The sequence below is a fragment of the Nocardia sp. NPDC001965 genome, assembly GCF_053594175.1.
Genome location: NZ_JBSFDZ010000002.1, coordinates 455,579 through 511,923, shown reverse-complemented (window position 1 = coordinate 511,923; position 56,345 = coordinate 455,579). Strand labels below are relative to the sequence as shown.

Annotated in this window: 56 protein-coding genes (2 of these 56 running past the window's edge); 29 read left to right on the top strand and 27 right to left on the bottom strand. The window is 66.4% G+C overall.

From position 1 onward, the window contains the following. The 3 genes in view from ACWCPQ_RS06260 to ACWCPQ_RS06250 are tightly spaced (at most 25 nt apart) and all read left to right on the top strand, a layout consistent with a single transcriptional unit that may run on beyond the window. Positions 1-704 carry the 3' portion of an LLM class flavin-dependent oxidoreductase gene (locus tag ACWCPQ_RS06260; RefSeq protein WP_449895397.1) on the top strand. The gene continues 454 nt to the left of window position 1, outside the view, so only the last 704 of its 1,158 coding nucleotides appear in the window; its start codon lies off the left edge, out of view; its stop codon occupies positions 702-704. Positions 705-714: 10 nt separating this feature from the next. Then, complete coding sequence (locus ACWCPQ_RS06255) at positions 715-1,422, top strand: class II aldolase/adducin family protein (protein WP_449895396.1); 708 nt, start codon at positions 715-717, stop codon at positions 1,420-1,422. A gap of 25 nt (positions 1,423-1,447) precedes the next feature. Then, complete coding sequence (locus tag ACWCPQ_RS06250; RefSeq protein ID WP_449895394.1) at positions 1,448-2,395, top strand: ABC transporter substrate-binding protein; 948 nt, start codon at positions 1,448-1,450, stop codon at positions 2,393-2,395. Between the two features lie 455 nt (positions 2,396-2,850). Here the strand turns inward: ACWCPQ_RS06250 and ACWCPQ_RS06245 are convergent, their stop codons facing one another. Continuing rightward, a complete protein-coding gene (locus tag ACWCPQ_RS06245; RefSeq protein WP_449895392.1) occupies positions 2,851-4,299 on the bottom strand; it encodes an MFS transporter in 1,449 nt (482 codons plus the stop codon). A 131-nt stretch (positions 4,300-4,430) separates the two neighbouring features. On the opposite strand from ACWCPQ_RS06245, the gene ACWCPQ_RS06240 reads away from it, so the two are divergent. From ACWCPQ_RS06240 to ACWCPQ_RS06230, 3 genes are all read left to right on the top strand, one after another. Beyond that, the gene (locus ACWCPQ_RS06240; protein WP_449895390.1) at positions 4,431-5,252 is read left to right on the top strand and encodes a TetR/AcrR family transcriptional regulator; all 822 of its coding nucleotides are present in this window, start codon (positions 4,431-4,433) and stop codon (positions 5,250-5,252) included. A gap of 301 nt (positions 5,253-5,553) precedes the next feature. Then, positions 5,554-6,834 carry a cytochrome P450 gene (locus ACWCPQ_RS06235; protein WP_449895388.1) on the top strand — a complete coding sequence of 427 codons (1,281 nt, stop codon included), beginning with the start codon at positions 5,554-5,556 and terminating at the stop codon, positions 6,832-6,834. A 209-nt stretch (positions 6,835-7,043) separates the two neighbouring features. Beyond that, positions 7,044-7,868: an acyl carrier protein gene (locus ACWCPQ_RS06230; protein ID WP_449895386.1), complete on the top strand. Its 825-nt coding sequence runs from the start codon at positions 7,044-7,046 to the stop codon at positions 7,866-7,868. 580 nt (positions 7,869-8,448) lie between these two features. Here the strand turns inward: ACWCPQ_RS06230 and ACWCPQ_RS06225 are convergent. After that, complete coding sequence (locus ACWCPQ_RS06225) at positions 8,449-9,351, bottom strand: alpha/beta fold hydrolase (protein ID WP_449895384.1); 903 nt, start codon at positions 9,349-9,351, stop codon at positions 8,449-8,451. Positions 9,352-9,386: 35 nt separating this feature from the next. Here ACWCPQ_RS06225 and ACWCPQ_RS06220 point away from each other — a divergent pair, with 35 nt between their 5' ends. Next, complete coding sequence (locus tag ACWCPQ_RS06220) at positions 9,387-9,914, top strand: helix-turn-helix domain-containing protein (RefSeq protein ID WP_449895383.1); 528 nt, start codon at positions 9,387-9,389, stop codon at positions 9,912-9,914. On the opposite strand, the gene ACWCPQ_RS06215 is transcribed toward ACWCPQ_RS06220, so the two are convergent. From ACWCPQ_RS06215 to ACWCPQ_RS06190, 6 genes are all read right to left on the bottom strand, one after another. Further along, positions 9,883-10,677, bottom strand: a complete 795-nt coding sequence (locus tag ACWCPQ_RS06215; RefSeq protein ID WP_449895381.1) for an alpha/beta fold hydrolase — start codon at positions 10,675-10,677, stop codon at positions 9,883-9,885. The two genes, ACWCPQ_RS06220 and ACWCPQ_RS06215, sit on opposite strands and share 32 nt — an antisense overlap. A 773-nt stretch (positions 10,678-11,450) precedes the next feature. After that, complete coding sequence (locus tag ACWCPQ_RS06210) at positions 11,451-12,344, bottom strand: alpha/beta hydrolase (RefSeq protein WP_449895379.1); 894 nt, start codon at positions 12,342-12,344, stop codon at positions 11,451-11,453. 76 nt (positions 12,345-12,420) lie between these two features. Then, entirely contained in the window at positions 12,421-13,026 is a 606-nt protein-coding gene (locus ACWCPQ_RS06205; RefSeq protein ID WP_449895377.1) for a TetR/AcrR family transcriptional regulator, read from the bottom strand. 237 nt (positions 13,027-13,263) lie between these two features. After that, positions 13,264-15,726, bottom strand: coding sequence for a hypothetical protein (locus ACWCPQ_RS06200; protein ID WP_449895376.1), 2,463 nt, complete (start codon positions 15,724-15,726; stop codon positions 13,264-13,266). Positions 15,727-15,810: 84 nt separating this feature from the next. Beyond that, the gene (locus ACWCPQ_RS06195; RefSeq protein WP_449895374.1) at positions 15,811-16,131 is read right to left on the bottom strand and encodes a hypothetical protein; all 321 of its coding nucleotides are present in this window, start codon (positions 16,129-16,131) and stop codon (positions 15,811-15,813) included. Between the two features lie 136 nt (positions 16,132-16,267). Continuing rightward, positions 16,268-16,612, bottom strand: coding sequence for a hypothetical protein (locus ACWCPQ_RS06190; RefSeq protein WP_449895373.1), 345 nt, complete (start codon positions 16,610-16,612; stop codon positions 16,268-16,270). Between the two features lie 738 nt (positions 16,613-17,350). On the opposite strand from ACWCPQ_RS06190, the gene ACWCPQ_RS06185 reads away from it, so the two are divergent. After that, complete coding sequence (locus tag ACWCPQ_RS06185) at positions 17,351-17,989, top strand: hypothetical protein (protein WP_449895371.1); 639 nt, start codon at positions 17,351-17,353, stop codon at positions 17,987-17,989. A gap of 705 nt (positions 17,990-18,694) precedes the next feature. Here the strand turns inward: ACWCPQ_RS06185 and ACWCPQ_RS06180 are convergent. Then, a complete protein-coding gene (locus tag ACWCPQ_RS06180) occupies positions 18,695-19,816 on the bottom strand; it encodes a helix-turn-helix domain-containing protein (RefSeq protein ID WP_449895369.1) in 1,122 nt (373 codons plus the stop codon). A gap of 537 nt (positions 19,817-20,353) precedes the next feature. On the opposite strand from ACWCPQ_RS06180, the gene ACWCPQ_RS06175 reads away from it, so the two are divergent. The 4 genes from ACWCPQ_RS06175 to ACWCPQ_RS06160 all read left to right on the top strand — a co-directional run bounded on the left by ACWCPQ_RS06175 (position 20,354) and on the right by ACWCPQ_RS06160 (position 23,098). Next, positions 20,354-20,629, top strand: coding sequence for a LysR family transcriptional regulator (locus tag ACWCPQ_RS06175; RefSeq protein WP_449895368.1), 276 nt, complete (start codon positions 20,354-20,356; stop codon positions 20,627-20,629). Positions 20,630-20,915: 286 nt separating this feature from the next. Next, positions 20,916-21,089, top strand: coding sequence for a hypothetical protein (locus tag ACWCPQ_RS06170; protein ID WP_449895366.1), 174 nt, complete (start codon positions 20,916-20,918; stop codon positions 21,087-21,089). Next, a complete protein-coding gene (locus ACWCPQ_RS06165; protein ID WP_449895365.1) occupies positions 21,086-22,459 on the top strand; it encodes a glucose-6-phosphate dehydrogenase in 1,374 nt (457 codons plus the stop codon). Before ACWCPQ_RS06170 ends, ACWCPQ_RS06165 begins: the two co-directional genes overlap by 4 nt. Positions 22,460-22,783: 324 nt before the next feature. Beyond that, positions 22,784-23,098, top strand: a complete 315-nt coding sequence (locus tag ACWCPQ_RS06160) for a DUF6802 family protein (RefSeq protein WP_449895363.1) — start codon at positions 22,784-22,786, stop codon at positions 23,096-23,098. Between the two features lie 321 nt (positions 23,099-23,419). Here ACWCPQ_RS06160 and ACWCPQ_RS06155 read toward each other — a convergent pair whose 3' ends face one another. Genes ACWCPQ_RS06155 through ACWCPQ_RS06145 form a run of 3 tightly spaced genes read right to left on the bottom strand, consistent with a single transcriptional unit; the run spans position 23,420 to position 26,539 of the window. Continuing rightward, positions 23,420-25,039 carry a fatty acyl-AMP ligase gene (locus ACWCPQ_RS06155; RefSeq protein ID WP_449895361.1) on the bottom strand — a complete coding sequence of 540 codons (1,620 nt, stop codon included), beginning with the start codon at positions 25,037-25,039 and terminating at the stop codon, positions 23,420-23,422. Next, a complete protein-coding gene (locus ACWCPQ_RS06150; RefSeq protein WP_449895359.1) occupies positions 25,036-26,181 on the bottom strand; it encodes an acyl-CoA dehydrogenase family protein in 1,146 nt (381 codons plus the stop codon). Before ACWCPQ_RS06150 ends, ACWCPQ_RS06155 begins: the two co-directional genes overlap by 4 nt. Then, positions 26,174-26,539: a phosphopantetheine-binding protein gene (locus ACWCPQ_RS06145; protein WP_449895357.1), complete on the bottom strand. Its 366-nt coding sequence runs from the start codon at positions 26,537-26,539 to the stop codon at positions 26,174-26,176. Before ACWCPQ_RS06145 ends, ACWCPQ_RS06150 begins: the two co-directional genes overlap by 8 nt. Positions 26,540-26,782: 243 nt before the next feature. On the opposite strand from ACWCPQ_RS06145, the gene cqsA reads away from it, so the two are divergent. From cqsA to ACWCPQ_RS06125, 4 genes are all read left to right on the top strand, one after another. Beyond that, the gene (gene cqsA, locus ACWCPQ_RS06140; protein ID WP_449895355.1) at positions 26,783-27,958 is read left to right on the top strand and encodes an alpha-hydroxyketone-type quorum-sensing autoinducer synthase; all 1,176 of its coding nucleotides are present in this window, start codon (positions 26,783-26,785) and stop codon (positions 27,956-27,958) included. Positions 27,959-28,193: 235 nt separating this feature from the next. After that, positions 28,194-29,531, top strand: a complete 1,338-nt coding sequence (locus ACWCPQ_RS06135; protein ID WP_449895353.1) for a cytochrome P450 — start codon at positions 28,194-28,196, stop codon at positions 29,529-29,531. Between the two features lie 88 nt (positions 29,532-29,619). Beyond that, entirely contained in the window at positions 29,620-30,591 is a 972-nt protein-coding gene (locus ACWCPQ_RS06130) for an AraC family transcriptional regulator ligand-binding domain-containing protein (RefSeq protein WP_449895351.1), read from the top strand. A gap of 88 nt (positions 30,592-30,679) precedes the next feature. After that, positions 30,680-30,916, top strand: coding sequence for a hypothetical protein (locus tag ACWCPQ_RS06125; protein ID WP_449895349.1), 237 nt, complete (start codon positions 30,680-30,682; stop codon positions 30,914-30,916). Positions 30,917-31,035: 119 nt separating this feature from the next. Here ACWCPQ_RS06125 and ACWCPQ_RS06120 read toward each other — a convergent pair whose 3' ends face one another. Continuing rightward, positions 31,036-31,674, bottom strand: coding sequence for a TetR/AcrR family transcriptional regulator (locus ACWCPQ_RS06120; RefSeq protein ID WP_449895347.1), 639 nt, complete (start codon positions 31,672-31,674; stop codon positions 31,036-31,038). 161 nt (positions 31,675-31,835) lie between these two features. Here ACWCPQ_RS06120 and ACWCPQ_RS06115 point away from each other — a divergent pair, with 161 nt between their 5' ends. Together ACWCPQ_RS06115 and ACWCPQ_RS06110 are read left to right on the top strand one after the other, a co-directional pair. After that, a complete protein-coding gene (locus tag ACWCPQ_RS06115) occupies positions 31,836-32,372 on the top strand; it encodes an SRPBCC family protein (protein ID WP_449895345.1) in 537 nt (178 codons plus the stop codon). A gap of 129 nt (positions 32,373-32,501) precedes the next feature. Further along, complete coding sequence (locus ACWCPQ_RS06110; protein ID WP_449895343.1) at positions 32,502-33,473, top strand: NAD(P)H-dependent flavin oxidoreductase; 972 nt, start codon at positions 32,502-32,504, stop codon at positions 33,471-33,473. Positions 33,474-33,500: 27 nt separating this feature from the next. Here ACWCPQ_RS06110 and ACWCPQ_RS06105 read toward each other — a convergent pair whose 3' ends face one another. Both ACWCPQ_RS06105 and ACWCPQ_RS06100 read right to left on the bottom strand, forming a co-directional pair. Beyond that, on the bottom strand, positions 33,501-34,109 hold the full coding sequence (locus ACWCPQ_RS06105) for a PadR family transcriptional regulator (RefSeq protein WP_449895341.1): 609 nt from the start codon (positions 34,107-34,109) through the stop codon (positions 33,501-33,503). A 5-nt stretch (positions 34,110-34,114) separates the two neighbouring features. Beyond that, positions 34,115-35,005 (bottom strand): alpha/beta fold hydrolase, encoded by an 891-nt coding sequence (locus ACWCPQ_RS06100; protein ID WP_449895340.1) that lies wholly within the window; start codon positions 35,003-35,005, stop codon positions 34,115-34,117. Positions 35,006-35,347: 342 nt separating this feature from the next. On the opposite strand from ACWCPQ_RS06100, the gene ACWCPQ_RS06095 reads away from it, so the two are divergent. Both ACWCPQ_RS06095 and ACWCPQ_RS06090 read left to right on the top strand, forming a co-directional pair. Further along, positions 35,348-35,623 (top strand): hypothetical protein, encoded by a 276-nt coding sequence (locus tag ACWCPQ_RS06095; protein WP_449895338.1) that lies wholly within the window; start codon positions 35,348-35,350, stop codon positions 35,621-35,623. Then, positions 35,620-36,282, top strand: a complete 663-nt coding sequence (locus ACWCPQ_RS06090) for a GAP family protein (RefSeq protein WP_449895336.1) — start codon at positions 35,620-35,622, stop codon at positions 36,280-36,282. The genes ACWCPQ_RS06095 and ACWCPQ_RS06090 overlap by 4 nt, the downstream gene beginning before the upstream one ends. 373 nt (positions 36,283-36,655) lie before the next feature. Here ACWCPQ_RS06090 and ACWCPQ_RS06085 read toward each other — a convergent pair whose 3' ends face one another. From ACWCPQ_RS06085 to ACWCPQ_RS06075, 3 genes are all read right to left on the bottom strand, one after another. Then, positions 36,656-36,820 carry a hypothetical protein gene (locus ACWCPQ_RS06085; protein WP_449895334.1) on the bottom strand — a complete coding sequence of 55 codons (165 nt, stop codon included), beginning with the start codon at positions 36,818-36,820 and terminating at the stop codon, positions 36,656-36,658. A gap of 68 nt (positions 36,821-36,888) precedes the next feature. Then, positions 36,889-37,206: a winged helix-turn-helix domain-containing protein gene (locus ACWCPQ_RS06080; RefSeq protein ID WP_449895332.1), complete on the bottom strand. Its 318-nt coding sequence runs from the start codon at positions 37,204-37,206 to the stop codon at positions 36,889-36,891. After that, positions 37,203-37,667, bottom strand: coding sequence for a hypothetical protein (locus ACWCPQ_RS06075; protein WP_449895330.1), 465 nt, complete (start codon positions 37,665-37,667; stop codon positions 37,203-37,205). The genes ACWCPQ_RS06080 and ACWCPQ_RS06075 overlap by 4 nt, the downstream gene beginning before the upstream one ends. 404 nt (positions 37,668-38,071) lie before the next feature. Between ACWCPQ_RS06075 and ACWCPQ_RS06070 the strand changes: the two genes are divergently transcribed. Both ACWCPQ_RS06070 and ACWCPQ_RS06065 read left to right on the top strand, forming a co-directional pair. Next, entirely contained in the window at positions 38,072-38,680 is a 609-nt protein-coding gene (locus ACWCPQ_RS06070; protein WP_449895328.1) for a TetR/AcrR family transcriptional regulator, read from the top strand. Further along, positions 38,677-39,267 carry a GNAT family N-acetyltransferase gene (locus ACWCPQ_RS06065; RefSeq protein WP_449895326.1) on the top strand — a complete coding sequence of 197 codons (591 nt, stop codon included), beginning with the start codon at positions 38,677-38,679 and terminating at the stop codon, positions 39,265-39,267. Before ACWCPQ_RS06070 ends, ACWCPQ_RS06065 begins: the two co-directional genes overlap by 4 nt. A 388-nt stretch (positions 39,268-39,655) precedes the next feature. On the opposite strand, the gene ACWCPQ_RS06060 is transcribed toward ACWCPQ_RS06065, so the two are convergent. From ACWCPQ_RS06060 to ACWCPQ_RS06050, 3 genes are all read right to left on the bottom strand, one after another. Further along, positions 39,656-40,102 (bottom strand): YybH family protein, encoded by a 447-nt coding sequence (locus tag ACWCPQ_RS06060; protein WP_449895324.1) that lies wholly within the window; start codon positions 40,100-40,102, stop codon positions 39,656-39,658. Positions 40,103-40,433: 331 nt separating this feature from the next. Next, positions 40,434-41,390, bottom strand: a complete 957-nt coding sequence (ligD, locus tag ACWCPQ_RS06055; protein WP_449895322.1) for a non-homologous end-joining DNA ligase — start codon at positions 41,388-41,390, stop codon at positions 40,434-40,436. A gap of 23 nt (positions 41,391-41,413) precedes the next feature. After that, positions 41,414-41,887, bottom strand: coding sequence for a YegP family protein (locus ACWCPQ_RS06050; RefSeq protein WP_449895320.1), 474 nt, complete (start codon positions 41,885-41,887; stop codon positions 41,414-41,416). A gap of 241 nt (positions 41,888-42,128) precedes the next feature. Between ACWCPQ_RS06050 and ctaD the strand changes: the two genes are divergently transcribed. After that, positions 42,129-43,901, top strand: coding sequence for an aa3-type cytochrome oxidase subunit I (gene ctaD / locus ACWCPQ_RS06045; RefSeq protein ID WP_449895318.1), 1,773 nt, complete (start codon positions 42,129-42,131; stop codon positions 43,899-43,901). Between the two features lie 128 nt (positions 43,902-44,029). Beyond that, entirely contained in the window at positions 44,030-45,160 is a 1,131-nt protein-coding gene (locus ACWCPQ_RS06040) for a serine hydrolase domain-containing protein (RefSeq protein WP_449895316.1), read from the top strand. Positions 45,161-45,280: 120 nt separating this feature from the next. Here the strand turns inward: ACWCPQ_RS06040 and ACWCPQ_RS06035 are convergent, their stop codons facing one another. The 5 genes from ACWCPQ_RS06035 to ACWCPQ_RS06015 all read right to left on the bottom strand — a co-directional run bounded on the left by ACWCPQ_RS06035 (position 45,281) and on the right by ACWCPQ_RS06015 (position 51,553). Then, positions 45,281-46,552, bottom strand: a complete 1,272-nt coding sequence (locus tag ACWCPQ_RS06035) for a dihydrolipoamide acetyltransferase family protein (RefSeq protein WP_449895314.1) — start codon at positions 46,550-46,552, stop codon at positions 45,281-45,283. Between the two features lie 15 nt (positions 46,553-46,567). Further along, positions 46,568-47,551 (bottom strand): alpha-ketoacid dehydrogenase subunit beta, encoded by a 984-nt coding sequence (locus ACWCPQ_RS06030; RefSeq protein ID WP_449895529.1) that lies wholly within the window; start codon positions 47,549-47,551, stop codon positions 46,568-46,570. A 20-nt stretch (positions 47,552-47,571) separates the two neighbouring features. Further along, positions 47,572-48,711: a pyruvate dehydrogenase (acetyl-transferring) E1 component subunit alpha gene (pdhA, locus tag ACWCPQ_RS06025; RefSeq protein ID WP_449895313.1), complete on the bottom strand. Its 1,140-nt coding sequence runs from the start codon at positions 48,709-48,711 to the stop codon at positions 47,572-47,574. Continuing rightward, complete coding sequence (gene lpdA / locus ACWCPQ_RS06020) at positions 48,708-50,180, bottom strand: dihydrolipoyl dehydrogenase (RefSeq protein ID WP_449895311.1); 1,473 nt, start codon at positions 50,178-50,180, stop codon at positions 48,708-48,710. Before lpdA ends, pdhA begins: the two co-directional genes overlap by 4 nt. 173 nt (positions 50,181-50,353) lie before the next feature. Next, a complete protein-coding gene (locus tag ACWCPQ_RS06015) occupies positions 50,354-51,553 on the bottom strand; it encodes a PucR family transcriptional regulator (RefSeq protein ID WP_449895309.1) in 1,200 nt (399 codons plus the stop codon). Positions 51,554-51,972: 419 nt separating this feature from the next. Here ACWCPQ_RS06015 and ACWCPQ_RS06010 point away from each other — a divergent pair, with 419 nt between their 5' ends. Continuing rightward, positions 51,973-52,713: a hypothetical protein gene (locus ACWCPQ_RS06010; RefSeq protein WP_449895308.1), complete on the top strand. Its 741-nt coding sequence runs from the start codon at positions 51,973-51,975 to the stop codon at positions 52,711-52,713. 111 nt (positions 52,714-52,824) lie between these two features. On the opposite strand, the gene ACWCPQ_RS06005 is transcribed toward ACWCPQ_RS06010, so the two are convergent. After that, positions 52,825-53,268: a hypothetical protein gene (locus ACWCPQ_RS06005; RefSeq protein WP_449895306.1), complete on the bottom strand. Its 444-nt coding sequence runs from the start codon at positions 53,266-53,268 to the stop codon at positions 52,825-52,827. Between the two features lie 132 nt (positions 53,269-53,400). Between ACWCPQ_RS06005 and ACWCPQ_RS06000 the strand changes: the two genes are divergently transcribed. The 4 genes from ACWCPQ_RS06000 to ACWCPQ_RS05985 all read left to right on the top strand — a co-directional run. Further along, entirely contained in the window at positions 53,401-54,309 is a 909-nt protein-coding gene (locus ACWCPQ_RS06000; protein ID WP_449895304.1) for a helix-turn-helix domain-containing protein, read from the top strand. Between the two features lie 322 nt (positions 54,310-54,631). Continuing rightward, a complete protein-coding gene (locus ACWCPQ_RS05995) occupies positions 54,632-55,528 on the top strand; it encodes a hypothetical protein (RefSeq protein WP_449895303.1) in 897 nt (298 codons plus the stop codon). 31 nt (positions 55,529-55,559) lie between these two features. Further along, the gene (locus ACWCPQ_RS05990; RefSeq protein WP_449895301.1) at positions 55,560-56,174 is read left to right on the top strand and encodes a hypothetical protein; all 615 of its coding nucleotides are present in this window, start codon (positions 55,560-55,562) and stop codon (positions 56,172-56,174) included. Next, positions 56,171-56,345, top strand: partial view of a pyruvate, phosphate dikinase gene (locus ACWCPQ_RS05985; protein ID WP_449895299.1) — the 5' end (the start) only. Its footprint extends 1,325 nt past the window's final position; only the first 175 of its 1,500 coding nucleotides appear in the window; the start codon lies at positions 56,171-56,173; its stop codon lies off the right edge, out of view. Before ACWCPQ_RS05990 ends, ACWCPQ_RS05985 begins: the two co-directional genes overlap by 4 nt.

Below are 56,345 nucleotides of genomic sequence, written 5' to 3'. Positions count from 1 at the left end.
ATGCGCGAACCTCGGAGTTCCTCGACGTGCTACGCGGAGTGTGGGAGGGCACGCCCTTCGACTACACCGGGCGGTTCTACACGACCGAGGGCGCGGCGCTGCCATCGCTGCTGACGGGCCAGCCGTTTCCCGAGGTGTATTTCTCCGGGTCGTCCGGTGCCGCCGTGGACGCCGCGGGCAGGCACTCCGACTATTACCTGTCATGGCTAGAACCGTTCGCCGACCTGCGGGCGAAGTTCGACGGAGTCCGTGCGCATTCCGCGAAGTCGGGCCGCACACCGAAGTTCGCGGTCCGGATCGACATTGTGGCCAGGCATACCGAAGAGGCTGCGTGGGCCGAGATCGAGAAGGGGTGGGCATCAGTCGACCGCGCGGCAGCCGACCGGGCCGCCCAGGGCGACTCTGTCGGTGCCGCCCGGATCAAAGGCTGGGTGCCCGAGCACATCACCGGTTACCGCGATCTCGAAGTCCAACCCAATGTGTGGTGCGGATTCAGCCTCATTCGCGGCGGGCCGGCGTTCGGGCTCGTGGGCAGCTACGAGCAGATCGCCGAACGCCTCGACCAATTGATCGACCTCGGCGTGGACGCGTTCATCCTCGCCGGTAATCCCCACCTCGAAGAGGCCTACCGCGTGGGCGAAGAAGTGCTGCCGCTTCTCCGGCGCACCACACCCACCCGGATTCGCCCTCTTTCCACCCGATAGGAGAGTCGATATGACCAACACCGAAACTCGCCTCACCCCGGCAGTCGAGACTTTCGTCGACGACGCTCGCCGAGCCGCCGACACCGCTTTCCGCGTGTTCCGCGAGACCGGCACCGTATCCGCCAACGGCACCGTGAACTTCGTCGAGCGGGTCCCCGGCGAAGAATTGGCCGTCGCGCTCAACGAACCCGGCCCCTGGGCGCAGGACCGCAGCGTGAAGCCGATCCTCGCGACGTTCGACGGAGAGGTACTGGCCGGCGCCGGTCCGGCCGGATTCGTCACCGGTTACGCCGCGGTGTTCCGTGAACACCCCGAGATCACCTCGATCGTGCACGTGCACACGCCGTGGCTGGGCGGGTGGGCACAGACCCACCGCACCGTGCGCATCAAGTACGCGGCCTCACAGCGCCTGACCCTCTCCCGTGACATCCCCGCGCATATCGACCGCAGCCAGGCGCCCGGTGCCTTCATCCTCGACCGCCTCGTCGACGACCCGGACCTCGTCGCGATCTTCGAGGCCAACGGCGGTGTCAATGTTATCGGCCGGTCCGGCCTGCTCGACCTCGCCAAATTCGTCGTCCTGCTCGAGGAGGGCGCCCAGTATCAGGCGCTCGGTGAACTCGTCGGCGGCTCTGTCGATTTCGACCCGACCAACCTCGTGGCGCAATGGGGTCGCAGCGGATTGCTCGACGAGGCCCGCCGCCGCGGTCTGGTCTGACACACAGCCGAAAAGGAGCTCTTCCATGACTGTTCGTATCGGCTACTTCCCGAACAACAACTCCCTGTTCGTGCTACGCCACAACGGCCTGCTCGAACGCCACCTCCCGGACGTCGAGTGGGTGGACCTGCGCGAGCTACCGGCTCCGCCCCGGGCCGATCCCCGTACCGGGCTGCCGACACTGCACTCCGACTGGTTGTTCGCCGAAGGTGGCTACGATTTCATCGGCACCGGATTCACCCCGCCGATCACCGGCCTGGGGCAGGGGCGTGACCTGGTGTACGTCGGGATCTCCGGCCCTCGCGTCGAGAACGGGCGGTTGGTGAGCCTCGCCGACTCCGGTGTCCGCACCGTCGCCGACCTGCGCGGTAAGCGGGTCGGGATCGCGCACGGTTCGTGGCAGACCACGCTGGCCCTGCTCGCTCTCGATCGCGCCGGGCAGCGTTGGTCCGATATCGTTCCGGTCGATATCGACGTGAACGACGGTGGTGCCGCCCTGCTGCGCGGCGATATCGATGCGTGGGTCGGCGCCTACCCGGCACTGGCGGAGGTCGAGGCCGCCGCACAGGTACACACGCTCGTCGACACCGAAGGTCTCTTCAGCCACCCCTCGCTGTGGTTCGTCCGGCGCGAGTTCGCCGAGAAACATCGCCCGGAGCTCGAAGCGATCGTCACGGCCCTGCAGGAGTCGGATGCGTGGATCGTCGCCGACCCGCGTGCGGCCGCGCTTTTCTTCGTCGAAGACGCGGAACAGCGCGGCGGCGCCGCTGACCTCGATCGCTGGGAGGCGGCGTTGCGTGGACGGCCCTTCGGGATCGGCTCGGTCACGGAGGAATTTCTCGACGAGCAGCAGCGGTCCGCGGACCTGTTGCACGCCAACGGTCTGCTGCCCGTAACGGTCGATGTCCGCAACGCGGTTCTGCCGTGGATCGGTGAGGTCGTCGACGCGCGTCGTTCGGTCACTGCGGTCTGAGCGCACCGGCGTCACGGCGGGAATCGCGGTCAGTATGTGCAGTTCGGGCACGGGTTGCGCGGTCGGTCTCGCCGGCAGTTCCGACGGGCTCGACTGGCGTACGGTGAGCTCGGTGGCGACCGCGGCCGGTCTGTCGAAGGCATATCCGGAAACGACGCGACGCGGTGAGTGAGTGAGGGCATCGCGTACCGTCGCCGACTCCAGCGACAGACCGGCCGCCGCCGATCCATCTGGGATATCGCACCGGCACCGACCCCACCCGCCGGCCGAGTTCGGCCTGGCTCCAGCCTTTCTCGCTCCGCGCCGTCCGCGGCCCGCGATCGAGATCCCATGCGCTCACCGCCGCGGGCCGGGCGCCGTTCGCCCGCCGTGCGTCCACGGGCACCCGCAGCGGCGCCGCACTTCGCGGCCGACCGCCCGGGGTGAGGAGACGCTGAGCAGCGACCTCCGGGAACTCAGGTTGTCGCGACCGGCTGTTTCGGGATCCTGATGACCAGCAGGCTGATCAGCAGCGCGAGGGCCGCGAAGACCACCGCGGCGATTACGGCACTGGACAGCCCGTGCGCCAGCGCGGTCCGGCCGGGCTCAGCGCTGCCGGTCCTGGCGGTGTGCTCGATCGTGGTGAGGACCGCTACCCCCAGGGCCAGGCCGATCTGCTGGGTGGCCTGGAGCAGGCCGGAGGCCGCACCCATATCGCTTTTCTCGAGACCGCTGAGCACGGTCAGGTTCAGGGTGACGAACGCGAAGCCGAGGCCCGCGCCCAGCAGGATGAACGGTCCGAGCACCCCGGTGAAGTAGTTGCTCGATTCGGTGGTCGCGGACAGCCAGACCGCTTCGAGCAGCATCAGCCCCACACCGGCGATCAGGACCGGCTTGCGGCCGAAGCGGGCGATCAGTTTCGGTGCGGTACGCGCTGCGGCGAACTGGACGATCGCCATCGGGAGAAAGGCGACGCCCGCGAGCAGCGGACTGAAACCGAGGGCGTCCTGGATGTGGAGCGAGAGCAGGATGTAGGTACCGGCCATGGTGGCCATCAGGAGGACGAAGGTGAGGTAGGCACCGGCCCGGGTCTGCTGACCGAGCAGCCGCAGCGGCATGATCGGCTGTGCCGCGCGGCGTTCGAGGTAGACGAACAGGACCACCAGCACCGCACCCGCGGCGAACGAGGTCAGGGTTCCCGGATCGGTCCAGCCGGCGGCGGAGGCGCGGGTCGGGCCGTAGACGATACCGACCATGGCCAGCGTCGACACGATCGCCCCGAGGACATCGAATTCGGCCGGATGCCGTTCGGTTTCGGTCAGGTAGCGCAGAGCCAGCACGATCGTGAGCAACCCGATCGGCACGTTGATGAAGAACACCAGCCGCCAGCTCAGACTGGTGAGTACCCCGCCGACGATGAGTCCGAGCGTGATCCCGAAACCGGTGACCATGGAGAACACGCCCAGCGCCCGGGCGCGCTCCGGGCCCTCCTCGAACGTCGCGGCGATCATCGACAGGGCGGCCGGTCCGGCGAAGGCGAATCCGACGCCTTGCAGTGCGCGCGCGGCGATCAGCAGTGCCTCGTTGGGGGCGACACCGCCGAGGACGGAGGCGACGACGACCACGCCGAGCCCCCAGACGAACATGCGGCGGCGGCCCAGGATGTCGCCGGCCCGGCCACCGAGCAGCAGCAAACCGCCGTAAGTCAGAGCGTAGGCGCTGAACACCCAGGCCAGCGCCGATGCGGACATCCCGAGTCCGGATCGGATCTGGGGCAGCGCGATATTGACGACATTGCTGTCCACCGAGACCATGAGCTGGCAGGTCACGATGACGCCCAGGATGATCGCCGCGTGGCCGGCGGGTGTGTTCGCATTACTTTCGGCGGGCGATTCGCCGGCGAGCACCTTTTCTCGGCTGGTCATTGGAGTCCGTTCGCAGAGTTGGGTGATAGCGCGAGCCGCGACACCCCTTTGCGCGCTGCTCTACGACTGTAGACTCACATCACCATAGCCACCCCCCTATGTTTCGTCTACACATGTTGAGCGAGGACGCGATGACGTTGAGCCAGTCGGACACTGCCCCCGCGGCGGCCGTGCCCGTGGGTCGCACGCAGCGGCGCCTGCAGACGCGGCAGCAGATACTCGACGCCGCACGGGAGCTGTTCGCGGCCCGCGGTTATATCGAGACGACGATCCGGGCGATCGCTCAGCGCGCTGGGATTGATCCGGCCCTGGTGATGCAGCATTTCGGCTCCAAGACCGCGCTTTTCGATGCGGTATCGGGTATCCGGCTCACCCTGGACGACGCCCTCGAGGGTCCACCCGAGCAGCTCGGCGAGCGACTGCTGCGCCACGCCCTGGTGGATGTGGATCGCAAGGAGAATCGGACCATGCCGGTGCTGCGGTCGATGCTGACCCACCCGGAGGCGGCTCATGCGGTGCGGTGCGCGATCGTGAACCCGGAGACCAGCCCGTGGACGCGGGTGCTGACCGGAGAGGACGCCGATCGGCGCTCCGCGCTGATCGGCACGCTCGTGCTGGGTGTTCTCGTCGCCCGCTATATGGTGCATATACCGGGTGTTGCGGACGCGCCGGCCGAGCGGCTGGTCGAACTCGTGGGGCCGTGTCTGCGCCCGCTGGTCATGGCGGGCTCTGCCCGGGAACTGCCCGAATCGGCCGGCGCGGGTGCGCCGCTGGCCGCGCTGGCCGAAGCCGAGGCCGCGCGGGCGGCCGCGGCCGCCCGGGTCGACGAACACGCCCGCGCGGCATTGGCTTCCGGCGCTTCCTATGGCGAGGTCGGGCGGCTGCTCGGGATCAGCCGGCAGGCCGCTCGTAAACGATGGCCGGTCGCTCGGCTGATATCTGCGGAGGATTGACAACATAGGTTGTCATCCGACGTCGGGGCGAACTCCGGCGGATGGCGCCGAGTACTGTGACAACTTGGGTTGTCGATACGTCGGTGAGTGTGCCGCCGTCGTGATCAGGGACCGCTCGGTCCACCTGCTCATCGTCCTCCCGGCCCCACCACGGACGAAGACCGGCAGGGTCAGCGGACACGGTGGCCAGGAGATTCGGTATCGGTGCGGAGGCGGCAGGGTTCGGCGTCCACGTCGACTCCGAGACCTCGACCCCCGATGGTGCCACCATGGGGAGAGCACACCCGGTTCGGAGGCGGTCATGACACAGACAGGCAGCGCGGCGTCCACGCGGCCCCATCATGAGGTCGATATCTCCAGCTACCAGTTCTGGGAGAAGGACTTCGACGGCCGGGAGGCGGCGTTCGCCCGGTTGCGCGCGGTCGAGGGCCTCACCTGGCATACCCCGCCGGATTCGCTGATCTTCGCCGATCCCGATCCGGGTTTCTGGGCTGTCACCCGGTACCGGGACGTCGTGCAGGTCAGTCGGAACCCGGAGATCTTCTCCTCGGCAGACGGCACGACCCTGGGGTATACGCCGCCCGAGGTCGAGTACCGCACCAGATTCTTCATCGCCCTGGACGCGCCCCGGCACACCCGCTTCCGGAAATTGATCAGCTCGGCGTTCACCCCGCGCCAGATCCAGCGGGTGGAAGAGCAGGTCCGCGCCAACGCGACCCGGATCGTCGACGATTTCGTCGCCGATCTGCGGACCGGCGAGACCCTCGACTTCGTCGAGGCGGTGTCCCGGAAACTGCCCATGCAGACCATTTCGCAGATGATCGGCATCCCCGAGACCGACCGCGAGGCGGTCGCGTTCGCGACCGAAGCCCTGTTCGGCACCACCGACCTCGAGTACACGAGCCTCGAGGATCGCGCCGAGTTCCTCTACAAGCAGATCGGCATCCTCCATTCCGCCGGCACCGATCTGGCCCGGCGGCGCCGCGCGGAACCGCGCAATGACCTCATGAGCGCGATGGTCGACGCCGAATTCGACGGGCATCGCCTCAGCGATGAGGACATCGGCGCGTTCATGGTGCTGATCTCCGCCGCCGGCAACGACACCACCAAACAGACCACCTCCCATGCCTTCAAGGCGCTGGTGGAGCATCCGGACCGAATCGATTGGCTGCGCGAAGATCTCGATGGGCGGATGAACACCGCGATCGAGGAATTCATCCGCTGGGGAAGCGTCGTGGTGCACTTCGCCCGCCGAGCGACCCGCGACACCGAGATCGCCGGAACACCGATCGCGGCAGGTGAGAAGGTCGTGATGTTCTACAGTTCCGCCAACCGCGACGAGTCGGCGTTCGACAACCCGCACGCGTTCGATATCACCCGCGACCCCAACCACCACGCCGGATTCGGTGGCGGCGGTCCCCACCACTGCCTCGGCGCCTGGCTGGCCCGCATGGAATTGAAGCATCTGTTCCGGGAGCTGATCACCAAGGTTCCGCCGGTCGAACTCGGCGAACCCGAGTACGGGCACAGCGCGCTCATCCACGGCATCAAACGCATGACGGTCCGGCTGGCCACCCCCTGACCCCGGCCGGCTACCGGAGGCCTTCCGTGCAGGGGGCTCCGGTGCCCGGTGCGGGGTTGGACGCCAGGTTCCTTCGATCCGGAAACTTTCCCGGTGGGGAGCCCTGGTAGGTGCGCGGAGACGACCTCGCGAACGCGCGGATCGATCCGCGCCGACAGCCTCCGGCCGATTGGCCTGTCGAACAGTATTGTCCGACTTAGACTCTGGGCATGGATCCGGCGTGGGTGGCTGTAGTCGGGACAACTGTTGCGGCCGTCGGCGCGTCCGCGGCGGCGGTTGTCACCGGTTGGTCCAATCGACGGCAGGTCGATGTACAGGTTGCCGGTACCGAGGAGCAGTGGCAACGCGAAAAGCGTTGCGACGTCTACAGTGCCTTCCTTGTTGCCGGTGTACACGCTCGGGACGAGTTGGCGGCAGTGCTGCGTTCGATGCGGAGCCCAGGGCGGGATCCCGCGGCGATCAGGGCGCATCTGGACACGACCGCCCCACTGGTCCAGAAGGTGCGGCATTCTTGTGCGACCGTTTTCGTTCTGGGCCCCGACGCAGTACTGATACCGGCACGTCGCGCGGAGGAAGCGGTGGTTCTGCTCCAGCGTTTCCTGTGGGCGACGCTGGAAAGTCTCGAATCGGAACAAGGCCCCCGGCCGAGTCGCGATATCGGTACCCGGCTGAACTCCCAGATCCATGCCTCCCTCGACGAGTTCACTGCGGCGACCCGGAAAGCTCTGGGGGACGCCGCGCCGCCGCCGAAAGACAAGAGATCCGAGCCGCTCCGAATCGACTTCGACACCGAACTCCAATGGCTTCTGTCGCTGATGAGCAGCGAGGTCGGTACCGCGGTGGCAGACATCGACCCGACTCTGACCCTGTTCGACTACGGTCTGGATTCGCTGGGGCTCGTCGGCTTCTTCCATCGAGCCGAGATCGCATTCGACCTGCGTCCCGGCAGCCTGTGGACGATCAACGCGATGTACAGACTGAGCGTCGAAGAGGTCGCGAAGCTGATAGCCACTGAACGAACGGCACGTCCGTAGCCCGGCGCGTACGCGAGGTCGGTGCACAACACTTCGAAGCAGGCCCAGAACAGGAAATACCGGTCACCGGTGTCACCGACCCGCGGGATCTGCCACGCCGACCTGGAGGAGGCCGTCGACAGCGCGAACCGTCTCGACGTGGATTCGGGCGTATCGGTGTGGTCGGGCGAGCGACTATGTGCGGTAACCGTTGAGTCGTCCTGGCGTTGAGAGCGTTCCACGCTACGGCGACTCGGAAAACTATCTGCGGTGGTGATGGGGCGTGTGTGGACGGGTTCGGACGCTTCAGCGGTCGGCCGGTGGCCCGCGGAGGAGGGCGCGTCGACACCGGTGCCGATGAAGGTGTCCGGGCATACCTCGGTGCGCAGCCTCGCGAAGTACGCGCGGGTGTCCGATGAGCGGCTGCGCCGGTATCAGGCCGACAGCGATCCCGCACGGCGTCGGACTGGTCGCTGAATCGGTCACAGACCCCACCCCGACCGCCGGTGTGCCGGAGTACTCGAGCACTGGGCCGCCTGGATCGCGACATCGAGGGCAGCCGCGATCGATGTCGTCGCGGCATGTGCGCTCGATGAGATCGTCAGCGCGGCCGGCGGTCCGGCGTCACGGGCGCGAGGCCGGCGGCGATGACATCTGGGCGGACCATGGGCAGGTTCGCGTGTGATGCGTCGGGCACCGTGATGCGTTCCACCCAGGAGTGCCTTTCGGCGATGCTGTCGTAAAGTCGTTCACTTCCTTCCAGCTGCTGCCGTAGAAGGTCCGCGGGCACGAAAAGGCGTTGCTGTGCGTCTGTGCCGGTGGCGCTGATGAGTTGCGTCGGGACTTCGGGCAGCGGACCTCCTTGCCGGAGCTCGTTGAGCAGGTCCGCTGCGTTCAGGCCCTCCCGGAATCCGATGGGGAACCGTTCGGGGCTCATGTGCAGGTCCAGGGCTGCTTTGCCGATCTCGGTCGGGAATTCGCTGAAAGCTGTTTCCATTGCGGTTCGTATCTGGTCGATCGCTTCGGCCGGAAGTTCGGGCATCTGTGCGTTGTCCGTGGCCGGTGCCGCGCCGAACTGCAGCTCGGGAGGCGCGAAGTCGTCCCAGTCCTGGTGCAGCGGATCGATCAGCACGAGCCGGGCGACCCACTCGGGAAAGCGTTGCGCGAAGCGTTGGGCGTAGGCGCCCCCGAGAGAGTGCCCGACCAACGTCACGGCCGACTCGATTCCCAGGACGGAGAGTAGATCGGTGATCTCGTCGGTGACTTCGTCCAGGGTGCGTGGAAGTGCTACGTCCTCGCTCCATCCGGTGCCCGCCCGGTCGTACAGGATCGGAGTGCAGTGCCCCTTGATCAGGTCATACACCCGGTAATAGTCCAGTCCGAAACTGCCGGCACCCGGAAGGAAGAGAACCGGATCGCCGGAGGACTCGGCGCGCACGACCCACAGACTCCGTACGCCGATCGCGACGCGCTCACCCATCGGCCAAGTGATTGGTATCGACATATGAGAACGGTAGCACTTTATGAGACTATTGGGTTATGGAGCTGGTCGAAGTCCTTCGCAACCCTGTGCGAATCCGCATCATCAACACCGTCATGGACGGCCGCGAGTTCACGGCCGCCTCATTGCTGGATTCGCTACCCGACGTCTCACGGCCGACGCTATATCGCCAGCTCGCCGTGCTGCTCGACGCCGGCATACTGGTCGTGCATCACGAAGAGCGTCGCCGCGGAGCAGTCGAACGAACCTACCGATTCGCACCCGGTGGCGCGGCGATGCCGCCCGCAGAGATGGCCGCATTGACCACCGACGATCATCAATCCTTGTTCGCTGCCGCCATGAGTGTGCTGGCGTCGAGCTTTCAGCACTACCTGCACACCACCGGGGCCGAGCCCTACCGCGACCACGTCTCCTACATCCAAATGCCGGTATGGCTCACCGACGACGAACGCGCCCACCTCATAGCCCGACTCGAGAAAGTGCTCGAGTCGGTCGCCTCGAACGCACCGGAGGACGACCGCCGTAGGTACCTCATCAGCCCGATCTTCTTTCCCCTACCGACATGAGCCGACGCGACCGGCGGCGAACCGCCGGTCGCGTATCGCCGGATCGGTACTTTCGGCGCTGCGGACGGTCGAGGTCGGCGACCACGTGAATCGCCTCGGCGACGGCACGGAAGTCCTTGCGCAGAATGCTGCCGTGATTGCTTGCCACCTTCGCGTGGATCTCGATGTTCGGGTTGCGTTCGACGACCTTGGACAGGCTCGCGCGGATGCGTTCCTGTTCGTCGCCTTTGCTGCCGAGCGACGATCCGGAAACGTTGACGTAGCGGGTCGCGACGGTGATGCGGTCCATGATCGGCCCCAGTTCACGCTCACGGGCGATCTCGCCGACCTCGATGTTGCTTTCGGCCATCTGCTCGGCGGTCATCCGTGGAGCCATCCCGAGCGGGCGTAGCAGCGGCATGACCCAGCTCGAGCGCCGCCACAGTTTGCGCATGCCTTCGATATCGATCTCATCGATCCAGTTGTGTGGTTGCGCCCCTTCGACCAGAACCGCACCCACGGCCCGGTCGGGGTTGCTGCTGGTCCAGTGCGCGGCGACGAAAGCCCCGGAGGACCAGCCCACGATCAGCGCCCGGCCCACGCCGCGGGCGGCGAGGACCGCGTCGATATCGGCGACGTTGGTCGCGAACGAGTAGTCCGCCGAGGTCTTGGACTTGCCGCGGGCGCGCATGTTGTAGGTGATGTGGCGCCATCCCGGCCCGAGTTCGGCGATCACGCGCCGCCAATTCCGCTGGCTGGCGACATGGCTGTTGACATAGAGCACCGGGATACCGGGGCGACCCGACGACCTCCGGCGCGGACAGGTCGGGGCCGGAAACTGCGCGAGAGGCCATATAGGCGCCCGGCAGGGTCCGGATGCCCGGGTTGCCGTTGCGCCCGCGTCAGCGAGCGTCCGGATCCGACAAAGCGACGGCGGCACGGTCTTGCCTCCACCCTGGGACTGGTCACCGGCCCGAACCCGACGTTCATCGCATGCGAACACAGCACCGCCGCGACCGACAACCCGAGATCGGCGACCCGGGCGGGGTTTCCGGAGGCGTGGGTGAATGCCTCGGTGAACCCTCCAAATCCATCAATCACGCGGACATGAAATCACCAGCTCGACAACATGGTTCAGCCCGTCTGCTCAGCGTGACCATCTCCCGGATGAGCCTCAACACCCTGGACATGCGCAGGCGCGAATAGGTCGGTGGCGCCGGTGAACGTCGGAAACTTGGGGTCGAGGCAGTTGTCCCAGTCGTCGCTGCAGTGGCTTCTCGCTCGTTCCGCTACAGCGCAACACAATCCAACTCTGGTCCACCAGAGTTGCCGCGCTGTCCAGGGGGCGGTCTTGCCCTGGCCGGGATCTCCGGTGATCGGCAAAGCGCCGCCCCGGTCTGTCCGGCCGCCTTCGACGAGCGTGGCGATCCGTTCGACTACCTCATCTCGACCGTGCGGCTTGCGGCCGATATGTCCTTCCCTTGCTGCAGATCGCCGACCCCACCGCGGCGATCGCGCGGGGTCGAGGAGGTGCCGCGATTCGGTCGCGGGGGTTCCTTACTGCCCGGCGAGCGTCGTCAGCAAGAAGTCGCGGGCGGCTGCCGATGCCTGGTCGAATCCGTCACCGTAGACCGCGAAGTGACCGCCGGGTACCAGTTCGAGCTGTTTGGGCTCCAGCGCATCGGCATAGCTCCGCAGTGCGATATCGCTGGGCGTGAGGGTGTCTCCCGCGGCGATCACCATCAGGAGCGGGGTAGGGGAGACGCGGAGCAGGAAAGCTTCCGGTGCGTAACTCTGGAACTTGTCCACGCTGGACAGGGTGACCTCGTTGCGCCAGGTCGGTACCTGCGGGCCGTTGGCCATCAGCCATTCGTAGACCTCGGTACCCGGCATCGCGACGAGTTCGGTGGGGTCGTCGGAGGCCGCTTTGATCGTCTGGTGCGGTTCACCCGCGGCGCGGGCGAGCCGATCCGCGGCGATGGCCTGATGTACGGCCGGAAGCATGATCGACGGTACGAGGCGCCCGAAGGTCGCCCAGCCGTCGGTCAGCGGGACCTGCGAGACCACGGCCCGGACGCGGCGGTCGGTGGCCGCGACGACCAGGACATGGGCGCCGGCGTAGCTGGTGCCCCAGATACCGATCCGATCGCCGTCGATCCCGTCGAGTGTCTGTGCGTAGGTGACCGCGTCGCGATAGCCCTCGATCTGTGCCGCGGGGTCGACCTCGAAGCGCGGTTCGCCGTCGGAGGTGCCGAATCCGGGATGGTCGTAGACCAGGCAGGCGAGTCCGGCCGCGCTGAAGACCTCGGCGAACGGCGCGACCCACTCCTTGATGCCGGCGAACCCGTGGGTCATCACCACCAGCGGCACGGCGCCGGTGCGGCCTTCCGGCCGGTACAGCCACCCGCGCAGGGTGACTCCGCCACTGAGGAATTCCACATCGTCCCGCATGGATCGCACCTTTCATTACATACCGCGTTGTAATGAAAGTTACCCAGGCGGCGATACGCGGTCAATACTCGAGTTCTCAGCGCCGGGGACGGCCCACGGCGTCGAGTGCGGACTGCACCGTGCACCGCACGAACTCTTCGTCGATCGGTCCGAGGCCGGGTACCAGTGCGCGCATGAGCATCGGTCCGGTGATGAGGTCGCACACCCATTCGGGATCGACTCCGGGCGCTATCTCGCCGCGAGCGGCGGCGCGTTCCAGAATCGTCGCTGTCGAGCGCCGGCGGGGTCGCAGGAATTGCTCCTCGAACCGGTGTGCGATCTCCGGGGTGCGACCGAGCTCTTCCAGCAGACCCGGCACTGCCCGGCGCAGCACCGGGTCGTTGAACAGTTCACGCTGATGTTGCTGAACAGCGAGCAACTCCGCCTCGATCCCGCCCAGATCCTCGGCGCCGGGCTGCAATCCGTACCGATCGATCAGCACCGAGACGACGAGATCGGCGCGGCAACTGTACCGCCGGTACAGCGCGGGCCGGCTCGTCCCCGCCGCATCGGCGACGGCCTGCAGGGTGAGCGCACCGTAGCCTCGTTCGGCGATCAGATGCGCGGCGGCTTCGAGCAGCGCGGCGTCCACTCGACTGTCGCGCGGACGGCCGGTGCGGGACCCGGCGGAGATATCCGGCATGCGCTCACCGTACCGAGCCAGGTCACCGGTATCGCAGCGACAGCCGGAGCAGCCCCTGCCCCGGCCGGCGGCGCTATGGTCTCGAGGTTCCGCAAAGGTGCGTGGTCGGATCATCGGGTGGCCCCGGTCGGCAGAATCCGGTGACACCGTCTACGTGCTCCGCACGCGGGCTTTCGGTGGAAGCCTGCGATCACCTCGAGCGAGAACCCCCGGACCCGGATACACATCGATCGGTCATCACGCGGGCGGTGCCTGCACCACCGGGGGCCGCGATCGATCGACAGTCGGTGCGGGAAGTTCAGTGGGCACCGGGGTCGGTGCGGCCGGAGCGCCGACGTCGAGCCCGGTCGGATGTAGATAGTTGATGAACCTGCCGTACTGTGCGTGGTCCTGGTTGTGCGGACCCAAGGGCACCAGCCGGCCGCCGTCCACATAGTGTGGTCCGTCGCCGTTTGTGACGACAATCGCACTGTGCTTCTCCCACGAGACCACATCACCGGTGCGCAGCTGTGAAGGATCCACCACCGACCAGGGTTTCTCGTCCGTCTGCGCAGCGGGGGTATCCGCATAAGCGACGGTGGCATCGATAGCCGGATTACCCTGCTGCCGCGACAACGCCTCCGCGACGCCCTGCGGTACTTTGACCATCGAATTATCCGGCAGCTTGTAATCGACCGCCCCACCCGCGATGTCGACTGAAGGTGGAACCTCCGTAGTGGCGGGCGGGGCGGCACCGGGATGCACTGGCTCGGCGGCCCTCGGGGCCTCGGGGGTCACCTCTGAAGGTGGACGATCGGGCCCCGAGGGCCGCCGGTCTCGTTCGTCTCTGTCGGCTTGCTCGGATCGTTCGTCGCCCGGCAGATTCGATGTCCGACCCATCAAACTGGACATCAGCATGGCGGGCATCATCGACGACATGGCATCGGCGCCCGATGGTGTGGCTGGCAGCTGCGCTGAGGGCACTGTCGCCTGGGTTGCACCTCCGGAATTCTCCGCGGGTGCGCTGCCTTGTCCCGGCGGGCTGCCTGCTCGTGTCTCGTCCGGCGCTCCGGCGCCATCCGTGGCGGCCTTGTCGCCGACCTGCTCGGCGGAATCTCCGAGTATCGCTGACAACTCCTCGTCGTCTTCGTTCCGCGCCGCAACGGCGGTTACAGGTCGGCTGCCGTCTTGCGCGCCGGTTCCGCTGCTGCCGGATCTCGCTGCAGCGGGATCATTGGATGTGGCTGGTGATCCTGTGGCCGGTGATCCTGTGGCCGGTGATCCTGTGGCCGGTGATCCTGTGGCCGGTGATCCTGTGGCTGGTGATCCTGTGGCTGGTGATCCTGTGGCTGGTGATCCTGTGGCCGGTGATCCTGTGGCTGGTGACCCGGTGGCTGGTGACCCGGTGGCTGGTGACCCGGTGGCTGGTGACCCGGTGGCCGGTGATCCGGTGGTCGGAGGGGCCGGGGGCTTGATCGCCTGGCCGTTCATCTCCGCGTTTTTCGCATAATCTCGAACGATTCTCATGCAATTCTCGATAGTCCCCTGTATCAGCGGGTACATGGGCCTCTCTTCGCGCGCGTCGAGCACGCCCGGCAACCTGAGATTTTCAGACCCGCCGGGGTAGACCTCGCTCCAAGCTGTGGTGAATTTGGACAACGGTGCCCCGTCGACACTGAGAGTGTCTCCGTCGTTTCCGGCCGAGGTGAATTTCGGACCCTTAATCTGTCGCCCCATCGCCGAGAACGCCAAAGAGTCGTTCAGATTCAGCAGAGCGGTTGTCAACGCGAGGAACGCTGCGCGATTGAGGCCTTGCAATTCTATTACCTTGCCGGCGAATTCGGGATCCTTCTTCGCCCATTCGGTCTCGGCGGCGACCAGCCGAGAATAAAGAGCGCCGGCAGCGTCCCCTGTCTCGCCCTTGATCAGTGGTTCGAGCACCGCGGGGCTGAGATTGTTGTCGAGCGCCTGATTGTCCACAGTGTGCAGATCCGGCTGATGCTGGTTCGCGGTCTCGTAATCCTTGAAATGATCGGGTAGCCAGAAGTTCCCGGTCCCCAGTTGCCAGCCGAGTTGTTTGATCTGCTTCTCCGAAACACGCACGAAGGCCTTGAAGGTTTCGGTGTACTCGCCGGGCGGCAATACAATGCGCAAAGCGTCTATTCTTCCGTTGCTGCCGACGCTTTCCAGCTTCTTTGCCGATTCTGCCCGGCGGAGGTCGCTCAATTCTTCGGGCGTGAACATGTACCATAGGGCGGCGGGGCCCGCAGCGGGGTCGTGACTGCCGTCCCATCCGGCGAGGAACTGATCGTCGGCGACGCTGGAATCAAGACCGACGATGTTGCCCTCATTGGTCAGGAAGTAAGCTCCTACCCGGTGGAAGTCACCACCCTCGTCGTAGCCCTCGGCCCATTGCTCGCCGTTACCGTGTCCGACATGCTGTGATTCGTTCACCCATGGACGTTCCTTGCCGCCCGGAGGGGTGACCATGATCTCATTGGCATGCTTACCGTGTTCCTTGCCGCCCTCTTCCTCTCTGAAACGAAAGCTTTCCGCCGGAGTATCGAAGTCCTTTATCGTGACTCCGTCCCCGCCGGCCATGCTCTGCAGGACAATCCTGCCGTTTTCGATTCCGAATCGGTACTGCCGGTTCTTCGAGTAGACCCACTCTCCCGCATTGATGCCGCCCGCGGGGATCTCGCCGGAATTGCTGTCGCCCATGGGCGGATTTCACCTCGATAGTCTGGGGGTCCGGATATATCTTCCTGCGAACGCCCGCACCCGTAGCCTGAGTCGGCAGCGCACTCACGTGCCGTCCGGCCGGCTCGACCGGATATCTAAGCTTCCCTCGGCATCGCTGCACTCGAAATAGGAAGCACCCGAAAACATTCCGTCACCCATCTGCTGATGTCCGTCGGCCACGAGGTTCAGATCCCCTTCACGCTGGGTCATGTAACGTTCGGTGGGCGTCCAGAACTCGTGTGCGGCGAACCCGAACATGGTGTGAAATTCGTTCATCCACTCGTCGGGCGTCCGACCTCTGTCCCGGATCGGCTGTACGCGAGCGTGCTCATCGGCCCCTTCCCCGCGCATACCCCCTGTATCAGCGGCGAATATTTCGGCCATGGTGCTGCACCTCCTCATGTAATCGGCGGTCACGGGTTGCGGTCTACCCGGCAACTTGCCTGTCTACTGCGGAAAGTCGTCGATCCGGCTGTGTCGGCCGCCGAGAACAAGGCCCGGTATTCCGGCATTCGGCCGTTCACGGCCGGCCACCGTCGGGGACGGGGTTCGACCCGGCGAACGGTGGTCCGGGAAACCTGGTCCGGTCGAGAAGAGCGTGGTGCTGGCGCTCGGCGTCCAGCGTGCTCTCCGTGATCGCGCCCATGATCTCGGTGACGAGACTTCGGGGGTCCTTGAAAACTGCGAGGGTGCCCGGAGCGATGTAGAGGTCGGTCAAGCGGCCCATGGCGTCGACTTCGGGGATCACGCGGGAAGTAGCCGATGGGCGCCGCGCGCGGATCCGGTCCACCTCCTCCTCCAACTCGTCTACCGCGTATATGAAGGTGCGTGCGGACTCCAGGGCCGCCGTGGTTTCGGGATGCATCGTTCCACCTCGATCGGGTTCTGCTGTTCGTCGGCCGCGTATGTTCTCGTCCACCTGCTCGCCGGAGAAACAGAGGCTGCACCGGCGGCGGACTACTCGTTTTCCGTGGGGAGAGGCGTCCCGGCCGCGTTCTCAGTACGGAATCTGCCTGCCGCCAACGATTCCCGGCGATCTGTGGCGAATCAATGAACAAAAACGCACTGATCGGCATTCGATCGAGGTTCGGCTGTCACCGTCCGGGAGCCGGCGAGACAGCGCCGCTGCAAACTTCGAATCGACCCTCACGATGCACCGGATCAATGACCGATCGGGTACGTGATCGCCGGGGCGATATCTGGTGACCTGAGAGCGTTGCACGCCGGCGGAGTTGCACTGTGCCGTTTCCGCGCCGGGAACTCTCCCGGGTGCCCCTTCACCAGAGGAGGCTTCGATGCCGCTCGACCCGGTGTTCTGTTGAGCGCCCGACTACCCGCCCTGTTCAGGGAACTCACTTGGGGCTTGACCAGGTCGATCCGGGACGGCTCGACCAGTGCCTCGCGTTCCTGTCGGGCGGGTGGGCAGCATACGGCCGAAGCCGCGGGGCGGATCGCGTACACCGACGGCCACGTCGGCCTTGCGTTCGACAGGCGGGCAGCACCCGATCGGAGCTCCGATGCGGACACATCGGACGAGCCTGTCGACGTTTACGCCGCGATCGCCGCCGGCGAGCCGCCGATACGAACCGGATTGGGTCACCAGGTGGACTTGCTGCTCGGCATGGCCGGGAGGCTGACGGAGAGAACATTTCAGGTGATGCGTCAGGGCTGGTCCATCCGGTACGGCGAACGCGGGGGAGGCAGCTTCACGGACTCCGTGTCGAGGGAGATCGTCATCGATCGTGACTTGGAGAGCGATGCCGGGGAAGCACTGTTCTGCTTGGCTCATGAGGTCGGGCATGCCGATGATCCCGATGCGGGCCTGGTGTTGCCGTACCGGGACGGGGAGTCACGTGAGGAATGGGTGAGGAGGAGTGTTCACGAAGACCTGCGACGGGAGGGCGAGGCCACACTCGTAGAGATCGAGGCCGTCCGGGACCTCCAGGCCGTCGGCTACCGAACCCAGCGGGTCCCGCCGTCGGAGCGAGACGCGACATACGAGGCGATCTACGACAGCTATCGACGGGGTTACCTGTCGAGAGACGAAGCAAAAGACGAAATAGCGGCCGTGTTCCGCGACGAGACCATGAGCACTACGAAGCGAAACTACGAAGAGACTTGTCTCGCTGCGTACGCGAGGGTGTGGGATGCGGACCACCGGATCCCGACATCACCGAGCGAGGGCGACCCTTTCCTGGACCATTATCAGACCTATCCGAGACAGGCGGGAATCGGGACATGAGTCTATTTCTCATAGCCGAAGATACGATCGACAGCCACGCCCGTGATTCGGCCCGCGCCGTGTCGACGAGCATGCGGGCTCTTCACCCTCAGGCGGGTTCCGGCCAGCAGGTACCGTTGTGACCGCCTCGCCACAACTGTGCGCAATGCGTGCGGTCGTCGCTGCGGTCGACACGATCCCCGGGCGATTCACGCCGGAACTCGTGGCGGGTGCCTGCTCGGTCGACCTGCGTGAGATCGCCGGCTCGAACCCGTACCTGCTCGAATTCGAATCCTGCTCGGACAGTGAGCTGTTTTCGACGATATCGCTACGAGTCCCGCGAGGCAGTACCGGACCCGCTGGAATATTGGTCATGACACCGCAGACCGAGATGTCCTTCGGACAAGGTGATGTGGCACGGCTCTTCTCTCTTTCTTCGAGAGCCCTGAGAATCGGTGTATCGGTCCCACCGGACGGCGTGATCACCTATAGCGAGACATCGTGCCGCCGTACGGTATCGGTCCAGTTCACAATTCGGGAGCGCAATCTCAGATCATTGACAGTGCACGATAGAGCGAACGTGGCTATCGGAAGATGAGGCCCGCGGAGCTTCGGCGGGCCGACCGGATCGGAGTTCGTTGATTCGGCATACCGGGCGCCGAGTCGGCAGTACCACGATATGTTCCGGTAAACTGCACCGGCAGGCGCCGGGACGGCCGAGGGCGGTCAGGGACGGTCGGTCGATGGACGGAGTAAGCGCGTTTGCAGTGCGAGATACAGCAGTGCCGCTTCAGCGGGCACCGCAAAGTTTGTCGCGGTCAGCCGCTCGATCCGCTGCAGGCGATTCAGGACTGTATTGCGATGTAGGTGAAGGCGTGCCCCCACTGCTGATGTAGATCCGCCGAGTTCGTACCAGGCCAATGCGGTCTGTACGAGCAGGTCGGCCTCGCCGGGCGGGAGTCGATCGAACGGGACCAGCACATCCGCGAAGACATCCGCGGCAAGTGCGGGGTTCGCGGCGATCAGGGCACGATCCGGGCATGAACCGTAGATATGGATTCCGGTGTCTGCCGGGCTCATGCAACGAAGCGCGAGTCGTGCCTGGTCGAGAGCGACCGGTACGGAATCGACTTCGGTGAACGGGCGGCTCGCCCCGGCTCGCACCGGTGCGGCGCGCAGCGCGTGGTCGAGCGTGGTCGGCGAAACCGCGGCGGCGAGCGTAACGCGCTCCTGGGCGAGCCGGGTGTGGACAGTCGTGACCCCGGCCGCGACGAAGTCGACAGGACCGGCGAGGACGACAAGTGTGGCCGGGGTGGGCAGGCGCAATCTCTTTCTGACGCTTTCGCGTTGAGCGTGCGGAAGTGCTGGATCGAGGAGGGCTCGTAGTAGCCCTTGATCGGATTTCTCGGCCCCTACTGCTACTACCTGCCGGTATGCCTCGGTGGCCGTGATGGAGTAGTCGTCGACAGTGGCCCATACCAGCGTGGAAAGTCGTGACAACGCGGCGTGATCATCCGGTCCGGCGTGTTCGACAATGATCTCCCAGATCGCCAGGCCCGCGAGGCGGAAGGCGTGCAGCAGGCTCTCCAGCGGGATACCCCGCTCGGCTTTGAGGCGTCCGGCTCGGCGAGCGGGTTCGAGCGAGTACGGCAGCTCGGCGATGGCGTCGAGCCATGCCGCACAACTGTCGGTGACGAGGAGGAGTAATTCGTCGTGGCCGAGTGCGGTGTCGTCGTAGTCGTTCGCATCGATCCCGATCCGCGCGGTTACCAGCGCGGAGATCGCGGCCGAATCTGCGCGCAATTCGAGCAGCAGGCGGGAGTGCTCGCTGTGGATGTCCTGGCTCATCGCCGTCAACCTAACGTTCGCTGTGTGTGTGCACAACGGGGCGGCTCAGAGTGGTTGCGGTTGCCCATCGCCATGGTGGGTGGCCTCCCTCGATACTGGATTTCCTAATCGGTTCCGGTTCGGGCGGACTGGTGAGGTGGCGTCGAGTACCCGGCTGTGGCCGCCGACCTGGGCGGCGTCACCTCCATGGTCCGGCGGAGAGCCGGTTCGTGACAGGACCTATTTCGGAGTTGCCGTCATGACCACCATCATTCGCAAACTGTTCGAGCGGACCCACAGGCGCTGGGCCGATTACGATTCCGCGGTTCGCGCCCCGCGACGATCCGGCCCGACCGTCCGGCCCGGTCGGGCCGATCCGGGAGGTCCGCCGCGCAGCGGGGTCTGCTGCCGGCCGACGCGAAATCGGAGAATGCGGCGAGTCGACCCGGTCGGCCGACGAACGACGACCGCCTTCCTACCGGATCACACTGCCGCACACCGGATCACACTGCCGCACATCCCGATCCTCGCCGCCTGCTGAGCTGATAGGAGTCGACTGTGGATGTCGAGTCGTTGCGTTGCGTCGTCACGCTGGCCGACGAGCTGCATTTCGGGCGAGCCGCACAACTCCACTATGTATCCGCCGGACATTTCGGCCGCCGGATCCAGCGTGTCGAACGCCAACTGGGCGCCCGGCTCTTCGACCGTACCAGCCGCCGGGTGACTCTCACTCCGGCCGGTGAACGAGTTGTCGTGCAGGCGCGAATCGTCCTGGCCGAACTGGACCAGCTGAGGAAGAGTGCCGTGTCGGTGCTGCTGACCGAGGCCGGGTGAGCTCTTCGCTGCGCCGTTCCCTCCGGTGACCCACGTGGCCGCACTCGAGCCGTAGGCCGGCGTCATCGCAATCAGCTAACGAACGCCGGCTTCGTGAACTGTTACCGCGGGTCGCGGGAACTCGACAGGCCGTCGATCCAGCGGCGTGGTTCCTTCGACCCGCGAATCTGTGTGCTTCGAGAGTGAGCACCGCAAAGATCGGTGATGTTCGATGATGCCCGATTCCTGCACACCGACGTCGCCCGGGGCATGACGCTTACCGGCAGTCGAGTGCGAGGCTGCTAAATTGGCAATTATCGCTTTCGGCAGGCCCTTTTCTACGACTATCCGAATCGGCTTCTCCGAACAGATCGATCCCTCGACCGGTGCGTTCATGGGCAACTTCCCGCAGGAGTTCAGCCATATCGGCGTCATTGCCAATGGCGTGAACCTCGCACGCGTAAAGGCGGACCCGCAATGATCCAGCGACTAGTCATCTTCGGCGGCACCGGTGACCTGGCCGGACGCTACCTGCTACCAGGGCTGGCCGCCCTGCACGAGACCGGGCAGCTCGATGCGGGTTTCGAGCTCGTATGTGCCGACCGGAAAGGCTGGGACGACGAACAGTTCCGGGCATGGGTCGCGGAACAATTCGATCAGCACGGCCCGGACATCCCGGCCGACACCCGACGAGCCATCACGACCGCCGCGCGATACCGGCAAGCCGATGTCCAGGACCCGCACCAGGTGGCCGAAACGATCGCCGGTGCCGGACCGGTGGCAGTGTACCTGGCGCTGCCGCCGTCGTTGTTCCCCACAGCGGTCCGGACGTTGCACGGCGCGCATCTTCGCGCCGGCAGCCGCCTCGTGCTCGAGAAGCCGTTCGGAGAAGATCTCGCCAGCGCGGAGACCCTCAACAGGCTGCTGGCGGACCTGCTCCCCGAACAGGCCGTATTCCGGGTGGACCATTTCCTCGCCATGACCACCGTGCAGAACCTGCTCGGGAGCCGGTTGGCCAACCGGGTGCTCGAATCGCTCTGGAACAGCGCGCATATCGCCGAAGTCGAGATCATCTGGGACGAAACTCTCACCCTGGAGGACCGCGCCGGCTACTACGACGGGGTCGGGGCGCTCGAGGACATGGTGCAGAACCACCTCCTGCAGCTGCTCTGCCTGGTGGCCATGGAACCTCCGATCACCCTGTCCGAACGCGACCTGCGTGACCGCAAAGTCGATGTGCTGAGATCCATCCGCACCCTGACCGACGACGACATCCCGCGCCGCACCCGGCGCGCTCGATACAACGCCGGCGCGATCGGGGAACGCCACGTACCCTCCTACGCCGACGAGCCCGGCGTGGACCCACAGCGACGCACCGAAACCTTCACCGAAGTCGAACTGGCGATCGACAACTGGCGGTGGGCGGGAACCAAGTTCGTGTTGCGTACCGGCAAGGCTCTCGGTGCCGACCGCAAGGAAGTGGCGGTCCACTTCCGCCCGGTCCCGCATATGCCGTTCGGTGATGCGAACACCACCGCGCCGAACGTACTGCGATTCGGCCTCGAACCGGAGAACCTGGCCCTGTCCCTGACGGTCGTCGGCGCCAACGTGGACACGCTGGCCCCACTCACCATGACTGCGCCGATCCACGCACCGGAACTGCCCGCATACGGGCGGCTGCTGCTGGACGTACTGCGGGGGAACCCGGCCCTGTCGATCCGCGGCGACGAAGCGGAAGAGTCGTGGCGGGTCGTCACTCCCATCATTTCGGCCTGGTCGCGTGACCTGGTACCGCTCGACGACTACCCCGCGGGCTCACGCGGCCCGGCCGGTGCCGCCAACAGTCGCTGAGCACTGCGGTCCGCCGCCATCCCGCGGGCCGGGCGGATCGGGCTCCGTGCGTCGGCGCCAGTGGGTGATTCGAGCCGAGGGCGACTCCGATGCCACTGATCGGAAACTTCGACATGACGGGGCTCTGCAGATCGGCGGCGCGCTTCAGGATCCTGAAATACATCGGCCCCTTGAATTATTCACTGGATCTTGCGAAGGGAATCATGCCGGAGCATCCACCGGCCGCCCCGTTCCGGCCCCGGAACGGGGCCGCGCTGTACCGTCGGGGATGGAAGGATGGACCAGAAGATTCGCGCGGTCGCCCTGCGGAGTTGAGGAGATTCCATGCCTGCATCAGGAGAGTTCCCGGGTATCGGGATGCCTGGTTTCGAAGCGTCCTCGTCGGTGGACGACCACGGTATGGGGCCGGTGGAAATGGAGTCACCCACCCAGGACCTCATCGTCGACGGCATCCTCGACACTTTCGTCACCACCGGTTCCGATTCGACGAGTGTCTGGACCGATACCGATCTCGACGGCTACGCCGACCGGTTGAGCGTGGTGGAGAACGACGGCGACTATTCGGCGTGGGAATACCACCGCAATCCGGATGGGACGGGTGAGTGGCGGCAGACCGATCAGGGGAGAGTGGGGGAGTGAGTGGATGTCGAACCCGCGGAGTTCGACATCGGTATTTTCGGGGATTCGTGGGCATCGGCCTGTTCCGGAATGTGATCCGCGAGATCAGCTGACGCTGCTGGGCTCATCCGGTCCGACCGAGGGAGCAAACCTTACCGCGTGGGGACAGTGAGCGATGTGGTGCTTGTTGTCCGCGGCGACGAACTGTCCGACTGCCCGGACTTCGTCGGGCACCACCGTGATATCGGGGGAACTGGCCTCGACCTGTGTGTTCTGCCTGAACAAAGCCGAGTCGAGCGGAACCCATCGGCCGGGGCGGAGGCGGACCGTTGCCGGTCGATATCAGAGTTCGACGAGCCGGCGAGCCCGGTGGCGACGGAGCTTGCCGGAGGATGTTTTCGGAAGGGAACCCGGCGGGAGGATCACGACCGTCTTCGGGGTGACTCCGAAGGCGTCGCGGATCGCCGCGTCGATCTCCTGCCGGATCCGGTCCGCTCGTTCGGTGTCGGAGTGCAGTGCGGACTCGGCCAGGACGGCGAAACTCTCGTCCGGGCTGCCCGCGGCCACCGGCACCGCCACGGCGTTGCCGGGGCGCACACCCGTTACTCGGCCGATCGTTCGCTCGATATCGGCCGGGTAGAGGTTGCGGCCGGAGACGATGATGACATCCTTACGACGTCCGCAGACCACCAGCTCACCCCCCTCGGTGCGGTATCCGATATCGCCGGTCCGGAGCCATCCCTGCGCGTCCTGCGCGGCGACGATGCCGTCGGTCGTCACATATGTGCTCGTGACCGAATCCCCACGGATCTCGAACTCGCCTATTCGTCGAACACCCATCGGCGCACCACGGCGATCGGTGACCCGGACCTCGACACCGGGTAGTGGGGTGCCCAGGATGGCGTAGCTGCGGCCGTGTGACGTCGATCGGGCATGGTCGCCGGCATCGATTCCCGTCGAATCGACGGTGTCGACGCCGAACCCGCTCCGTAGCGGGCGGGAGGAGATCGCCAGTGTCGCTTCGGCCATCCCGTAGGCCGGCAGCAGAGCGGTGTCGGACCAGCCGAAACGTCGCGCGTCCGCGATGAACGAGGCCGTGGCGGCACAGTCGATCGGTTCGGCACCGTCGAGCGCGACCCGTATCGACGACAGGTCGAATATGTGATCAGGGGTCCGGCGGAGCCGTCGGGCCAGCAATGCGTAGGCGAAGTCGGGTGCGCCGGTGATCGTCGCGCGGTAGCGGTCGATGAGTTCCGCCCACACCAGTGGTGAGCGCAGGAAGTCCGCCGGGGTGACGAGCACCGCGTCCAGCCCCAGCTGCATGGGCAGGGTCAACAGTGCGATCATGCCCATGTCGTGGAACAGCGGTAGCCAACTGACCGTGACATCGCGGCCCTGCCGTAGCTCCATCCGCTGTGCCATCGCGGTGATGTTGGCGTAGAGGTTCCGGTGCGTGACGACGATCGCCTTCGGCGAGCCGGTGGAGCCGGAGGTCAGCTGGAGCAGTGCGGTGTCGTCCTCGCCGGGGTCCACCGGGTCGATATCCGGTCCGTCGAGCAAGTCGACCACTCTCAGCACCGGCACGGTCAGGGGCAGCGGCAGTCCGTCGAACGGGTCACCCAGGACGACGGCGTCGGCCTCGATCATGCCGAGCAGGACGTCGATCTGGGCGGACCAGAGGGCGAGGTCCGTCCGAGCTGTGGGCTGATGCAGCATGGTGATCGAAGCGCCACGCATCCACATCGCCCGGACCACCGGTGCGATATCGCCCGGATCTCCGGCGAGAATCGCCACTCGCGAGCCCGGACCGATGCCGTGGCCGCTCACCGCCCCCGCGATCCGCCGGGACTCGTGATGTACGTCGGACCAACTGCGGCGGACCATATTTTCCGGCTTTCCCACCACGATGCCGTGGTCGAGGCATTCCGCGTGGCTGAACATCTGCCCGGTGAATCTGCTCACCACTCGTCCTTGTCGGCCATCAGGCGGTCGTAGGCGTCGTTGTCCGCGACGATGCCGACCGCGACCAGCTCCCACAGCACCTCGTCGGCGCCGGCGGCGACGCGGGCCAGCTTCATATCGCGCCACCAACGGCTGATCGGACTCTGCTCGCTCAGATAACCCACTCCACCGAAGATGTGCATGCATTCGGCGAGCACTTCCTCGCCGAGACGTGCCGCACCGACTTTCAATCCGGCGGCTGTGCGCAGGTCGAGCCCCTCGCCGGCCGTGCTCAGTCCGAGCAACGCGAGCCGCATGACCTGCACGCGCGCCTGCAGGTCGGCCAGCCGCAGGCGCAGTGCCTGATGTTCGAAGAGGGTCGCGCCGAACTGGGTGCGCCGGTGCATCCGTGCCGCGGTCAGGCCGATCGCCGCCTCGCAGACCGCCACTACATGGCTTGCGATACAGAGCCTTTCGTGCGCCAGTCCCCAGTTCATCGCGGCCGAGCCGAGACCCGGCCTGGCGATCATCGCCTCGGCGGGTACCCAGGTGTCGAAACGCAGTGGTGAGGTGTTCAAACACGTGTTTCCCACCAGAGCGTGGGGCGGGCCGATATCCAACTGGTCGGCCGGTACCGCGAACATCGCCGCGTGGGGGGACACCGCACGCGTTTCACCGTCGCGTACCAGCACCAGCGCCACATCGGCGATGGGGGCCAAGGTCACGAACTTCTTGCTGCCGGTCAGCCGATACCCGGTACCGTCCCGTACACACTGCGACTCGGCGTGCGCCAGGTCCGACCCACTGGAACGCTCGGTGCCCGCGATGCAGAACACCGTTTCACCGCGAATGCCCTGGTCGGTCAGATCGCGGAGATAGTCGGTGCCGGCGAAGCGGCGCAGCACGGCGATGCAGGAGTCCTGGACGCCGGCACCTGCGGCGACCGGTAACGAGCCCATGGCGCCCAGCCGTGCAGCGAACGCGACCACCTTGGCGATGTCGGGCCGGGTGTCGGTGCCCCATTTGGCGGCGTAGACGCCGCGTTCGGCGATCATCCGGATCAGTTCTCTCGGGAATCGGCCGGTCTCTTCGGCCCGGTCGGCGAGTGTCCGGACATCCTCGTCCAAGGCAGCGTCCAGAACGCTGGTGAAGGACTCAGCCATCGACCCGCATCCTTGCCACCAGCGATTCGAGATCGCCGAACGTGCGGCAACCCATCGCATCCGCCTCTGGCAGGGAAATACCCACCTGCTGTTCGATGGCGGCCATTGCCATACTGAAATTGACCGAGTCGAAGCCGAGTCCACCGATCAGTTCTGCCTCCGGGACGAAACGTTCCGGCGCGATATGCAGATCTGCGGACAGGATATCTATCAATCTTTCCCGAAGTGAAGCCACCGTTGCCATCCACTCATCAATTGGTCCGGATCGAGCCGGAATTCGTGATTTCGGGTCGAATATACCGCCGCCTTCTCGCCGGTAGTTGCCATGCGGTGCCAGCTGTCGGGCGTTCTGTGCCATTCCGTCCGGGTGCGTTGGCCGGGGTGTCGAATCGGTGGGCTGACCTGCTCATATTAGGATTCTTCGGTCTGTGCGTACGGAACCGCCGTTACGGCCGTGCGTAATTCGCGGCACTGCTATCGTCGACCGAAGCTGCCTGTGGAAAGTGGGACAGCCTGTCCGCTGTCGACCCGAGGACGATTCACTACATATCTGTATCGAATTCGGCTCGATCCTCTCTGCTAGTGATCGGATCACCCTGTCGTGAGTAATTCGCACACCGTCGTCGATCGCATTCATCGGCGCATGAACACCTTCTATACCGAGAGAATTGCCGGAGAATGGGGTGGGCAGAATATTCTGTACGGGCGGACGCCCGGGCCGTCCGATCTCGTTCTGATGAGCAACGACTATCTCGCACTGTCCAGGGATCCGCGCGTGACCGCCGCCATGTCCGCCGCGCTGACCGCCGGGGGCGGGATCTTCGCCTCGGGAGCGCTCGTGCACGGTGAGCATCCACAACTCGTCCTGGAGCAGGCGCTGGCGGGCCATATGCGAGCGGCGTCGGGTGTCCTGTGCCAGTCGGGGTGGGACGCCAATGTCGGCCTGCTGCAGACTGTCGCCGACGCGCGGACGCCGGTCTACCTCGATCATTTCGCGCATATGTCGTTGTGGCAGGGAGCCCGGGCCGCCGGCGCGCGAATCCACCTGTTCCGGCACAACCTGACCGATCACCTACGCCGGGAGATCGAGAAGTACGGTCCGGGCATCATCGCCGTCGACGCGATATACAGCACCAACGGCAGCCGCTGTCCGCTTCCACAGCTGTGCGATATCGCCGAGGAGTCCGGCAGCGCGCTGGTGGTCGACGAGTCCCATTCGCTCGGTATCGACGGCCCGAAGGGTGCCGGCACGGTCGTCGGCTCGGGGCTCACCGACCGCGTGCATTTCCGAACCGCCAGCCTGTCCAAGGCATTCGCGGGTCGCGCCGGTTTCGTCGCCGCGAACTCGGCGGAGTTCGCCGGTTACTTCAAAATGGAGTCCTACCCGGCGATCTTCTCCTCTACGTTGTTGCCCCATGACATCGCCGGGCTGTCGGCCGCGCTGGACGCCATCCGGACCGACGACTGGCGGCGGGACCGGCTGCGCGAGATGTCGACCGTGTTGCGGGCGGAGATGACAGCGCTCGGATTCGACCTCGACGGTTCGGACAGCCATATTGTCGCGCTACCGACCGGCCCGGACAAGCGCGCCATCGCCATCCGAGATTTCCTGCACGAACGCGGGATCTTCGGTGCGGTGTTCTGCCCACCCGCTACCGCCCGCCACCGCACCCTCATCCGATTCTCGTTGCACGCGCAGCTGCGGGATTCGCAGATAGCCCACCTGGTCCGAGCCTGCTCCGCCATCCGTGACCTCTTCGGAGTCGCCGCGGCGTAGTCGTGGGCACCACTGCGGCGGGAGCCACTGCGGCGGAATCGATCTCGTGGCACAGCCGCGCCGCTCCCGCGCCACCTGCTCCCGTCTTCGATCCGCCCGCCGTATCGAACGCCGGAGTCGCCGTGTACACGGTGGCGCACCTCGCGGTGATTCGGCACGATTGGTCCTTACGCGTGGGCGCCCGGCGCCCGGATGATGGGCCGGTTCCTGTCTCACTCAGATCTTGGAGCTCTGTATGTCGACATCAGCGATCATCACCGCCCCCGGAGGGCTGCCGTTGCTCGGGCATGCCCGGCAATTTCGCCAGGACCCGTTGGCCTTTTTCGAATTACTGCGCGACGAGGGCGATATCGTCTCGATCAAGTTGGGACCGCAGCGTGCCTATGTACTGAGTTCGCCCGACCTGATTCACGAGGTCCTGGTCGCCCAGGCACGATCGTTCGACAAAGGAGCCCAGATCCAGGGTGCGCGGGACCTGTTCGGTAACGGTTTGGTGGCTTCGGAAGGTGAGGAGCACCGGCGCCAGCGCCTGATGATGCAACCCGCGTTCCGGCGCGACCGGATCGCGAAGTACGCCGTCGTCATGCGCGAGGAGATCACCTCACATGTCGATGCCTGGTACGAGGGCCGGACTTTCGACGTCCGGGTCGAGATGACCTCCCTGGCGCTCGCCGTGGCGGCGAAGACATTGATCGCTTCGGAGGTGGGCGAGAAACTGGCCACTGAGGTGAAATACGGTATGCCCAGGTTGCTGGAGTTGTTCTTCCAGCGGATGACCTCCCCGCTGCCGGCTCTGAAACGACTGCCGCTGCCCAGCAATCGGGAGTACGACGCCATCTTGAAGCGCTTTCATCGGCTCGTGGACGGGGTGATCGCCGACAACGAGCGGGACGGCACGGCCCGGGACGATTTGCTGAGCATGCTGTCGGCGGAGCGGGAGGAGAACGGAAAGCCGCTGTCGGATCGAGCGATCCACGATCAGATGGTCGCGATCATCGTGGCCGGATCGGAAACCACGGCGGCGCTGCTGTCATGGGTTTTCCATGTCTTCGCCGAGTATCCCGAGATCGAGGCTCGCGTGCACGCGGAATTGGACGACGCGCTCGACGGCCGCCCGGCGGAGTACGCCGATCTCCCGAGGCTCACCTACACCGCACACGTCGTCAGCGAGACCCTGCGTCTGTATCCGCCGGCGTGGATCGTGACCCGCCGTTCCCGCGCGGAGGTCGAACTCGGCCGATACCGGATTCCGGCTGGAGCGGATGTTCTGATGAGTCCCTATGCAGTGCAACGGGACCCGCGCTTCTTCGACGACCCGACGACGTTCGACCCGGACCGCTGGTCCCGGGAACGGATCGCCTCCGTGCCCCGGCACGCGATGCTGCAGTTCGGTTCGGGAGTACGCAAATGCATCGGTGACGTGTTCGCTGTGGTCGAGGGGACTCTCGCGCTGGCGATCATCGCCGGTCGATGGCGCCTGCGGCCGGACCCCGGCAGCCGGATGGAGAAGATCGCCGCCAGTACCTACACTCCGCGAAACCTGGTGATGGTCGCGCAGGAGCGGCGCCGATGACATCGAGCGGCCGCCACGGCTGTCCGGAGTCGTGGCGCGGAGTGCGCCGGCCACGTCCGGTTCGATGTCGGATGGCGTAGGGGAAGCCGTGGATCACATTCTTCTGCCGAAGTATGTGCTCGACAGTGTCGGTCTGGCTCCCGCGCAGCGGTGGCGGATGGCCCGTGAATCGGGCCTGGAGGACTGGATGCTGTCGAGCACCGATGCGATGGTCTCCAGTGACAGCCAGCTGCGCTTGTGGGAACTCACCGAACACGCATTGGACGACCCCGATGTGGCACTCCGCGCGGCGGCTGTGTACACCCCGGGCAAGTTCGGCCTGCACGACTATCTGCTGGCCACCGCGCCGACGCTGCGGGAGGGGTTGGCGGCGTGTAAACCGTTCATGGACACGATCACCACGAACTTCGATTTCGATGTCGCGGCGGCGAAAGAGGGCGAGACGAGTCTCGATATCCGATTGCACGACGGTGTCGGCCGAGCGCGGGAGCTGGCCATGCAATTCGCGGTGGTGACCAACGTCGTTCGCGCTCGCCGGCTGACCACCCGTCGGATCACCCCGGTGCGGGTCGGTTTTCGGCAGCGCGCCCCGCGCCGGTACGACCGGCTGGTCGAACTACTGGGCACCACCCGGATCGACTTCGATATGCCGACCGATCGAGTGACATTTCGCGTTGCCGACCTGAGCAGCCGGCTGAGAACCGCGGATCCGGCCCTGGCCGCGATCGTGGGCCGCTACGCCGATACCCTCCCCCTCCCGAAACCGGTCGTCACCACCTGGTCGGTCCGTGTGCACGAGGTGCTGCGCGGCATGCTCGGCGCGGAAGACGTCACGGTCGATGCTGTCGCCCGACGCCTGGCGACCAGCAAGCGCAGCCTGCAACGCCGACTCGCCGAGGAGGGCACGACGTGGAGTGTGGAACTCGATCGTGCGCGCCGTGCCCGGTGGGAGCGTGTCGATCGGTCCCATTCGGCCGGGTTCGACACCGCGAGACAGGTGGGCTACGCGGACGCCAGGGCGTTACGCCGTGCCCGCCGACGCTGGTCCCGGGACGGTTGACCATCGGAGTCCGCGCATACGGAACTGATCGATCGCGTGGCGCCTCGGGGGTTCGGGCGGGCCCGCAGGAGCTCGCTACGGTGTCACCGTGTTCGACAACTACTCACGCCTCGAGCGCAAGATCGATCGTCTCGAGCGCAAAATCGATCTGATCCTGCGACACCTGAAGATCGAAGACCCCGATCCCATCGACTTCACCGAGATCGATGATCTGCTGCGCCGGAACAAGAAGGTCCAGGCCGTGAGGCGTTTCCGCCGGCTCGACCCCGCCGCCGGCCTGAAAGAGGCCGTCGAGGCGGTCGAAGCGCGCGAAAAAACTCTCTGAGGGCGCGATATCCAGGGCTCGGCATGGGTCCTGCCGGAATGCGGTGAGCGGGGGAGACCTGCGAACAGTGCGCGGCGGGTTCTTGTGCCGGTCACGCCGCGGCCGGGGAGGCGAGCGCCCTATCGCGCGCTTTCGTGGCCGTCGGATACCGAGCGGGTGCCGGTTTTCCCGCTCGGCCGCATGGCGAACAGTGTGGCCGCGGCCCGTTCGGCGAGCTCGGGTGCGTACTCGGGAATCTGCCGGCCGACACTCAGATATCGCTTGATCATGGCGTAGGGCAGGTCGACCACCGCGAGGAGTACGCGGTCGGCTGCGTCGGGAGCGCTGTCGTCGCTCTTCTCGATCAGGGCACTCAGGGCGTCGTGTAGCGCGGTGTTGTCCCGCGCGGTATCCCTGCGCGCCTGTTCGCTCCAGTTCTGCTCATCGAGCTCTTGTGCGCCGGCGAGCAGTACGTGCGCTTCGCGCGGATTGCGCCGCGCCCACTCGAGGGTCGCACGGGCGCCGCGGCGGATCGCCTCGTGCGGTTCTCCGAGACTCAGCGCGGCGAACAGCTCGTCGTGGAATCCCCGTAGCGCGCGTGACCACAGTGCGGCCAATAGCGCAGGGCGATCCGGGAAGCGGTGATACACCGACCCGCTCGGTGCGCCGGCGGCTTTGGCCACTCCGGACATGGTGACAGCGGTCGGCCCGCCTCCGGCCAGGAGTTCCGCCGCGGCATCCAGGAGCCGATCGGCATTGTGTTTCGGGGCCCTTCCCATGTAGTAGAGGATATGCTCTAATTCTTTTTAGAGTTAACTCTCTAAAATATGGGCGGTCAGAAGCCGGCTGTCACGGACTGGACTCCGCCGGCCGACCCCCGCGACCAGCGCCGTGCGTCGGCGGGCTGCTACGCCCTGCCGACCCGAACCAGGAGCCGAACATGGCCGTTGTCGACATTCACCGACGTCACCTGCCTGTTCCTGTGGGCGCGGTCAGCGCGCTGATGGACAGCCTCGCCGCCGCGGATGACGCGCTCTGGCCGGTGCACTGCTGGCCGGCGATGCGCTTCGACCGTCCGCTCGACGCGGGCGCGGTCGGTGGGCACGGCCCTGTCCGCTACACGGTGGAGCACTACGTACCCGGTCGCTGGGTGCGCTTCCGCTTCACTGGGCCCCGCGGCTTCGACGGCTTCCACGAGTTCACCGTTGCGCCCACTCCGGCCGGCGCCGATCTGATCCACCTGCTCGCCATGAACGTTCGAGGTCGGGCACGACTGACCTGGCCGCTGGCCTACCGGTGGATGCACGATGCCCTCCTGGAAGATTGCCTGGACCGTGCAGAACACGCCCTCACCGGATCCGTTTCCCGCCCCGCCCGGTGGAGTCGTAGGGTGCGCCTGCTGCGCCGACTCGCCGGAACCCGGAGTCCGGTCACGCGGCGCGACCCGGCCGCCGCCGTATTCGTCACGTCGGATTGATGCTGGTGCGGCACGGGTCGGTCGAAGCGAGACGCATTCATGCGCTGTAGCTAATGCAAATAGTTGCACAAATACGCTTCGCCGACATAGCCTGCCCGGAGCGGATGCCCACTCGCGCAAGGAGCTCTCATGGCGCTACCCCCGGTTCTGACGACCGCACTCACCCTGCCGGTTATCGCATCGCCCATGTTCATCGCGTCGGGAGTCGATCTCGTCACCGCGCAGTGCCGAGCGGGCATCATCGGATCGTTCCCGGCACTGAACGCCCGTCCGGCTGCCGTACTCGACGACTGGTTGACCGAGATCGCAGAGCGTAACCAGGCATACGCCCGGCTGCACCCCGATGCCGTGGTCGCCCCGTTCGCGGTGAACCAGATCGTGCACCGCTCCAACGATCGGCTCGAGCACGATATGGCGGTGATCGTCGAGCACCGGGTACCGATCGTGATCACCTCTCTGGGTGCCCGGTCCGAGATCAACGACGCCGTGCACTCCTACGGCGGCATCGTGCTCCACGATGTGATCGACGACCGGTTCGCGCGCAAAGCGATCGAGAAGGGCGCCGACGGTCTCATCGCGGTGGCCGCGGGAGCCGGTGGGCACGCCGGTACGCAGTCCCCGTTCGCGCTGATCCGTGAGATCCGCGAATGGTTCGACGGGCCGCTGGCACTCTCGGGCGCGATCGCGCACGGCCGCTCCATCCTGGCCGCGCTCGCCGCCGGGGCCGATTTCGCCTATATCGGATCGGCGTTCCTGTCCACCGACGAAGCCAACGCCGTGGCCGGTTACAAACAGATGGTCGTCGACTCCGCGGCCGCCGATATCGTCTACAGCAATCTGTTCACCGGCGTACACGGCAACTATCTCCGCGGCAGTATCCTCGCGGCCGGCCTCGACCCCGACAGCCTTCCGGTATCGGACCCCTCGGCCATGAACTTCGGTTCCGAAGAGGTGTCGGCGAAGGCGTGGAAGGATATCTGGGGTGCCGGACAAGGCATCGGTGTGATCAAGAGCGCCGGTAGCGTCGCCGATCTGGTGGCCACGATGCGCGCTCAATACGACGAAGCGCGCCTGGATATCGCACGCGTCCTCGGCGTCTGACTGCGTCCCGGGAGAGAGCCGGCCGGCTCACGGACCGGCCCGGTCCACCACGCCCGCCGGTCCGGCGGACGCCGGCTGCTGCTTCGCCGCGGTGCGGTGCTCGATCCCGTCGAGTGTGCTCAGGACATCCAGGCACCACTGCACCCAGGCGGACTCGAGGTGGAGACCGGCCTTCAGGACCGAATGACGTAACGCGTCCGCCGGGTCATCCGCCGTGGCGAAGTCCCGTCTCTCGATCTGTTCGTACTCGGCCAGCGTGGCCCGGTGGAGCTCGAGATGGTGTTCGATCGAAGCGCGCACCGCCCGGTGGTCTCCGACGGCGGCCGCCGCCCGCAGCCGGACCATGATCGCCATCCGGGTCGGTGCCGGCTCATCGATCTCGCCCAACCACTCGCGCAGAGTGTCGATCCCGGCCGCCGTTGCCGCGAATCTTTTCGGTTGCCCACGCCGAGCGGGCCCCGGCATCTCGACATCGGCGACCAGGTGCCGAGCCTGTAATCGCTCCAGCTCGCGATAGATCTGCTGGTGCGTCGCCTCCCAGAAATAACCGAACGACCGGTCGAACCGGCGGGCGAGTTCGATACCGGTCGACTCCCGCTCCATCAGAGCCGTCAGAATCGCGAACTGGAGTGACATGAGCTCTACCTCGAATCCCATTGGGCGAGAGCCGTGCGGACGGTCGCGACGAGCGCGAGCGGCTGATCCATCATCGGATGATGGCCCGCGTCGGCCAGGTCGACAACTGTCGCCCGGCGCCTGAACAACCCCGCGATCTCCGATGCCTTCGCCCGCTCGACCAACCCGAGCTCACACCGGATGTACAGAGCGCGAGTATCCACTGTCCGGAGCAGGCCGGGCAGATCGATCCGCTCCTGTTCGTACCGCTTCCGGAACATCTGGGGGTCGAACTTCCACACCCAGCCGTCGACCGTGTGGCGCACCGATTCCTCCGCCACATGCCTGGCCACGTAGGGCAACACCGTGGCCTGGGCGGGCTCGGTACGAAATCGGCCGCAGATCTCGTCCCGGGTCCGATAGGCTTTCGGCTTCCGTTCGAGCTGCCGGATGATGGTCTCCTCGGGCGGTTCACGAAACATCGGCGAGTCGATGATCACCAGGCCCGCGACGGAATCCCGATGCCGGGCACCTACCGCGGCCGCCACCCCGCCACCCATACTGTGCCCGACGATGTACGGTCGGCCCGCGATCTCTCCGGCCCCGGCCGCCGCCATCACCTCGTCCGCCCAGCCGTCGAGCGGATACCGGTCGCGTACCACGCTGTCCCCGTGTCCGGAAAGGTCGAGCGCCACCACCCGATAGGTCGCCGCGAGCAACGGGGCGATATGGTCCCACCAGCCGGAATGCGCCGATCCGCCGTGCACCAGGACCACCCCGGGCGCGCCGGGCCGGCCCCAGCAGCGCAGATGAACCGGGCCCCCGTCGACCTCGACCTCGCGATGTTCGGGCACCTGCGCGATGGCCCCCGCGAACCATTGCGGTACCCCGGTAGCAGATGTCACGGTCACCGTCACTGTCGACTCCTTTGCCACAGACCCACGCCATGGACCATATCCACCGACGGGCTGCGAGCCGCCGCCGACGTGACGGCGGAACATCTCCGGTAGGCCGCTCCTCGAGTTTCGGAGGGATTCATCCGGACCGGGTGATGTGCGGCGGTATGTCCGGGTTCTTTGCTGGGAGCAAGCGTCGTTGCAGGTGGATGCCGGAGTGGCCGAAGGTAGTGAGGCGGTGTTCGCGGGCGATGAAGCGCCGGTGGCGGATGGTGATGCTTCCGCGGGAGCAGGTACGCCGTTCGGATGTGCTGGCCAGCCTGCCCGGGGCGGGGGCCGGCGTCCCGGACGGTATGGCCGCGGGTGCGTTGGCGGTTGCGAGGTCGCACCACGGTCAGCGCGCCGCTGCCGGCGGTCGTCGACGATTACGTACGCCGCCTGGATGCGGTGGGTGGGCGGCTGTATCTCGGCGGGGTCGACCCGCGAGTACGCGCCTCGTGGACCGATGAACTGCTGGATCGGCAGGGGCTGAGGATCGAGTTCTTCCCGGCCACCGCAACCGTCGGCGAATCCACGCCGGCCGCATACGCCCAGGCCCGCATCCGGGTCCGCGAGTACCACGACGAGGAGAAGTCATGAGCGACCTTCTGGTGGTGCTGGTGCCCGAGATGGCCGGGCTGGTCATCACTCCAGGCGCCATCGTCGGCACCATCCTGTTGTTGCGTTCGCCCCGTCCGGTCGTCGATGCGGCCATGTTCGGGGCCGCGTTCGTAGCCCTCTATACGCTGATCGCGGTGACCGCGCTGCTGGGTGGGGCCTCCGATCCCGGGTCGACACCGCCGGCGGCAGCGCACTGGGTCGGACTGTGCGTCGGTGTGCTGTTCCTGGTATGCGGTGTCTGGGTGTGGTTGCGGCGACCGGTGAAAACCGCCCGACCGGACCGGCCGAAACTGCTGCAAGAATTGGCCGCCGCCACCCCGGCCAAGGCATTCGTCATCGGAATCACGCTGGCCGTACTCAATCCCAACCTGTTCCTGATGATCTCCGGGATGACCGCGATCTCCAGCTCGCATGTCGGCACCGCCGCCGCAGTAGCAGCGACTATCGCGCTGCTGATCGCGGCGGCTCTGGATTTCGCGGTTCCGATCACTGTGTTCGTTGTGCTGGGGCAGCGGGCCCGCGACGGGCTGGACCGGGCCGAGGTATGGATGCTCGCGCACGCCCGCGTCCTCTCGTTGACCGTGCTGTTCGCGTTCGGAGCGCTGTTCACCGTCCGCGGCGCGCTGGCCCTGCTCTGACCCACAGCGATTGTTCCGGCCGGTCACCGCCGCACCGAACTCACCGGCCCCCGGGCAACGCGAGGTAGGAGCGGACGGATTCGAGACCCTCCTGCCGGTCCGCACCCGGCAGGGGTGCGGCACGCGCTGGTGCGCGGTGGAAACATCGGCCGAGGAGGCGGTATCCGCCGGCTGTGCACCGCTGAGGTCGGGAGTGCGACAGGGTCGGTCGGCCGATCCGCGCGACCGGCACGGCGTAGGGTGTAACCGATCGCCCTGCCGCAAGCCGCTGGTGCTCGGCGCTTTCGCGGTCGGCGTGAGCCGATTGTCGTAGATCATCTCGACTCCGCGGGGGTCGCCCACCGCCACCCGTGAGGACCGGAGCCCGGCGTCGTCAGCTTCCGCTGCCACCACCGGTATACGCGCCGCCCAGCAGACGACGTCGCCGGCGGCGGCGCTCGACTTCGCGGTCGGCTCGCTGCGGCTCGGCCGCGGGCTGCTGCGGCTCGGCCGCGGGCTGTTGTTCGGGTTCACGCTCGGTCTTGCGGAAGATTCCCATATCGGGATCCTTTCGGTAGGGGGGCGACGCGACCGGTGGTGGATCCCGGCCGGTGCCGCGGGTCCGGATCAGGGCGATGTGGCCGGATCGATCGGTGTCGCGGCGGCGACGATTTCCTGCAGGGCGGCGATATGGCCGGTTAGGGCGTCGCGTCCGCGCTCGGTCAGCTGGGCGCGGACCTTGCGGCGGCCGCCGTCCAGTCGGCGGTCGGTGGTGACATAGCCGGCGTTCTCGAGGGTCGCGAGCTGTTTGGACAGGGCCGAGTCCGACAGCCCGAGCTGATCTTTGAGGAAGGCGAATTCCGCCCAGTCGGCGGCCGCGAGCGTCGCGACCAGCGAGAGGCGGGTGCTGGGGTGGATGAGTTCGTCGAAGCGGCCCTCCGTCACGCGCGGAACCAATGCCGCAGGACGCGTAAGATTTCCGGGCCGCCGAAGCCGATGATCGCCGCCACCAGCAACCCCGCCCAGATGCCGGGGTTGCGGTCGCCGTCGGCGTCCAAGGCTATCGCCACACCGACGGTGAGCGCGACCAGCGCGATCAGCATGCCCACAACCACGATCGGGGTGCGGCGGCCGGCCACGGCCGCGCTGACCTGCATCCGGCCGGTGCGGCGCCGCCCGTCGAGCAGCCGCGAGGCGACGACCGAGTGCCCGACGCCGAAGAACAGCGTCGCGGCGATGATCAGCCACGGTGGACCGAGGTCCCCGATCAGGCCGAGCGCGATCCAGCCGCCGGCCATCGCCCACCAGTATCCGCGTGGGAGTCCCACCTCCTGGGCTACTCGGCGACGCGCTCGCTCGACCGTTTCCAGTGCGGCGCGTGCTTGGTCCGCAGCGACGTTCTCCATGGATGCCTACTTTCCTGCTTGGAAAGTAAGACTCCACTTTCCTACTGGGAAAGTCAATAGGCCGGCGTGAATCCACACCCGCTTCCGGACGGCGTCGGCCGCCGCGGCGATCGTCCGGATGACCGCGGGGCGAATCCGCGCCCGGTCCGGACGCGGCCGGTGTAGCTGCTCGCGACCACAGGTGCGGTCGACGTCGGGAACGATGATCTCGGGCTCTACGCGCACTACGACAGAGAAACGAACAGCTGGTGGGCGCAGATCGAGGTGCCCACGATACGAACCATCCGATGCGGGTCGAGCCTGCTGGGGTAGGGGTGGAGGGCGGTGCGCGCAGAAGCCGGTAGGGCCACGCGGATGCTCTACTATGTAATGAACATTTGTTCATTACATAGACAAGGGGAAGCGTGGCACGCACCGCTGAGCAGAGCGCGGCACTGACTGCGGCGACACGGAGCGCCGTTCAGACCGCGGCTGTGCGCGTTTTCGCCCGGCACGGGTACGCCGCATCGGCCATCCGCGATATCGCGACCGAAGCCGGCGTCGCTATCGGCACGATCTACCGTCACTATCCGACCAAAGACGCGCTGTATGCCGACCTGCTCGACCAGGCGCTGACCGGCCTCGTCGCGTTGACCGAGAAACTGTCCGGCCCAGGGTGTCCGGTCGAGACGATCCGGGAATTCACCGTCCGATACCTGTCGGATCTCACAGCTGATGACGGCGCCGCGGAGTTCATGATCGTCATCAACCAGGGCGTCACCGCCGGTACCCCGGGCGCATCTATCGCTCGACTCCTCGACGCCCACCGCTCGATGTGGCGCGCCTTCGAAGACCTGATCCGTCGAGGCCGGGCGTCCGGTGCGTTCGGTCACGGCGATCCGGCTCAACTCACGACCTGCTACTTCGCGATGCTCGCCGGGCTCACCTCGATCCGGGTCGCTCTCGGCGCCGAGTTCACCGCCCCCGACGCCGACGTCGTACTCAAACTGCTGACAGAAGGACGAACTGGATGATCGAGATCGAACACGGTGACAAGCTGGGCGAAAGTTACCGGCGGCGGATCACCGAGGTGCTGGTGCGGGGCTTCGCTGAGGACTTCGCCTTCTTCTCTTCCGACCCGGAGAAATCAACCGCAGCGTTCGAGCACATGCTCCTGCTGGAGCGTTTCGTCGTGGCCCTGGCCGACGGCGAACCTGCGGCCATCGCATCGGTTACCACGGGCGATCAGGAGTGCTTCGCACCTCGACTGCCGGAGTTCCGCCGCCACCTCGGGCTCCTTCACGGCACCATCAGCTATCTGATCGTGCGCTCGCAGTTTCTCGGCGCTCCCGACGGGGCGCGAGACGGGCTGGCCGAGATCGCCTTCGTCGCTACCGTCCCTGCCCACCAAGGGCGTGGGGTGGGTACTGCGCTGATGCGGCACATCGTCGCTGTTCCCGGTTACGACGAGTTCGTCCTGCGCGAGATCAAGGACACGAACGCGCCCGCACTCGGTCTCTACCGCAAGTTGGGCTTCACCGAATACGAACGGCGACCCGTCCGCTTCGCGCGCCGTGCCGGCTTCGGCCACTACCTCTCGCTCCATCTGAAGAAGGCCTGAACCGGCACACGCGCCGGAAGGACTGGCTGACGGCGAGCCCGCAACCAGGGGGGGGCGGCACCGCGCTGCGGCGAGGCGGGCACAGTTCGTCCGGTCGCGCGGCGCTGTAGTCGCTACCAGCAGCAGCGGGCCGGAAGGTTCCAGGGCGCAGTCGCATTACCGATATTTCTGGACCGGCCGATGGTCCATCGTGGATGTTCATCAACCGATGCATTGTTTGCGGAGGGAGATTCATCGCAGGTCAGCGGCGGTTCATGTCCGATATCGCCCAAAAGATCCAATTCCTGAACAACGCCGGGTCACTCGGGAGAATCATCCAGAAACCGAGCGAGGCTCGGACCCGGGAACAGTCGAGAGGTCGACCTGACGGCGAGCGTCGGCCAGCGGCTCAGACTTTGGTCGATCCGGCAATGTTGGTGTTGTGCACCGAACAGACCCACCATGATTCGCGGCGTTCGAGCAGGACCCAGGTGCCCCGGTTGGTGACGCAGAACTCTGGGGTGCGCAGTGTTTGCTCGACAGTGACGACTGCGTGTTCGGGCGTGAGGAGTCGTAGGGCGAGTATCTCGAAGTGGGCTTGCGCGTCCGGGCTGTCGCCGAGGCGTTTGCGATGGTAGCCGTGCAGTTCGTCCCAGCCCCGGAAGATCGCCCCCGCCGGCGTGATGAAGACGACGTCTTCGGTGAACGGCTGGTCGAAGGCTGCTGCGTCTTTGGCCTCCAACGCGGATTCCAGTGTCCGAAACAGTGCTTCGATCCGGGCAGTCGTGACCGAGTCGGCGTCGGAGATTCCCGCCGTGGGGCGGAAGGTGGGCTGGGCGTGTTCGCGAGTACTCACTCCCCGCAGGCTACGCCGCGTTCCCGCTTCCAGTGTTCGGGCCACTTATCCGATCAATCGTTCGGGCCGTGATCGGCGGCCGGAAGTGTGTCCCCACCACCGACGAAGCCCAGTCCCCGGCGCGTCGGGCAACGGGTGCTCCCGGGCAGGGTCGCGACGCGAACATCGTCGGAGCCGGGGTTCGCCGGATCGGTCCGGCATCCGGCGTTGCTGGTTGCGTTTCCGGCAGTGGTCGACAAATATTGTGGCCGTCCGGTTCACCCACTGCGGCGGACGAACGGAAAGCCCTCCTACTCCTCGCGCCCTCGGGCACCGAGGGGAGGGGAACGGGTCAGGTCGTGGGTCCGATTTCGTCCGGTATCCGGACCTCCTCCGGAGCTTTGTCGGTACGTAGGCCCCGCCAGCTCGGATGCCGCAGCCCTTCACCGGTGTACTCACGGTATTCGATATCGCCGACGAGCACCGGATCCACCCACCGCGGCACGCCGACCTGCCCGAAACGGCTCGGGGTCAACGCGAACAACGGATCACCGCGTGCGATCTCGTCGAGCCGAGCCCGTAGCGCCCGCCGCCCGGCCCGAGTGAATCCGGTGCCGACGTTGCCGATATGCACCAGCAGCCCCGCTGGGTCGTGGGCGGCCAGGATCAGTGATCCGAACGAGGTGGACGCCGCCCCGGTCCCGGCTGTCCATCCGGCCACGATCGCCTCGGTGGTCTTGCGGATCGGGGTTTTCACCCACGCCCGGGACCGGCGACCGGGCTGATATACCGAATCGAGGCGTTTGGAGATGATGCCTTCCAACCCGTTCTCGACCGCCGCGGCCAGCAGCCGATCGGCGCCGACTCCCACCCAGTACGGTGGTGTCTGCACCGGTGCGGTATCGAAGTCCAACTCCTGCAACCGGTCCCGGCGATCCGGATAGGGGAGACCGGTCACGTCCGCACCGTCGACAACGAGGACGTCGAAGCAGAACAGCTGCACCGGCACCGCGGCCACCAACGCCCGCGCCGGCCGGACCACATGCATGCGGCGCTGCAGCAGCCCGAACGAGGGCACCCCGGCCAGGTTCTGCGCGATGATCTCCCCATCGATCGTCAGCTCCTGATTGCCGGAGAGCTCGGCCAGCGCGGTGACCAGGTCGGGGTAGGAGGTGGTGATGTCGCGGCGGTTGCGGCTGAACAACCGGCATTCCCCGCCGGAGCAGACCGCGATCGCGCGCACGCCGTCCCATTTCATTTCCACCGCCCACCCCGGGTTGTCCGGCGGCCGGCCCGAGACGGCCAGCATCGGCGGTGGAACCCGAACCGCGATCAGACTTTCATGGAGTCGTCGATGACCTCAGCACTCGGTGCCTGGGATCGGACCGAGGCGATGCCCTTCTCCGCCGCATCCTTGCTCTCATAGGCCTGGCTCGCAGCGATGATCTCGCCGGTGCCGGCCTTGAGCCGCCACCGGAACTTCCCGGCCGAATCGGTGAACAGCACGAACTTGCCCGCCATTCCTACCTCCCGCTCGAATGAAGCTGGATAAAGCCTGGTCACCCGCAGAATACGAGCTACCGAGCCCTCGGTCGGGCCGGACACGCACAGATCCGCAGTCGGGTCGCCCGCGGCACCGAACCGGCCCGCAACAGCCTCGGTGTCGACCTGTCGCGCGCCTGCGGGACCGGCGCGTCGTTGCGGAGCCGCGTTGGACATGTGAAACCACGCCAGTGAGCCGTCGGCGCGGGTCGACACCCCCGTGCCGTTGCGGATGTTCCAGCCGTACACGGTGGACTGTTCCATGGGCCGAACCCTCTGTCACCGGTTTCCTCGCTCCGGCACATGCTTGCATGGACGTCGGGGCGCGTATCCGAGGGCCGCCGGTTATCGAGTCCGGGGCGCGGAACGAATGCCGTTATCCGGCGGGCCGCCGGTGTTTTCCTGGTTCAGGGGTGTCGCTCACCAGGTATTTTCCGGTGAGGGGGCAAGGTTCAGTAGGGGAGAGGGCTGCACGGCGAAATCGGATTCGGCTGGAGGAGCGCTCATGACACTGAGACCGTCGGCTCGGGCGGGGCTTATCGCTGGGCGCCCGTTCCCGGCGCGAACGGGCCCGAAGGGTTCCTTCCTGTGGAAGATGGTCACCACTACGGACCCCAAGGTGCTGGGCGTGTTGTATCTGGTGTCGGCGACAGCATTTTTCCTGATCGGTGGTTTGCTGGCATTGCTGATCCGCGGGGAGCTGGCGCGCCCGGGACTGCAGTTCTTGTCGCCCGAGCAGTACAACCAGCTGTTCACCATGCACGGCACGATCATGCTGCTGTTCTATGCCACGCCGGTGGTCTTCGGGTTCGCCAATGCCATCCTGCCGTTGCAGATCGGCGCACCGGATGTCGCGTTCCCCCGGCTCAATGCCCTGAGCTACTGGCTGTACCTGTTCGGCGCCACCATGGCCACCGCGGGGTTCGTGACCCCGGGCGGAGCCGCCGACTTCGGCTGGACCGCGTATTCGCCGCTGACCAGCGCTTTACATTCACCGGGGGCCGGCGCGGACTTGTGGATCATGGGGCTGGCGGTATCCGGTCTGGGTACGATTCTGGGGGCCGTCAACATGATCACCACAGTGATCTGCCTGCGCGCCCCGGGGATGACGATGTTCCGGATGCCGATCTTCACCTGGAACATCATGATCACCAGCATTCTGGTGCTGCTGGCGTTTCCGATCCTGACCGCCGCGCTGATGGGTCTGGCCGTCGACCGGCATCTCGGCGGTCATATCTACGACCCCGCCACCGGGGGCACTGTTCTGTGGCAGCATCTGTTCTGGTTCTTCGGGCACCCCGAGGTCTATATCGTCGCGCTACCGTTCTTCGGAATCATCACCGAGGTCATTCCGGTTTTCAGCCGCAAACCCATATTCGGCTACAACACACTGGTTTTCGCCACCATCGCCATTGCCGGATTATCGATGGCGGTGTGGGCCCATCACATGTTCGCCACCGGCGCGGTATTACTGCCGTTCTTCTCCGCCATGACCTTCTTGATCGCGGTGCCCACCGGAGTGAAATTCTTCAACTGGATCGGCACCATGTGGCGCGGACAGCTGACCTTCGAAACACCGATGCTGTTCGCCATCGGGTTCATCGTGACCTTTCTGCTGGGCGGATTGTCCGGTGTCATCCTCGCCAGCCCGCCGTTGAACTGGCAGGTCCACGACAGCTACTTCGTTGTCGCGCATTTCCACTACGTCCTGTTCGGCACCATCGTTTTCGCGACCTTCGCCGGTATCTACTTCTGGTTCCCCAAACTCACCGGCCGCCTCATGGACGAACGACTCGGCCGCCTGCATTTCTGGACGACTTTCCTCGGCTTCCACGCCACATTCCTGGTCCAGCACTGGCTCGGTGACGAGGGTATGCCGCGCCGCTACGCCGACTACCAGGCCGAAGACGGATTCACCGGCCTGAACACCTTCTCCACCATCGGCTCGTTCGTCCTCGGCTTTTCGATGATCACCTTTGTCTGGAATGCTTTCCGGAGCTACCGGTACGGGGAAGTCGTCACCGTCGACGACCCGTGGGGGTACGGCAATTCGCTGGAGTGGGCCACCACCTGTCCGCCGCCGCGGCACAACTTCTACGAGCTACCACGTATCCGCTCCGAACGACCCGCGTTCGAGTTGCACTACCCACATATGGTCGAGCGCCTGCGTACCGAACTACACGCCGGTCGGCCCTCATCCGGTTCGAGAGCCGAACTCGCCCCGCTGCCCGGTTCCGCCGCCGACACCGGCTCCGGCCCGGATCGACCGAAGGACTGATCGACCGGAGCGTCTGCCGCTGTGGGCGTCGATGACCCGTAGCTCGATCCGACGCGGTACTCGGGTCCGATGTGCCGCGATACTGCAGTCCCATGTTTTCGTGGACCCGATGGTCCTACTGTCGGATCATGGGTTTGCACCGTGCTGTTCTCTCGGTCTGCGTAGCGGCGGTGCTCCTGGCTGCCTGTACGACGAGTTCGGTCGAGCCCACCCCGGTACCTGTGGTTGCCGCCGCCCGCGTGGACAAAGTGCAAGGCGATCTCGACGCGATGGTCGGCTCGGGTGCTGTCGGGGCCATTGCCACGCTCACCGAGAACGGCGCGACCACTGTCGTCACTTCCGGCCTCGCCGATATCGCCGTAGGGACCCCGATCCCTACCGATCCTCCCCAGTATGTCCGGGTCGGTAGCATCACCAAGGCGTTCACCGCCGCGATTGTGCTGCAGTTGGTCGCCGAGCGCAGGATCGAGCTCGATCAGTCGATCGACACGTATCTGCCCGGTCTGCTGACCGGTGTCGGGGTGGACGGGCGCGCTGTCACCGTCCGCCAGATCCTGGGCCATCGAAGCGGACTGCCCGAACTGACCCGATCCCCGGACATGAACGAGTACGAGGCGGCACAGGACGGCCGCACCTACACTCCGGAACAGGTGATCGCAGCCGCGTTGCGGTATCCCGGGCAGTTCGCCCCCGGCACCCGATTCGAGTACACCAACACGAACTATATCGTCGCCGGCATGCTGATCGAGGCGGTGACCGGACACCGGTATGCCGACGAGCTACGCGATCGCATTCTCACTCCGCTGGCCCTGCGGCACACCTATCTACCGGCCACCGGAGAAACCGGTCTGCGTGACCCGCATCCGACCGGCTATGCCACCGTCGACGGCACCGTGACCGACGAGACGCGGCTGGAGCCGTCGCTGCCGTGGGCGGCCGGCGCGCTGGTCGGCACCGGCGCCGACCTGAACCGGTTCTTCCTCGCGCTGTCGGCCGGTGAAGTGGTACCGCAGGCTCAACTGCAGCAGATGCTCGACGGGGTCGACATGGGCCGCGGCGACGGCATGTCCTACGGGCTCGGCATTGCGTTCACCCGACTACCGTGCGGCCTGGAATATATCGGCCACGTCGGTGACATCTACGGCTTTTCCGCCATCTCCGGCGCCACCGCGTCCGGGCTCGCGGTCACCTTCTCCAATACCGGAACACCCTCCACAGCCGACATCCGCACCTTGCTCACTCACGGACTGTGTGGGTGAGCAAACCGGCCTGCCTGTCCGCCCGTCTCGGCGGGCGGCAGCACGATGCGTGCCGTGCCCGCCGAACGACTACCCGATACCAGCGGTCTGCAGGTCGGAAGGGAGTTCCGGGTCGTGGAGTCAGGTCACGATCCGCAATGGATGTTCGACCAGATCCGCGAGCTGGGCGAGGAACTGTGCGGCGCCGGAGCCGTCGATGGCTCGGTGGTCGGCGGACATCGTGACCCGCAGTACCTTCCGGCTCACCACCTGTCCGTCCACCATCCGCAGTTCGTCGGTGGCGGCGCCGACGGCGAGAATCGCGGACTCCGGGGGGTTGATGACGGCGGTGAACTGTTCGATGCCGTACATGCCGAGGTTGGAGATGGTGAAGGTGCCGCCGGTCATCTCGTCGGCACGCAGTCTGCGCTCACGCGCACGTTCGGCCTTGTCTCGGGTCTCGGCCGCGATGGCGGAGATCGATTTGCGGTCGGCGTCGTGCACGACCGGGACCAGCAGTCCGGCGGGAGTGGTGACCGCGATACCCAGGTGGATGCCGCGATGCTGTCGCAGCGCGGTCCCGGCGAAGGAGACATTGATGCCCGGGTTCGCGCGCAGTGTCAGCGCGACCGCTTTGACCAGCAGGTCGTTGACGCTGACCTTCCCGGTCCCCGCGGCGGCGAGGGTGTCGTTGATCTGAGCGCGGAAGGCGAACAGGTCGGTGACATCGATGGCGCTGGTGAGATAGATATGCGGCGCCTGCTGTGTGCTTTCGGTCAGCCGCGCGGCGGACACCCGCTGAATACCGGTCAGCGGGATCTCGTCGTAGTCGCCGGACTCCGCCTCGGCCGCCACGGCCACTGATGCCTCGGCTACCGCGGTATCCCCTGCGGTGGCGGCCGCCGTCCGGTGCGCTGATTCGACATCGCGGCGGGTGATGCGCCCGCCGGGGCCGGTACCGGCGACCGCGGCGAGATCCACGCCGAGTTCGCGGGCCACTTTACGGGCGAGGGGGGAGGATTTCTGCCGCTCGCCGGTGTCGGCGGGCGTGAACTGCACGGTGTCGGCGGTCGGCGCGGGGCCCGGCCGCGCGGGGGCCGGTGCCGCGCGGGGCACGTCGTTGTCTCGGGCGGCGCCGGCTCTGCTCCGTTCCTGCCCGGTAGGTGCACCGGCCGTGCTGCCGTCGCCGACGAAGGCGATCGGCTCGCCGATCGCTACCCGGGTGCCGGCTTCGGCCAGGATCTGTTCGAGGACTCCGTCCTCGTAGGCTTCCAGTTCCATGAGTGCTTTGTCGGTTTCGATTTCGGCGACGACCTCACCGCGGATGACGGGGTCGCCGACCTGTTTGAGCCAGGTGGCGACGACGCCGTCTTCCATGGTGTCCGACAGTCGGGGCATGACGATTTCGGGCATGTGTGTTCTCCGGGGTCAGCGGCGTGTGCCGACAGCGGCAAGGGTTTCCGAGGCCGCGGTGTAGAGGGAGTCGACCGAAGGCAACGCGAGGGTCTCCAGGGGTTTGGCGTAGGGGAGCGGCACTTCGGCCATGGCCACCCGTCGGACCGGAGCGTCGAGGTAGTCGAAGGCGCCATCGGAGATCGAGGCCGCGAGTTCCGCGCCGATACCGTAGGTGAGCCAGTCGTCTTCGCCGATCACGGCACAGCCGGTTTTGCGGACCGAGGCGATCAGGGTGTCCCGGTCGAGGGGGCGGAGGCTGCGCAGGTCGACGACTTCGGCCGATATCCCCTCGGCCGCCAGCTTTTCCGCGACTGCCGTGCATACCGTCGCCATGCGGGAGTAGCCGATCAGGGTGATATCGGTCCCGGGGCGGGTGACCGCCGCCCGCCCTATCTCCACCGGGGGCACGGATTCCGGTACTTCGCCTCTGGTGTTGTACAGCGCCAGATTCTCCAGGAACAGCACCGGGTCGTCGTCCTCGATAGCGGCTTTGAGCAGCGCGCGGGCATCGGCGGGTGTGCTGGGCGCAACAACTTTGAGGCCGGGTACGAAGGCGTAGTAGAGCTCGATGTTCTGCGAGTGGGTCGCGCCGAGTTGCTGTCCGCCGCCGCCGGGGGTGCGGATCACCATCGGCACGCTGGTCTGCCCGCCGAACATGCCGTAGATCTTTGCGGCGTGGTTGACGATCTGGTCCAGCGCCAGCAGGGAGAAATTGATCGTCATGATCTCGACGATCGGGCGCAATCCGAGCATGGCGGCGCCGATCGCGGCACCGACGAAACCCTCTTCGGCGATAGGGGTATCGCGTACTCGTTTGGGGCCGAACTCGTCGAGCAGTCCGGCGGTGATCTTGTAAGAGCCCTCGAAGATACCGATCTCTTCGCCGAGCAGGAGAATGTCGTCGTCGCGCCGCATCTCCTCGCGCAGGGTTTCGCGCAGTGCTTCGCGGTAGGTCATGATTGCCACGGGTGCAGTCCTCAGTGGGTGAACAGGGGGTCGGCGGGCAGGCGACGGGAATCGCCGGGTACCGGGGTGGCGTAGTTGTAGTCGAACAAACTCGACGGATCGGGATGCGGGCTGGCGACGGCGAAGTCGACGGCGGCCCGGACACCGGCGGCCACGGATTCCTCGATGGCGGATGCGGATTCCTCGGTGAGCACGCCGGCCTGCCGCAGCGCCGCGTGCCAGCGAGCGACCGGATCGTTTTCCCGGGCCTCCGATACCGCCGCACTGCTGCGGTATCTGGCGGGGTCGACCACGGAATGGCCCTTGAGTCGGTAGCTGACGGCCTCGAGTAGCGCCGGCCTGCTGTCGCGCCTGGCGATCTCGATGAGTTCGCGGGCGGCATCGCGCACCGCCAGCACATCGGTGCCGTCGATACGTTCGCCGCGGATCCGGTAGGAGTCGGCGCGTTTCCACAGATCGGGTTCGGCGGAGGACTTCTCCACCGTGGTGCCCATCCCGGTCTGGTTGTTGACGATCAGGAACACGATCGGCAGATTCCACAATGCGGCGATATTGAGAGATTCGTGGAATGCGCCGATATTGGTGGTGCCCTCGCCCATCTGGCATACGACCACGTCATCGTCACCGCGGTAGTCGATGGCCAAGGCCGCGCCGAGCGCCAGCGGGATCTGGCCGCCCACGATGGCGTAGCCGCCGAGCAGCCGGGTTGCGGTGTCGTACAGGTGCATCGAGCCGCCCCAGCCCTTGGAGGTGCCGGTGGAGCGGCCGTAGAGTTCGGCCATGACGCGGCCGGGTTCTATCCCTTTGACCAGGGCGTAGCCGTGTTCGCGATAGTTGGTGAACAGATAGTCGGTGGGTCGCATGGCCGCGCCCACGCCGACGACGGTGGCTTCCTCGCCCAGATTGAGGTGACAGTAGCCGCCGATCTCGGCCTGCTGGTAGCTCTGCGAGGTGCGCTCCTCGAAGCGGCGCACGAACAGCATCTCGCGGTAGAGCTCCCGCAGCGTCCCGGGATCCTCTGCGTCGATGCGAGAGCCGATCGAACTGTTCGCGCCCATCGGCTTCTCGGGGGTCCGGGTCGCGGTTTCGGGCTTCTTCGCACTGGTTCGGGCTGCCTCGCGCGTGCGGCGCGCGGTGGTTTCGGCGGTCATGAGGAGACTCCTCGACGGGTGCGGGGTGGTGCGATGTGGACGGGTAGGCCGAGTCCGGCCAGGGCCGCTTCCATGCCGATCTCGCCGAGGGTGGGGTGGGCGTGGATCGTGTGGGCGAGTTCGTCGAGGGTCGCCTCGAGTGTGATCGCGAGTGCGCCCTCGGTGATCAGATCGCTGGCCGACGGGCCGATGATGTGCACGCCGAGGACTTCGTGGTGCCGGGCGCCGGCCACGATTTTCAGGAAGCCTTCGGTGTCGCCGACCGAGCGTGCCCGCCCCAGCGCGGCGAACGGGAATTTGGCGACGACCACCTCATGACCTGCGGCGCGGGCGGCGTCCTCGGTGAGGCCCACACTCGCGATCTCCGGATGGGTGAAGGTCGCGGCAGGGATGGCGGTGTAGTCGATGCGGGCGTCGTGACCCGCGATGCCGTCGGCCGCCGTCAGCCCCTGGTGGGAGGCAACGTGGGCCAGTAGCGCTCTACCCGTGACATCGCCGATGGCGAAAACGTGCTCGACGCCGGTCTGCAGCCGGTCGTCGACGGGGATGAACCCGCGTGCGTCGGTGGTGACTCCTGCGGCGTCCAGGCCGAGTGCGGCGGTATTGGGCCGGCGGCCGACGCCGACGAGCACGATATCGGCGTCGAGTGCCCGCGGGTCTGTTCCGTCGACGTGCACCCGCAGCCCGTCCTCGGACTGCTCGATTCCGGTGACCGTCGAGCCGGTCAGGACGGTGATCCCGTGAGCGGCGAAGGACCGTCCGAGCGCGGCACCGATCTCGGCGTCCTCGGCCGGTACCAGGCGATCCTGCATTTCGACGACTGTCACCGCGGTACCGAAGGTGGCGAAGAGGCCGGCCCATTCCGCGCCGACCGCGCTACCACCGATCACGACCAGTCGTTCGGGTATCTCGGTGAGACCGAATGCGCCGTCGGAGGTGATGACACCGGGTAGGTCGGCGCCGGGTATCGGGAGCAGCGCCGGTACCGAGCCGGTTGCGATGATCACATCGGTGGCGTCGAGCGTGCGGATCGGGGTGTCGGTCGGCGCGGCGGCGTAGCGGGGACCACCGTCGAAGACCTGGGAAGGACCCGCCCGGAACACCTCGACGGTGGTCGGGCCGGTGAAGCGGGCGTGGCCTTCGATGACGGTCACGCCATTGGCCTGCAACAGGCCGGCCACACCGCTGGTGAGGTCGTCGACGATGCCGTTCTTACGCTCACGTACCGCGGCGAAGTCCACCTGCACGTCCTCGGTGGTGATTCCGAAACCCGCCGCATCGGCGACGATCCGGAAGACCTCCGCGGAACGCAGCATCGCCTTGGTGGGGATACAGCCCCAGTTCAGACACACGCCGCCGGGGCGCTCCTTCTCCACCAGCGCGACGCGTAGACCGCGCTGCGCCGCGCGGATCGCGGCGACATAGCCGCCCGGCCCGCCACCGATGACCAAGAGATCGAATTGTGGCACTTGTGGTGCTCCTCGTCCTGAATGCGTGACCCGGCTACCGGTTTGTGGTGTGGGTCAGGATTCGGAGTCTGCTGGGTGAGGAGAGGGCGAACAATTCTCCGCACGCCCAGAAATCGAGCCCGCTGATTGGGCGCAGAGCCCAATCCAGGTCGGTCGTCGGCCGGCGCGGCCGCTCAGTCGGCGATGGTCTCGAGGAGCGTGTGTGCGAGGAGAGCCAGGGAAAGCTCCAAGTGGAAGCGCTGCCCGTCCAGCGGTCGTCCGATCAGTGCCGCGGTGCGTTGGAGCCGGTTGATCACGGTGTTGCGGTGGCAGTGCAGCAGCGGTGCCGCATGAGCGGCCGAGCAGTCCTGGGCCAGCCACACCCGCAACGTCGTGAGCAGTAGGTCGCGTTCTCTGGCCGGTAGTTCGAGTATCGGGCCGAGGAGCCGGCTCACCAGCAAATGCGCCAGGTCGGGCGAGCGCAGCAGCAGGGCTTCCGGATAGCGGTCGTGCAGCGAGACCACGACACCGCGGGCGTCTTCGCCGACGGTGTCGAGCGCCAGGGCGGCGAGCGTATGGGCGATGTCGACTTCGGCGATACCGGCGACCGCGGGCGAGAGCGCGGCGCGTCCACGGACGAGGGGCTCCAGGACGGTGGCCAGATGCGTCGGTGAGTGATGTTCGAGGGCGATGATACCCACGGTGTAATCACCGTGGTCGTGCCAGACAGAGCGATACCCGTCGGCTGCCAGTGCGGTTTCGGTGCCCAGCCGGAGCGGGTAGGCGTCGCCGCGGGCAGCGACCACGAGATAAGGGCCGGCGACCGGAATGTTCAATTCCCGCGACGCGCGCTGGGCGAACCGTGCGTCACGGCCGCGTCCGGCGAGCACGTCCTCGATCAAGGCGTGGCGGCGGCGTTCGTCGAGCCGGACTCTGTCGAGCTCCGCGCCGCGGTAGGAGGTGACCAGCGCCGAGGACATCCCGTCGATGACTGCCCACATCGCCGTGCCCATTTCCCGGATGTCCGCCGCCGAGATCGTGCCTGCCCGGTCCAGCAGCGCCTCCCAGACGATTCGGCCGCCCAGGCGGAAGGTTCGCAGCATCGCCTCCAACGGCACGCCCTGCACCGCCCGGTGTGCGCCGATCGCCGCGGCGACATCGTCGTGTTCGGCGTCGATTCCCAGCTCACCGACGAGGTCCAGCACCCGGGTCAGGAACCGCCGGCATCCGTCGTGCAGGTCTGCGCGGGCCACTGCCGAGTAGTCGGTCCACTCCGGATTGTCGGTGAAGATCGCGGCGATGAGCCGTTCGGTCAGCGCAGGGATGTTCCCGCGACAGGCCGCCACCAATTCCGCGGAGCTCGTCGCGGACCCGGAATGATCGGAGTCGGCCACGTCGGCCACAGTACGTCGAGGGGCCACCACCGCCGCACGCCACCGGCCGCCCGGCCCATGTTCACGGCAACTGCAGCACGGTGTGGTGAGCGAGCGTGGGGTTGTGGGTCTGTTTCCCCCTGGACACGAACAGGTGGCTTCGGTCGTGGAATATGACATCGGCCGGTCGCGAATTCGAGCAACGATCCGGCCGGTCACGACCGATCTCTGATCGCGAATTCGAGCATCCGACGAGGCACTGGTTTTGGAGGCCGATAACATGGTCTCTTCCTGACCGGCGGGGTGGTCGCTGCGCTGGGCCGAAGGAGAGGTTGCGGGGCAGGCCGACATGGCCGGGGTCGTCCCCGGCGGGCATGCCGATCGTCGAGGAACTTGTTCCCGGCAAGAGGAGGACCTGTGGCACGCGGCAGGCAACGACGATGACTCTGGTCCTCAGCGAGGGTATGCGGGTCGAGATCACCGGCCGACCGCTGCCTTTCACACCGCGCTTCGATTTCGGCGATCAACAGGTAGTCGTCGCCGAGTACACCGGCCCCGCAGAACGTGAACTGCAGGTGCCGCTGACCTTCGGCAGTCGGCAGTGGCTGTGGTCGGAGGACGAGCACTTCCGCTTCGACCGTGACAGCCGAGAGCTGCGCAACTTCACATTCTTCCTCGCGGCCAGGTCGGTTCCGTCGTCGTCCTACCTCCAGCCCCGGGCGGTCGCGGCAGGGCTACGTGCCGAGACTGCCCGGGAGTTCGGCCTCCCGCAGACCACAGTTTTCACCTGCGACACGGAGGGCTCGGAGTTGGTGTGCCTGCACGACACTGCCCTACTGGCACGGCATTTCGATGCCCGGCTCGGGATCGCTCCCGCCGTGGAATTACTCGTTCGAGACGAGGCAATTGTCGGGTGGAGTCTGCGCGATCCGGCGCGCTACCTGTCGGAAGGATTCGCCGAGCCGCAACCCGGTCCGCCCGCGCGCCGGACCCGGCGCCATCTGGCCGAGTGCCTGGCGTTGACCTCCGCACCGCTCGTCGACGAGGTGACGGAGCGAGACACGAACACCTGGGCCAGACTGCGAGTCCTCGAACGCGGCTTGCGGGACCAGCGTGTCGACCGGGCCCGAGCTCGAATCCTCCATCGCGTCGTCGCTCGGTTGATCGAGGACTATGAATAACGCACCCGGCCAGACCAGCTGTTCGGTCGCGCCCTGAGCGCCGGCGGAGATGTTCCTCGACCCGGTGCGCGTGATCCAGGTGTACCGCCACGTTTCGTTCGCTCGACGCACTTATCGCACACCCTCGATGAACTGGTGGTCGAAGCTGATGCGGCCGTCGGCGTCGAGGCCGATGACCTCGTAGCCGCCGCCGGCGACAGCGCCGTCGGCGCGCGCGACCATCGACCACGGCAGGCCGATCAGACCGGCGGGTAGTTCGGCGGCCTCGCCCACCTCGAAGAGGTACTCGCCGGGTGCGACGAACATTTCGTAGGCGCGAGTCACTCGCGCCTGCATCGCGTCGTGGCCGCGCACTTCGAGTGCGGGCACGACAAAGCTCAGTTGTGCGGCCGCCTGCCGGATCTCCACCGGCGGATCGACCAAAGTCTGTGCACCGGACGGCGCCCAGATCTCGTGGATCAGCTCCCGGCGCAGCTCCGGGTCGGCCTCGTTCCACTGGGCCATGTACCGCTCGGCGAAGGCGGTCAGGTCGTTGTCGTCGAATCGCTTGCTCATGGCCGAGAGTTTTGCGAGCACAACGTCGCAGTGCGATTCCCTCCAGGGAATGATCCCGCTGCCGTTTCCATGCGGTCGGTCATTCCCCGCGGGGAATGGCGCGGATGTGTCGGGTCGGATATCACTGGAGTCATGACCACGGCGGTAGAGCCAAGTCCGTTCGCGCAGCAGTTGCGGCACTGGCGGACCCAACGGCACGTGAGCCAGCTCAACCTGGCCATTCGTGCCGACACCAGCCAGCGCTATTTGAGCTTCCTGGAGCAGGGACGCTCCCGACCGGGTCGCACCATGGTGGTGAGGCTGGCCGAATCGCTCGAACTGTCGCTACGCGAGCGCAACGCATTGCTGCTCGCGGCGGGATATGCTCCGATCTTCCCCGAATCCGATCTCGATACACCGGAATTGGGTCCGGTGCGCACGGCGCTGGAGCGCATTCTCGACGGACATCTGCCCTACCCCGCGGTCGTGACCCGACCTTACGGCCGACTGGTCGCCGCCAATGCCGCGATCGATATCCTCACCGAGGGGGGCGCGGCGGAGCTGATCACCCCGCCGATCAATGTGCTCCGCTTGGCCCTGCATCCCGATGGGCTCGCCCGGCGCGTGCAGAACCTGCCCGAATGGGGCCGCCACGTTACCGAAAGCCTGCGCGGTAAGGCGCTGCGCAGCCCCGACACCCGCCTCGACGAGTTCATTGCCGAACTCGAGAGCTACCTCCCCGAGACCGATCCGGGTCCCGACCACTTCGGCTTCGCCGTCCCCCTACGCCTGCGCAGCCGCGACGGCGAACTCCGACTGATCACCACGATCACCAGCTTCGCCACCGCTGTCGACGTCACTCTCTCCGAACTCAACCTCGAGGCCTTCCTCCCTGCCGACGACCGAACCGCCGAAATTCTGCACCGCCGTGCCGAGCAGCGCCGGACACAGGACAACCAGCGTTCTCGGCACCCGCCGCGCGACCCGAAGATTCCCGCGACCGCCGCTGTAGAGGTCGACGGGAAGACGGCGACGGAGCGATACCGAGTACCCGCAATATGAGCTCGACCGGTTGTCCTCGGCGAACCGCCCGATCACCTCCGGCTCCGACCGAGCTCCGAGGCGAAATACGCACTCGCAGAACGCAGGATCGCCTTGCCGGCCCCACATAAATTGACACGACCGTCATTTCGTATAGCCTCATCATCTGCACAGTGACCCGGCGCCGTGCGTGACCGGGCGACGCGGCGGCGGTCCGGTGCGGCCACGTCGGCGCACCGCGTATCGCGTCGGCAAAGATCCGGTGGGCGCCGATGTGCGTTCGGTCGGCCCGGCCTCGGGCCGGATCCGGAGGCCTCGCGCCTCCCGAACAGAAGGGACCCCGATGACCACCGCCACCCCGACCGAGCAGAATTGGGGCAAGCTGTCCGAGCCGATCCGTTCCGACGCTGTCGGCGCCGATGACCCGGTGTGGAAGGACAACGCCTATCTTTCGTTCTGGGATTCCGCCGCAGCGGTTTTCGGCACGGTGCACGTTTCGACTTCGCCGAACGCACCCGATACCCGCCGGGCCCGGTTCAGCGTGTCCGTGGCGGGGCGGGTGACCGAAGTGGTCGAAACACTCGAGGTGGGGACCTTCAGCGGTGAGAGTATTCATTTCGGCTTGGACGGCCGGGTGCGGATCGAACATCCGCTCGTCTCCGCCGACCTCGTCAACGCTCCGCTGTTCACGGCCGCCGATTACGCTGCCAACAACGCTATCCCGGCGCTGGGGGCAGCCGCGCCGCTACAGCATTTCCAGCAGGCTTGTACCGTCGCGGGCAGCATCACGGTGGACGGGACGACGGTGGCCACTGCCGGCTACGGTATGCGCGACCGGACCTGGGGATTTCGCGACGAATCGTCGCAATGGGTCGAATTCGCGGCCCTGTTCGCGGTGGACGATTCGGCTTTTGTCACGGCGATGAAGTTCCGGCACGCCGACGATTCGCTGACCGCGGACGGGTTCGTCATCGACAGCGCCGGTTCGACCGCGATCACCGCAATCACCTTCGCCCGGGATGCGGCCGCCCAATTCCGCTGGGCTCGGCTCGAACTCGAGGACGATACGACCCGACTGGTATCGCTGGGGGCCCGCCTCGGCGGATTCCGGGTCCCGGCGGGACCGGCCGAGACCGACGGGCCGGCGCTGGGGGTCTACGACGACTTCCTGACCTTCGATACCGGAGGCCGCGGCAGCGAGGGCATTTACGAGCAGGCGATCCTGCACCGGGTCGCCTGACCGGCGGCGACGAGACACGAGCGGATACACCATGCCCTATGTCCTGCGCGTTCTTCAGGCTGCGCGATTCAAAGGCCGTCCCACCGAGTCCGATCTCGCCGCGGCCGCAGGTCTCACCGATGTCGCGCTGGCGGCCGTGCTGGAGCCGCTTGTGGTGGCGGGGGAGCTTCAGCGCGTGGGCGTCCGCGTCAAGATCACGCCCGCGGGCCGGACTCGACTCGACGAACTGCTGGCGGCCGAACAGACCACTGTCGACCGGGCGCTGCTGCGTCAGCGGTATCTCGACTTCGGCGCCGTGAACGAGGATTTCAAACAGCTGGTCACCGATTGGCAGCTGATCGACGGTACGCGGCCGAACGATCACACCGACGCCGAATACGACGCGCGGATCGTGGCGCGATTGAGTGAGCTGCACGAGCGGTTTGCCCCGCTGCTCGCGGAATACGTCGAGCTGGCACCGCGTCTGGCGCAGTACCCGGACCGGTTCGACGGGGCCCTGGCGAAGATCCGCTCCGGCGATCCGGCCTGGCTGGCCCGACCGCTGGTCGACAGCTATCACACCGTGTGGTTCGAACTGCACGAGGAATTGATCGGTCTCGGCGGTATATCCCGGGTGCGGGAAGAGGCGGCGGGGAGGGCCGAGTGAGCACTGCCGGACACCCGTCGGTTCTCCCGCTGGGCCCCGCGACCATCGCGGGGCCGGAGCTGCTGGGCGGTAAAGCATGGAGTCTGCAGCGGATGTCGGCGCTCGGGATCCCGGTCCCACCGGCGTTCGTCATCACCACCGAGGTGTGCCGGCGGATGCGCGGCCCGGGGG

Bases quoted from the DNA above. Each gene is read 5' to 3' on its own strand.
- ACWCPQ_RS06065 (WP_449895326.1), top strand. From the start codon at position 38,677: ATGATCGAGATCGAACACGGTGACAAGCTGGGCGAAAGTTACCGGCGG.
- ACWCPQ_RS06240 (WP_449895390.1), top strand. From the start codon at position 4,431: ATGACGTTGAGCCAGTCGGACACTGCCCCCGCGGCGGCCGTGCCCGTG.
- ACWCPQ_RS06085 (WP_449895334.1), bottom strand. From the start codon at position 36,820: ATGGGAATCTTCCGCAAGACCGAGCGTGAACCCGAACAACAGCCCGCG.
- ACWCPQ_RS06090 (WP_449895336.1), top strand. From the start codon at position 35,620: ATGAGCGACCTTCTGGTGGTGCTGGTGCCCGAGATGGCCGGGCTGGTC.
- ctaD (WP_449895318.1), top strand. From the start codon at position 42,129: ATGACACTGAGACCGTCGGCTCGGGCGGGGCTTATCGCTGGGCGCCCG.
- ACWCPQ_RS06200 (WP_449895376.1), bottom strand. From the start codon at position 15,726: ATGGGCGACAGCAATTCCGGCGAGATCCCCGCGGGCGGCATCAATGCG.
- ACWCPQ_RS06250 (WP_449895394.1), top strand. From the start codon at position 1,448: ATGACTGTTCGTATCGGCTACTTCCCGAACAACAACTCCCTGTTCGTG.
- ACWCPQ_RS06225 (WP_449895384.1), bottom strand. From the start codon at position 9,351: ATGTCGATACCAATCACTTGGCCGATGGGTGAGCGCGTCGCGATCGGC.
- ACWCPQ_RS06235 (WP_449895388.1), top strand. From the start codon at position 5,554: ATGACACAGACAGGCAGCGCGGCGTCCACGCGGCCCCATCATGAGGTC.
- ACWCPQ_RS06160 (WP_449895363.1), top strand. From the start codon at position 22,784: ATGCCTGCATCAGGAGAGTTCCCGGGTATCGGGATGCCTGGTTTCGAA.
- ACWCPQ_RS06110 (WP_449895343.1), top strand. From the start codon at position 32,502: ATGGCGCTACCCCCGGTTCTGACGACCGCACTCACCCTGCCGGTTATC.
- ACWCPQ_RS06190 (WP_449895373.1), bottom strand. From the start codon at position 16,612: ATGCATCCCGAAACCACGGCGGCCCTGGAGTCCGCACGCACCTTCATA.
- ACWCPQ_RS06150 (WP_449895359.1), bottom strand. From the start codon at position 26,181: ATGGCTGAGTCCTTCACCAGCGTTCTGGACGCTGCCTTGGACGAGGAT.
- ACWCPQ_RS06205 (WP_449895377.1), bottom strand. From the start codon at position 13,026: ATGCCGGATATCTCCGCCGGGTCCCGCACCGGCCGTCCGCGCGACAGT.
- ACWCPQ_RS06010 (WP_449895308.1), top strand. From the start codon at position 51,973: ATGACTCTGGTCCTCAGCGAGGGTATGCGGGTCGAGATCACCGGCCGA.
- ACWCPQ_RS06050 (WP_449895320.1), bottom strand. From the start codon at position 41,887: ATGGAACAGTCCACCGTGTACGGCTGGAACATCCGCAACGGCACGGGG.
- ACWCPQ_RS06230 (WP_449895386.1), top strand. From the start codon at position 7,044: ATGGATCCGGCGTGGGTGGCTGTAGTCGGGACAACTGTTGCGGCCGTC.
- ACWCPQ_RS06245 (WP_449895392.1), bottom strand. From the start codon at position 4,299: ATGACCAGCCGAGAAAAGGTGCTCGCCGGCGAATCGCCCGCCGAAAGT.
- ACWCPQ_RS06210 (WP_449895379.1), bottom strand. From the start codon at position 12,344: ATGCGGGACGATGTGGAATTCCTCAGTGGCGGAGTCACCCTGCGCGGG.
- ACWCPQ_RS06075 (WP_449895330.1), bottom strand. From the start codon at position 37,667: ATGGAGAACGTCGCTGCGGACCAAGCACGCGCCGCACTGGAAACGGTC.
- ACWCPQ_RS06030 (WP_449895529.1), bottom strand. From the start codon at position 47,551: ATGACCTACCGCGAAGCACTGCGCGAAACCCTGCGCGAGGAGATGCGG.
- ACWCPQ_RS06120 (WP_449895347.1), bottom strand. From the start codon at position 31,674: ATGGGAAGGGCCCCGAAACACAATGCCGATCGGCTCCTGGATGCCGCG.
- pdhA (WP_449895313.1), bottom strand. From the start codon at position 48,711: ATGACCGCCGAAACCACCGCGCGCCGCACGCGCGAGGCAGCCCGAACC.
- ACWCPQ_RS06135 (WP_449895353.1), top strand. From the start codon at position 28,194: ATGTCGACATCAGCGATCATCACCGCCCCCGGAGGGCTGCCGTTGCTC.
- ligD (WP_449895322.1), bottom strand. From the start codon at position 41,390: ATGCTGGCCGTCTCGGGCCGGCCGCCGGACAACCCGGGGTGGGCGGTG.
- ACWCPQ_RS05995 (WP_449895303.1), top strand. From the start codon at position 54,632: ATGACCACCGCCACCCCGACCGAGCAGAATTGGGGCAAGCTGTCCGAG.
- ACWCPQ_RS05990 (WP_449895301.1), top strand. From the start codon at position 55,560: ATGCCCTATGTCCTGCGCGTTCTTCAGGCTGCGCGATTCAAAGGCCGT.
- ACWCPQ_RS06195 (WP_449895374.1), bottom strand. From the start codon at position 16,131: ATGGCCGAAATATTCGCCGCTGATACAGGGGGTATGCGCGGGGAAGGG.
- ACWCPQ_RS06115 (WP_449895345.1), top strand. From the start codon at position 31,836: ATGGCCGTTGTCGACATTCACCGACGTCACCTGCCTGTTCCTGTGGGC.
- ACWCPQ_RS06005 (WP_449895306.1), bottom strand. From the start codon at position 53,268: ATGAGCAAGCGATTCGACGACAACGACCTGACCGCCTTCGCCGAGCGG.
- ACWCPQ_RS06255 (WP_449895396.1), top strand. From the start codon at position 715: ATGACCAACACCGAAACTCGCCTCACCCCGGCAGTCGAGACTTTCGTC.
- ACWCPQ_RS06145 (WP_449895357.1), bottom strand. From the start codon at position 26,539: ATGGCACAGAACGCCCGACAGCTGGCACCGCATGGCAACTACCGGCGA.
- ACWCPQ_RS06035 (WP_449895314.1), bottom strand. From the start codon at position 46,552: ATGCCCGAAATCGTCATGCCCCGACTGTCGGACACCATGGAAGACGGC.
- ACWCPQ_RS06000 (WP_449895304.1), top strand. From the start codon at position 53,401: ATGACCACGGCGGTAGAGCCAAGTCCGTTCGCGCAGCAGTTGCGGCAC.
- ACWCPQ_RS06220 (WP_449895383.1), top strand. From the start codon at position 9,387: ATGGAGCTGGTCGAAGTCCTTCGCAACCCTGTGCGAATCCGCATCATC.
- ACWCPQ_RS06040 (WP_449895316.1), top strand. From the start codon at position 44,030: ATGGGTTTGCACCGTGCTGTTCTCTCGGTCTGCGTAGCGGCGGTGCTC.
- ACWCPQ_RS06180 (WP_449895369.1), bottom strand. From the start codon at position 19,816: ATGAGCCAGGACATCCACAGCGAGCACTCCCGCCTGCTGCTCGAATTG.
- ACWCPQ_RS06165 (WP_449895365.1), top strand. From the start codon at position 21,086: ATGATCCAGCGACTAGTCATCTTCGGCGGCACCGGTGACCTGGCCGGA.
- ACWCPQ_RS06105 (WP_449895341.1), bottom strand. From the start codon at position 34,109: ATGTCACTCCAGTTCGCGATTCTGACGGCTCTGATGGAGCGGGAGTCG.